Source organism: Caballeronia sp. GAFFF1 (assembly GCF_023630705.1).
GTDB lineage: Bacteria > Pseudomonadota > Gammaproteobacteria > Burkholderiales > Burkholderiaceae > Caballeronia.
This window is the reverse complement of the sequence record NZ_JALQEM010000018.1, coordinates 281264-327192: the sequence shown is the minus strand read 5'-3', so window position 1 is coordinate 327192 and position 45929 is coordinate 281264. Positions and strand designations below refer to the sequence as shown.

General features: G+C 64.1%; 37 protein-coding genes and 1 other RNA gene (1 of these 38 cut by a window edge). 22 read left to right on the top strand and 16 right to left on the bottom strand.

Translation table 11 applies throughout. The annotated features are described in order from the left end of the window. The 4 genes from NCR37_RS09895 to NCR37_RS09880 all read left to right on the top strand — a co-directional run. A partial coding sequence (locus NCR37_RS09895; RefSeq protein ID WP_250472826.1) for a hypothetical protein occupies positions 1 to 1191 on the top strand: 1191 nt, incomplete at its 5' end. Beyond that, on the top strand, positions 1191 to 2009 hold the full coding sequence (locus NCR37_RS09890; RefSeq protein ID WP_250472825.1) for a DUF6708 domain-containing protein: 819 nt from the start codon (positions 1191 to 1193) through the stop codon (positions 2007 to 2009). The genes NCR37_RS09895 and NCR37_RS09890, both read left to right, overlap by 1 nt. Before the next feature lie 68 nt (positions 2010 to 2077). Further along, positions 2078 to 2923 carry a DUF6708 domain-containing protein gene (locus NCR37_RS09885; RefSeq protein ID WP_250472824.1) on the top strand — a complete coding sequence of 282 codons (846 nt, stop codon included), beginning with the start codon at positions 2078 to 2080 and terminating at the stop codon, positions 2921 to 2923. 369 nt (positions 2924 to 3292) lie between these two features. After that, positions 3293 to 3550, top strand: coding sequence for a PAAR domain-containing protein (locus NCR37_RS09880; protein ID WP_284506827.1), 258 nt, complete (start codon positions 3293 to 3295; stop codon positions 3548 to 3550). A gap of 288 nt (positions 3551 to 3838) precedes the next feature. Here the strand turns inward: NCR37_RS09880 and NCR37_RS09875 are convergent, their stop codons facing one another. Further along, positions 3839 to 4615: an SDR family oxidoreductase gene (locus tag NCR37_RS09875; RefSeq protein ID WP_250472822.1), complete on the bottom strand. Its 777-nt coding sequence runs from the start codon at positions 4613 to 4615 to the stop codon at positions 3839 to 3841. Positions 4616 to 4626: 11 nt separating this feature from the next. Then, positions 4627 to 6066 (bottom strand): aldehyde dehydrogenase family protein, encoded by a 1440-nt coding sequence (locus NCR37_RS09870; protein ID WP_250472843.1) that lies wholly within the window; start codon positions 6064 to 6066, stop codon positions 4627 to 4629. Between the two features lie 189 nt (positions 6067 to 6255). Between NCR37_RS09870 and ppa the strand changes: the two genes are divergently transcribed. After that, entirely contained in the window at positions 6256 to 6783 is a 528-nt protein-coding gene (ppa, locus tag NCR37_RS09865) for an inorganic diphosphatase (RefSeq protein WP_250472821.1), read from the top strand. An 87-nt stretch (positions 6784 to 6870) separates the two neighbouring features. Here the strand turns inward: ppa and NCR37_RS09860 are convergent, their stop codons facing one another. Then, entirely contained in the window at positions 6871 to 7170 is a 300-nt protein-coding gene (locus tag NCR37_RS09860; protein WP_250472820.1) for a GIY-YIG nuclease family protein, read from the bottom strand. Positions 7171 to 7319: 149 nt separating this feature from the next. On the opposite strand from NCR37_RS09860, the gene NCR37_RS09855 reads away from it, so the two are divergent. From NCR37_RS09855 to NCR37_RS09835, 5 genes are all read left to right on the top strand, one after another. Further along, positions 7320 to 8462: a GNAT family N-acetyltransferase gene (locus NCR37_RS09855; protein ID WP_250472819.1), complete on the top strand. Its 1143-nt coding sequence runs from the start codon at positions 7320 to 7322 to the stop codon at positions 8460 to 8462. A 70-nt stretch (positions 8463 to 8532) separates the two neighbouring features. After that, positions 8533 to 10587, top strand: coding sequence for an NAD(+) synthase (locus NCR37_RS09850; protein WP_250472818.1), 2055 nt, complete (start codon positions 8533 to 8535; stop codon positions 10585 to 10587). A gap of 118 nt (positions 10588 to 10705) precedes the next feature. Beyond that, positions 10706 to 11044, top strand: coding sequence for a P-II family nitrogen regulator (gene glnK / locus NCR37_RS09845; protein WP_008342452.1), 339 nt, complete (start codon positions 10706 to 10708; stop codon positions 11042 to 11044). Between the two features lie 117 nt (positions 11045 to 11161). Further along, the gene (locus tag NCR37_RS09840) at positions 11162 to 12919 is read left to right on the top strand and encodes a cation:proton antiporter (protein ID WP_250472817.1); all 1758 of its coding nucleotides are present in this window, start codon (positions 11162 to 11164) and stop codon (positions 12917 to 12919) included. Between the two features lie 149 nt (positions 12920 to 13068). Continuing rightward, on the top strand, positions 13069 to 14526 hold the full coding sequence (locus NCR37_RS09835) for a gamma-glutamyl-gamma-aminobutyrate hydrolase family protein (protein WP_250472816.1): 1458 nt from the start codon (positions 13069 to 13071) through the stop codon (positions 14524 to 14526). Positions 14527 to 14597: 71 nt separating this feature from the next. Here NCR37_RS09835 and NCR37_RS09830 read toward each other — a convergent pair whose 3' ends face one another. The 3 genes from NCR37_RS09830 to NCR37_RS09820 form a co-directional block, all read right to left on the bottom strand. Further along, entirely contained in the window at positions 14598 to 15290 is a 693-nt protein-coding gene (locus NCR37_RS09830; RefSeq protein ID WP_250472815.1) for a DUF2968 domain-containing protein, read from the bottom strand. 47 nt (positions 15291 to 15337) lie between these two features. After that, the gene (locus NCR37_RS09825) at positions 15338 to 16390 is read right to left on the bottom strand and encodes a hypothetical protein (RefSeq protein WP_250472814.1); all 1053 of its coding nucleotides are present in this window, start codon (positions 16388 to 16390) and stop codon (positions 15338 to 15340) included. Positions 16391 to 16623: 233 nt separating this feature from the next. Continuing rightward, positions 16624 to 17142: a GNAT family N-acetyltransferase gene (locus NCR37_RS09820; RefSeq protein ID WP_250472813.1), complete on the bottom strand. Its 519-nt coding sequence runs from the start codon at positions 17140 to 17142 to the stop codon at positions 16624 to 16626. Positions 17143 to 17329: 187 nt separating this feature from the next. On the opposite strand from NCR37_RS09820, the gene NCR37_RS09815 reads away from it, so the two are divergent. After that, positions 17330 to 18625, top strand: a complete 1296-nt coding sequence (locus NCR37_RS09815; RefSeq protein ID WP_250472812.1) for an MFS transporter — start codon at positions 17330 to 17332, stop codon at positions 18623 to 18625. A gap of 74 nt (positions 18626 to 18699) precedes the next feature. Here the strand turns inward: NCR37_RS09815 and NCR37_RS09810 are convergent, their stop codons facing one another. Next, positions 18700 to 20550 carry a tetratricopeptide repeat protein gene (locus NCR37_RS09810; protein ID WP_250472811.1) on the bottom strand — a complete coding sequence of 617 codons (1851 nt, stop codon included), beginning with the start codon at positions 20548 to 20550 and terminating at the stop codon, positions 18700 to 18702. Positions 20551 to 20666: 116 nt separating this feature from the next. On the opposite strand from NCR37_RS09810, the gene NCR37_RS09805 reads away from it, so the two are divergent. From NCR37_RS09805 to NCR37_RS09795, 3 genes are all read left to right on the top strand, one after another. Further along, on the top strand, positions 20667 to 21017 hold the full coding sequence (locus tag NCR37_RS09805; protein WP_250472842.1) for an ArsR/SmtB family transcription factor: 351 nt from the start codon (positions 20667 to 20669) through the stop codon (positions 21015 to 21017). A 25-nt stretch (positions 21018 to 21042) separates the two neighbouring features. Then, the gene (locus NCR37_RS09800; protein WP_250472810.1) at positions 21043 to 22041 is read left to right on the top strand and encodes a cation diffusion facilitator family transporter; all 999 of its coding nucleotides are present in this window, start codon (positions 21043 to 21045) and stop codon (positions 22039 to 22041) included. A gap of 84 nt (positions 22042 to 22125) precedes the next feature. Beyond that, positions 22126 to 23868, top strand: coding sequence for an FAD-dependent monooxygenase (locus NCR37_RS09795; RefSeq protein WP_250472809.1), 1743 nt, complete (start codon positions 22126 to 22128; stop codon positions 23866 to 23868). 75 nt (positions 23869 to 23943) lie between these two features. Here the strand turns inward: NCR37_RS09795 and NCR37_RS09790 are convergent, their stop codons facing one another. Genes NCR37_RS09790 through NCR37_RS09775 form a run of 4 tightly spaced genes read right to left on the bottom strand, consistent with a single transcriptional unit; the run spans position 23944 to position 29178 of the window. Next, positions 23944 to 24189: a formate dehydrogenase subunit delta gene (locus tag NCR37_RS09790; protein ID WP_244846997.1), complete on the bottom strand. Its 246-nt coding sequence runs from the start codon at positions 24187 to 24189 to the stop codon at positions 23944 to 23946. 3 nt (positions 24190 to 24192) lie between these two features. Next, positions 24193 to 27120, bottom strand: a complete 2928-nt coding sequence (gene fdhF / locus NCR37_RS09785; protein WP_250472808.1) for a formate dehydrogenase subunit alpha — start codon at positions 27118 to 27120, stop codon at positions 24193 to 24195. Between the two features lie 19 nt (positions 27121 to 27139). Then, positions 27140 to 28696 carry a formate dehydrogenase beta subunit gene (locus NCR37_RS09780; RefSeq protein WP_250472807.1) on the bottom strand — a complete coding sequence of 519 codons (1557 nt, stop codon included), beginning with the start codon at positions 28694 to 28696 and terminating at the stop codon, positions 27140 to 27142. After that, entirely contained in the window at positions 28693 to 29178 is a 486-nt protein-coding gene (locus NCR37_RS09775) for an NAD(P)H-dependent oxidoreductase subunit E (protein WP_250472806.1), read from the bottom strand. The genes NCR37_RS09780 and NCR37_RS09775 overlap by 4 nt, the downstream gene beginning before the upstream one ends. A gap of 126 nt (positions 29179 to 29304) precedes the next feature. On the opposite strand from NCR37_RS09775, the gene NCR37_RS09770 reads away from it, so the two are divergent. From NCR37_RS09770 to NCR37_RS09760, 3 genes are all read left to right on the top strand, one after another. After that, on the top strand, positions 29305 to 30375 hold the full coding sequence (locus tag NCR37_RS09770) for a substrate-binding domain-containing protein (protein ID WP_250472805.1): 1071 nt from the start codon (positions 29305 to 29307) through the stop codon (positions 30373 to 30375). 214 nt (positions 30376 to 30589) lie between these two features. Next, positions 30590 to 30859 (top strand): hypothetical protein, encoded by a 270-nt coding sequence (locus NCR37_RS09765; protein ID WP_250472804.1) that lies wholly within the window; start codon positions 30590 to 30592, stop codon positions 30857 to 30859. 369 nt (positions 30860 to 31228) lie between these two features. Then, complete coding sequence (locus NCR37_RS09760) at positions 31229 to 32305, top strand: glycosyltransferase family 4 protein (RefSeq protein WP_248320309.1); 1077 nt, start codon at positions 31229 to 31231, stop codon at positions 32303 to 32305. A gap of 611 nt (positions 32306 to 32916) precedes the next feature. Here the strand turns inward: NCR37_RS09760 and NCR37_RS09755 are convergent. The 5 genes from NCR37_RS09755 to ompA form a co-directional block, all read right to left on the bottom strand. Beyond that, entirely contained in the window at positions 32917 to 35331 is a 2415-nt protein-coding gene (locus tag NCR37_RS09755; protein ID WP_250472803.1) for an FG-GAP-like repeat-containing protein, read from the bottom strand. 565 nt (positions 35332 to 35896) lie between these two features. Continuing rightward, positions 35897 to 36254, bottom strand: a transfer-messenger RNA (tmRNA) gene (ssrA, locus tag NCR37_RS09750). An 87-nt stretch (positions 36255 to 36341) separates the two neighbouring features. Beyond that, positions 36342 to 37106, bottom strand: a complete 765-nt coding sequence (gph, locus tag NCR37_RS09745) for a phosphoglycolate phosphatase (RefSeq protein ID WP_250472802.1) — start codon at positions 37104 to 37106, stop codon at positions 36342 to 36344. A 4-nt stretch (positions 37107 to 37110) separates the two neighbouring features. After that, positions 37111 to 37809: a bifunctional 2-polyprenyl-6-hydroxyphenol methylase/3-demethylubiquinol 3-O-methyltransferase UbiG gene (ubiG, locus tag NCR37_RS09740; RefSeq protein WP_250472801.1), complete on the bottom strand. Its 699-nt coding sequence runs from the start codon at positions 37807 to 37809 to the stop codon at positions 37111 to 37113. A 184-nt stretch (positions 37810 to 37993) separates the two neighbouring features. Then, a complete protein-coding gene (gene ompA / locus NCR37_RS09735) occupies positions 37994 to 38659 on the bottom strand; it encodes an outer membrane protein OmpA (RefSeq protein WP_175944633.1) in 666 nt (221 codons plus the stop codon). 662 nt (positions 38660 to 39321) lie between these two features. Between ompA and gyrA the strand changes: the two genes are divergently transcribed. The 5 genes from gyrA to NCR37_RS09710 all read left to right on the top strand — a co-directional run. Next, positions 39322 to 41985, top strand: coding sequence for a DNA gyrase subunit A (gyrA, locus tag NCR37_RS09730; RefSeq protein WP_250472800.1), 2664 nt, complete (start codon positions 39322 to 39324; stop codon positions 41983 to 41985). Positions 41986 to 42162: 177 nt separating this feature from the next. After that, positions 42163 to 42771 carry a DUF2059 domain-containing protein gene (locus tag NCR37_RS09725; protein WP_159838093.1) on the top strand — a complete coding sequence of 203 codons (609 nt, stop codon included), beginning with the start codon at positions 42163 to 42165 and terminating at the stop codon, positions 42769 to 42771. Between the two features lie 199 nt (positions 42772 to 42970). After that, positions 42971 to 44053, top strand: coding sequence for a 3-phosphoserine/phosphohydroxythreonine transaminase (gene serC / locus NCR37_RS09720; protein ID WP_250472799.1), 1083 nt, complete (start codon positions 42971 to 42973; stop codon positions 44051 to 44053). Between the two features lie 44 nt (positions 44054 to 44097). Then, a complete protein-coding gene (gene pheA, locus NCR37_RS09715) occupies positions 44098 to 45180 on the top strand; it encodes a prephenate dehydratase (protein WP_250472798.1) in 1083 nt (360 codons plus the stop codon). A 60-nt stretch (positions 45181 to 45240) separates the two neighbouring features. After that, positions 45241 to 45929, top strand: the 5' portion of a protein-coding gene (locus tag NCR37_RS09710) for a prephenate dehydrogenase (RefSeq protein WP_250472797.1). It continues 238 nt past the right edge of the window; only the first 689 of its 927 coding nucleotides appear in the window; it begins with the start codon at positions 45241 to 45243; the stop codon falls past the right edge of the window.

Genomic DNA, 45929 nt, shown 5'->3' with positions numbered 1-45929 from the left:
TTGAAAAAAATTGAGGTCGGTGGCGGGAAGTTATATCAGTTTGCCTCGGCTACCCAGAACGCGCTTCGAGGGAACGCGGCCGGAGGAGAGATTCTTCTGGCGTTTCTGTCGCTGTACGGACAGTTGGACGGCGTGTCGACCAGCATGCAATCACTGAAAACGACGGTTGGTGCCGCGTATCCCGAGACGCTCATCGGCGCGTGGTCGGCGTCGGTAGGTGTGTTTGCCTCCGGCGCGGAGTTGACAGGGAAGTCGATGAAAGTAGTTGCGGAAAACATGAAACCGGTGTTCGAGGAGGGAGGTGCGGTCGCATCTGGACTGGGGCGTGCGGCAGGCCTGGCCAAATTCATCGGGGAGAAGGCTGGGGTGGTGGGCGCGTTATCGAGCTTTGTTGATGCGGCACAGGATGGCTTTGCAGCGGTACGAGTGAACAGGCAGGGCGACGGATCAGCGAGGACCCGATATCTCTTCGCTTCTGGATTTTCGCTCGCTGCTGGCATCGTTGGCGTCATTGGCGCAGCAGCGCCCGAAGCAATTCTGTTGGGTCCTGTAGGCATTGCCGTAGTGCTGGGCCTTATGGCCTACGGGTTTGTCCAACTGGCCAAACAGGCGGAGTCAACAATGCCAGACCTGTGGGCGCGCCGTTGTTATTTTGGAGATCACAAAGGAACTCTGAAGCCATGGAACAAGCCAAGCGATCAGGACGAAGCGATCGCTACGCTGAACGCAATCTTGCTTGGCATTAGTGTCGACGTGGGGTTCCAGCCCTCGCTTCAAACTTTGCAAGGCGCGGCAGCGTTGAATGACGCGGTCGCTTTCGATCTGGGCTACGAATTGGTATATCGGATTGTGCTGCCGAGGTTCAACCCTGCGATTTCTGCTTATGCTTTCAGTGTGAGCGTCACTCGACATACCGGTGCTACGCAGATGCTCGTGTGTAGGCAGCAAGGTACCACGGCCCTGGCCACAATTACCGGAGCGTTGAAGGCTCCGCGCGATTATCACGGCGATACATTAGAGCCCGTGGTATTTCAAAAGGCGGATCCGCAGGCGATAACCGGTGCTATCCGACTAAATGGTCCCCAGGAAGGCGGCAACGATGTCGTCAGCGCCCAGGTTCACGTCAAGTACTACCCCGATCGGCTAGACGAAAGTGGGTTCGCCGAACTTACCGTTCAGGAGAAATTCTAATGCCGAATCCGCTGCCGTTGCTCAATCCCCCTGCGCGTGGCTGGCGACGCGACTTGCCCGCACCAGACGCGGCTCCGCAGGCGACACCGGGCTTGTCCTTTCCCGCGCCAAACCATGTGGACGAGATCTATCTTGAGTTGCCAAGGTCTTATCTAGATGTGCGCGGACTCGTGTTTTGGCTCTCGATGGTTGGTCTACTTTATGCGGTTTTACTGCCGTTCATTACTGGCCCATTCGACAATGACAGATCCGGAATGCTGATGATGGTTGGCTGCACGTTTACTTGTCTATGGGCTGGCTTAGTCGCACTTCGAATGGACGTTTCCCCACCTCGCGACCTTCCTGTGCGCTTTAATAGGCAGCGCCGCAAGATGTACGTTTACGAGTTCGAGCCTATTTGGTGGAACCCCTTTGCACGATGGCCGGTAAGGGCCGTCGCCTACGACTGGAATGACGTTCGCGCCGAAGCTTGGTCTCAGGGAGGAGCGACGAGTGGAGGCGTGTACTTCACGAAGTCCGGCGTCGTCTTGTCAGTAGTGAAACCAGGGACGAACGAAGTCATCGACCGCTTCCAGTTGCGAGCGAAGTCAGCCGAAGAACGCGCATGGGCCTATATCTGCATTTACATGCAGCAAGGCCCGCAGGCGCTGCCGCGTTCGAAGTGGAAGCCGCGTGACTGGAACAATGAGCCGACGCTGAACCTCGCTCGCCTGCTGGCTCCAAAGGTCAAATGGCCGGAAGAAATGGACATCGAATCAAGAACGGCTCCCTCTATCGAGCGAGTCGGTATAGCGATGCGGATTGGTACGAACACGTAAAAGAATACATGCGACTGCCGCAACGATTGGGCGTTGTGGCGGTCGCTGCAGCAAAAGGAGCCTCTGTCATGCCCCCTCAGAAACCTTTGCTCAATCCGCCGATGCGCGGCTGGTTGCGTGACTTGCCAGCGCCGGGTGATCCTCCTGAAACTACGCCGGGACTGTTCCTTACCGCACCAAATCATTTGGACGACGTCTATTTGGAGCTACCGCGCTCTTATCTGGACTTCCGAGGCCTGGTGCTCTACGGTGCGATTGTTGAGATTCTTATGGGATATTGGGTGTTCGGCTGGCTCTTCACGGATATTGAGGGGACGCCCAAGAGCTTGGTGCTTCTGGCAATCGTTGGTCTATTTGTGATCGTGTGGGTGGTAATTGCTGGAATACGTATCGACACTGCACCCCCGCGAGACATGCCGCTTCGCTTTAACCGCCAGCGGCGAAAGGTGTACGCCTACGAGTTCAAGCCGGTCTGGTGGAATCCGTTCACGCGATGGCCGGTGCAGTCTCTGGCTTACAACTGGGACGACGTTCGCGCCGAGCTGTGGTCGCTGGGTGGGGTTACCGGTGGCGGTATGTTTGTCTCGAAAGCGGGCGTGGTGCTCTCGGTCGTGAAACCTGGAACGAACGAGGTGATAGACCGAATCCAACTGCGTGCGAAGTCGGCTGACGAACGCGCATGGGCCTATATCTGCACGTACATGCAGAGGGGGCCGCAGGCACTTCCGCCTTCCAAGTGGCAGCCGCGTGACTGGAACAACGAGCCGACGGTGAACCTGGCTCGCCTGCTGGCTCCGAAGGTGAAATGGCCGGTAGAAATGGATATCGAATCAAGAACTGCGCCCTCGCAGCACAACTGCCAAGATTCTGAGGGGTGTGCGGTGGTTGGAAATGTATCGGTGCAAGGAGAGTAAATTGGTGTACCGGATGGCGTTACCGAAGTTCAGCTCCGCAATCTCTGCTTATCTTTCAGCGCGAGCGTCACGCGGCATACCGGCGCCACGCAGATGCTTGTCTGACCTGGTCATGGCGGTCGACGCCGATACAAATACAGCGCGGCAAGTTGGTCGACAGGTGGTCGAAGGACAGAGCATCGGAGAAGCAAGGTATGTCGGCGCTATTAGCGCAAATCGCGCTGTTGACGGCTTTGGTTTTCGGTGCGTTAGTCGGCCGGTCGAAAACAGCAGCGACTGAAGCCGGTGACACCGATAGAACTCAACGTAAATGCTGTCTTGAGTGTCGGGTCGTATTTCAAAAGTTCTTGAAACACGGAGGTAGCCGTTATGCCAAAGGTGGTGTTGCTAGGACATCGTCACCAATGTCCTGAGCACGGAGAGGGTTTGGTCGTCACCGCCTCGACAGGTCTCGAAATCAACGGAAGAAAAGCAGCAGGCGTTGGCGACTTGATCAGTTGCGGTGCCGTTATCGTCAGCGGATCGTCGTCGGCATCGTTCGCTCATCGGAGCGTGGCGCGAGTGGGCGATACGACGAGCCACGGCGGGGTGTTAGTCGAAGGCGATGATGGATTTGATTTGGAGTGATCCTTGCACGTTCCTGGCTACCAGGCTTGAAGGCCGTGTCAGCGGGGTCATGCGTGCGACCCCGCCGGCGTCGATTCTGGCGGGCATGTGGTGTCTGACTGCGCCTATCCGAGTCGGTGCTTTACTGACGAGGTCAGGCGTAAGTACTCGTCTGCCGGCAAGAATGACGTGTCATGATTGACGGGCCGGCGAGCCCGTCCGACGCGCTTCTCCGGTCCTATGCGTAGAACTCAGGAGGCGCCGCCAACAATCGGGACACGAAGTGGCTCAAGCGACAAATGGCGCCTCTCAAACACACCTCCCCCCATCCACCTCCAGCGCCACCCCCGTAATAAACTCCGCCTCATCCGAAGCCAGATAAAGCGCCGCATTCGCAATATCCTGCGGCGTCGACAACCGTCCGAGCGGAATCGTCGCGAGAAACTTCTGGCGATTCGCGGGCGTATCTTCCATGCCCATGAACTCCGAGAGCAATCCCGTTTCGCCCATCACCGGATTGATGCAGTTCACGCGAATGCGGTCCGGGCCCAGTTCCACCGCCAGCGCCTTGCTCGCGACGATCACCGCCGCCTTGCTGCCGTTGTACCAGACGAGTCCGGGACGCGGCCGCACGCCCGCCGTCGATGCAATGTTGATGAACGCGCCGCCGCCTTGCTCGCGAAAATACGGCACGAACTGCTCGACGCTCCAGTAGATGCTCTTCACGTTCACCGCATAGACGCGGTCGAACTCGGCCTCGCTGACATCCAGCACCGGCTTGTTACGGTGCGTCGTCCCTGCATTGTTCACGACCACCTGCACGCTGCCGAAGTCCTGAATCGCGGCATCGAAGAGCGCCTGCCAGTCCTCGCGCTTCGTGACGTCGCCCGTGACGGCGATCGCGCGTCCATGATTCGCCGATGACGACGACCCCAGCGCGATCTCGCTTGCCACGCGCTCGGCCGCCGGGCCGTTCAGATCGTTGACCACGACGTTCGCGCCTTCGCGCGCGAACGTCTTCGCAATGCCTTCGCCGAAACCCGAGCCCGCGCCCGTCACGATCACCGTTTTGCCTTGCAGTCGCATGTCGTCTCCCGTTATCCGTGTTTGATGGCAATAGTCTTGAGCGTCGTGAAGCCATACAGCGCCTCGAAGCCTTTCTCGCGTCCGTGTCCCGAATGCTTGACGCCGCCGAACGGCAATTCGATGCCGCCGCCCGCGCCATAGTTGTTGATGAACACTTGCCCCGAGCGCACGCGGCGCGCAAGGCGCATCTGCCGCGCACCGTCGCGTGTCCAGATGGCCGCGACAAGGCCGTAGTCCGTGCCGTTCGCGAGTCTGAGCGCGTCGGCTTCGTCGTCGAAGGGCATCGCGGCGAGCACCGGGCCGAACACTTCCTCGCGCGCCAGACGATGCGTCGGCGGCACGTCGCGCAAAAGCGTCGGCGCCTGATAGAAGCCCGCTTCGGGCGCATCGGCGACGACTTCGCCGTGCGCGGCCATCGCGATGCCGTCGTGCTGCGCATCGGAGAGAAAGTCCCACACGCGCTGCTGCTGCTTGGCGCTGATGAGCGGGCCGCAGTCGAGATCGAGCGCGCTCGGGCCGACCTTCAGCGCCGCGAACGCCTGCGAAAGCCGGTCGATGAGCGGCTCGTAAGCCGCGCGTTCGATCAGCACGCGGCTGCCCGCCGAGCACGTCTGTCCCGCGTTCTGCACGATGGCCGCGACGAGCACGGGCAGGGCGGCGTCGAAATCGGCATCGGCGAAAACGATCTGCGGCGACTTGCCGCCCAGTTCCAGCGTGACGGGCACGTGGTTGTCGGCGGCCATCTTGGTCACGGCCGCGCCCGTCGCGGGCGAGCCCGTGAACGAAATATGATCGATGCCCGGATGACGCGCGAGCGCCGCGCCCGCTTCATGGCCGTAGCCGGTGACGATGTTGAGCGCGCCATCGGGCAGGCCCGCTTCGGCGGCGAGCTCGGCGACGCGCAACAGCGACAGGCACGCGTCCTCGGCAGGCTTCACGACACACGCGTTGCCGGCGGCGAGCGCCGCGCCGACGCTGCGCCCGAAGATTTGCAGCGGATAGTTCCACGGCACGATGTGCCCGGTCACGCCATGCGGCTCGCGAATGGTCAGCACGGTGAAGCCGGACTGATACGGCAGCGTCTCGCCGTGCAGCTTGTCGGCGGCGCCCGCGTAGAACTCGAAATAGCGCGCGATGCCGGTGGCATCGGCGCGTGCCTGCTTGAGCGGCTTGCCGGTGTCGCGCGCCTCGATTTGCGCGATCTCCTCGTGGCACGCGGCGATCAGCATCGAGAGCCGCGCGAGAATGCGGCCGCGTTCGGCTGCGCTCGTCGCGCCCCAGACGCCGTCGTATGCGGCGCGCGCCGCGCTCACGGCGCGGTCGATGTCCGCACTCGTGCCGCGTGCAAGCTCCGCGAACACTTGCCCGTCGGATGGATCGACCACGGGAATTGTCTCTCCGCCCGATGCCGCGATCCACTGGTTGCCGATGAAATGCTTCGCTTCCTCCATGCGCGTCTCCTTGTCGGTTCGTTCGCTCACTGTGGTCGAATCGATTATCACGCGCCCGGTTCCCGGGGCGCCTTTGGCTATAATGCCTGAGTGTTTCACGTCGCAGCGCCCGCGTTCCATTCGTGACGCGTCCCAGAGCGCCGCATCCGTTTTCCCGGTTTCCGAACTCAACTTCTCCAGAGAGTGCTCATGAGCTTCAATAACGTACCTCCCGGCCGTGATCTCCCGCAGGATTTCAACGTCATCATCGAAATTCCCGCGCAAAGCGATCCGGTCAAATACGAAGCGGACAAGGACATGGGCCTGCTCGTCGTCGATCGTTTCATCGGCACCGGCATGCGCTATCCGGCCAACTACGGCTTCATTCCGCAGACGCTGTCGGGCGACGGCGATCCGGTCGACGTGCTCGTCATCACGCCGTATCCGCTGCTCGCAGGCTCGGTGGTGCGCGCGCGCGCGCTCGGCATGCTGCAGATGACCGACGAATCGGGCGTGGACGCGAAGCTCGTCGCCGTGCCGCATGACAAGGTCTGCCCGATGACGGCGAACCTCAAGTCCGTGGACGATGTGCCCGAATTCCTGAAGGATCAGATCAAGCACTTCTTCGAGCAATACAAGGCACTGGAGAAGGGCAAGTGGGTGAAGGTGGAAGGCTGGGCGGGCATCGAAGCCGCGCACAAGGAAATTACGGAAGGCATCGCGAATTACAAGAAGTAAGCGCGGTTCGTTTTTCGCTGCGTCTTAACGCCGCCGTCCGCTCGCCGGGCGCGCGGCGTTTTGATTTCGTGCGCGGTGCGAACCGCATCAGCCCGAATCCGCGCTTTCCGGTTCCACGCGCGGCAGCACCGAGTCCAACGTGCGCTCGCCCGCGATCAACGCGCGCTTTTGCTGCACCGGCAGGCGCTTGACCCAGTACTCGGCGCGCGACGCCTCCGATCTTCCCGCCACCTCGAACGACGCCACCACGCGCAGCGGTTTCTTCGCCCGCGTATAGCGCGCGCCCTTGCCGCTCGCGTGCGCGGTGAAGCGCGCTTCGACATCCGTCGCGATGCCGGTATAGAGACTGCCGTCGTCGCATTCGATCAGATAGAGAAACCACGGCATCGCGTGTTCTTATGGCTCGCAGACTTCGATGCCGCGCATTATCGCCGATGCAGCCACGCGAGCGCGCCGACGCCTTCGCGCGACTTGGGCGAGAATAGCCGCTTTCGGGCGCGCGAGCGCCCATCGGTCCATTCTGCGAGGGTGCCTGTTTGAATCGCGAGATCGAAATTCATGTGGTCGATACGCTCGACGACATTCCGGCCGACGACTGGAACCGGATCGCCGGCGACAATCCGTTCGTGCGGCACGGCTTTTTGTCCGCGTTGCAGGAGACGCAATGCGCGGTCAAGCGCACCGGCTGGCGCGCGCACCATCTGATTCTGGAGCGCGGCGGGCAGTTCGCGGGCGCGATGCCGCTTTATCTGAAGTCGCATTCGCGCGGCGAATACGTGTTCGACCACGCGTGGGCCGACGCCTTCGAGCGTCACGGCCTGCGCTATTACCCAAAGGCCCTGTCGGCGGTGCCGTTTTCGCCGGTGACCGGTCCGCGGCTCATTGCAGCCGAGCACGAGGACCGCGTGCTGCTCGCGCGCGGCGCGATCGAACTGACGCGGCGGCTCGACATCTCGTCGCTGCACGTTTTGTTTCCGCACGCGCAGGATATCGAGGCGCTCACGGACGCCGGCTACATGCTGCGCGAGGGCGTGCAGTTTCACTGGGAGAATCTGCCCGGCGAGGGTTATGCGAGCTTCGACGCGTTCCTCGCGACGATGAGCCACGACAAGCGCAAGAAGGTGAAGCAGGATCGCCGTCGCGTGATGGAGGCGGGCGTCACCTACACGTGGCTGCGCGGCGCGCAAATCGACGAGCGCGCGCTCGACTTCTTCTACGACTGCTACGAGAACACGTACCGCGAGCACTGGAACGCGCCGTATCTGTCGCGCGAGTTCTTCGGGCGCATTCATGCGGACGCGCCCGACAGCATGCTGCTCGTGATCGCCGAAGCGGACGGCCAGCGGCTCGCGTGCGCGCTCAACATGATCGGCGGCGATGTCATGTACGGCCGCTACTGGGGCACGCGCGAGTTCATCTCGGGGCTGCACTTCGAGACGTGCTACATGCAGGGCATCGCGTATTGCATCGAGCACCGGCTCGCGCGTTTCGAAGGCGGCGCGCAGGGCGTGCACAAGATGTCGCGCGGGCTTCTGCCGACGCCGACGTGGTCCGCGCACTGGATCGCGGACGAGCGGTTCCGCGAAGCCATCGCCGAGTTTCTCGATGCCGAAACCGAAGCGATGGATCACCATATCGAAGAACTCGAAGCGCACACGCCGTTCAGGAAAAAGGGCTAGAACTGCGATAATCGTTGCGGCTCTTTCCACCGCCAAACAACGCTCCCACGCGCCGAAGGTAACGACGACCATGAGCAAGAACTTCTTCAATCTGTATAGCCACGACTTCGCGCGCGTCGCGGTCGCGATTCCGAACTGCAAGGTCGCGGATCCCGCTTTCAACGCGGCCGGCACCATCGAACTGGCGAAGCAGGCGGCCTCGCGCGGCGCGGTGCTCGTCGCGTTCCCCGAACTGGGATTGTCCGCCTATAGCTGCGACGATCTCTTTCATCAGCGCGCCTTGCTCGACGCCTGCAAGGACGCGCTGCAAAGCATCGTCGATGCATCGAAGTCGCTTAAGGTCGCGATGATCGTCGGCATGCCGCTGCTCATCGAGCACAAGCTCTTCAACTGCGCGGTCGTGATCGCGGACGGCGTCATTCGAGGCGTCGTGCCGAAGAGCTATCTGCCGAACTACGGCGAGTTCTACGAAGCACGGCAGTTCAGTCCCGCCGATGCCGCGACCACGCACACGGTCACGCTGTGCGGACAGGAAGCGCCGTTCGGCGCGTCGCTGCTCTTTCAGATCAGGAACCTGCCGCTGTTTCGCTTTCACGTCGAGATTTGCGAGGACGTGTGGGTGCCCATCCCACCGTCGTCGTTCGCGGCGCTTGCGGGCGCGACGGTGCTCGTCAATCTGTCGGCGTCGAATATCGTCGTGGGCAAGTCGGCGTATCGGCACCAGCTCGTCGGGCAGCAGTCCGCGCGCTGCATCGCCGCCTATTTGTACACCTCGGCGGGCGAGGGCGAATCGACCACGGATCTTGCATGGGACGGGCAGGGCCTCATCTACGAAAACGGCGAGATGCTCGCGGAATCCGAGCGATTCTCGGGCGAGTCGCACATCATCTTCGCCGATGTCGATCTCGAACGGCTCTCGCGCGAACGCATGCGGCAGACAACCTTCGGGCGATCGACGCAGCGGCACGCCGACGAAGTCGCTCAGTTCCGCGTGGTCGAATTCGAACTGCCGGCGCCCGTGGACGGCACCTTGCCGCTCGAGCGGCGCGTGCAGCGTTTCCCGTATGTGCCCGCGGACGCCGCCCGCCGCGACGCGCGTTGCAACGAGGTCTACAACATTCAGGTGCAGGCGCTGCTGCAACGGCTACGCTCGTCGGGTATTTCGAAGGTCGTGATCGGCGTGTCCGGCGGACTCGACTCGACGCATGCACTGCTCGTGTGCGCGAAAGCGATGGACCGACTCGGCCTGCCGCGCTCGAATATCCTCGCCTACACCATGCCGGGCTTCGCGACGAGCGAGCGCACGCTCAGACAGGCGCGTGAGCTGATGGAAGTGATCGGCTGCACGGCGGAGGAAATCGACATTCGTCCGAGCTGCACGCAAATGCTCGCCGATATCGGCCATCCGCACAGCGACGACAACCAGCAATACGACATCACGTATGAGAACGTGCAGGCCGGCGAGCGCACGAGCCATCTCTTCAGGCTCGCGAATTTCCATAACGCGATCGTCGTCGGAACGGGCGATCTGAGCGAGCTTGCGCTCGGATGGTGCACGTACGGCGTGGGCGATCACATGTCGCATTACAACGTCAACGCGAGCGTGCCGAAGACGCTCATCACGCATCTGGTGCGCTGGGTCGCGGAGTCGGGCCAGATCGGCGACGCGGGCAGCGACGTGCTGGAGAACGTCCTCGCCACCGATATCAGCCCCGAGCTGATTCCGGGCAAGGCGAGCGGCGCGCTCGAACAGAAAACGGAGAGCGTGATCGGGCCGTACGAGTTGCAGGACTTCAACCTGTACTACACGGTCCGCTTCGGTTTCGCGCCGTCGAAGGTCGCGTTCCTCGCGTTCACGGCATGGCGCGACCGCGAGGCGGGCGCGTGGCCGGAAGGTCCGAACGTCGCGCGTAATGAGTACGGACTCGCGGACATTCGCAAGAATCTGCGCATCTTCCTCGACCGGTTCTTCCGCACGAGCCAGTTCAAGCGGTCCTGCATACCGAATGCACCGAAGGTGGGCTCGGGCGGCTCGCTTTCGCCGCGCGGCGACTGGCGCGCGCCGAGCGATTCGCAGGCAACGGTCTGGCTCAACGATCTGGAGCGCGTTCCGGAGAGCGAGTGAGCGCAACTCGCAGTTAACCCGGCCGATGACTCGATGAAAGGCGGCTAGAATCGAAGGCATCGGTCGCGCGAGCGACGACACTTTCCTGAACCGTCTGTTTTCCGAAGCGAGGTCCGCCATGAAACGCATCACCGCCATCATCAAACCGTTCAAGCTCGACGAAGTTCGCGAGGCGCTCGCCGAAGTCGGGCTGACCGGCTTGACGGTCACGGAAGTCAAGGGCTTCGGACGCCAGAAAGGGCACACCGAGCTCTATCGTGGTGCGGAGTACGTGGTGGATTTCCTGCCGAAGGTGAAGATCGAGGTCGTCGTGGCGAACGATCAGACCGATCAGGTCATCGACGCGATCATCGGCGCGGCGCGCACCGGCAAGATCGGCGACGGAAAGATCTTCGTGGCCGACGTCGAGCGCGTGATCCGCATCCGCACCGGCGAGGAGAACGAAGCGGCGGTCTGATCGTCCGGCACGTCTCGCATCTCACGCCCGCTCACCGCAGCGGGCGTTTCTTTTCGACTTCCGCGCATCTCCTGCTGTAACATCGACTGCCAATAATCTTTCTGTAAGGATCAGTCGATGCACCACGCGATCGGCTTCATTCAGGATCTCGCCGTGCTCATGGCCATCGCGGGCGTCGTGACGGTGCTGTTCCATCGTCTACGGCAGCCGGTCGTACTGGGCTACATCGTGGCGGGCGTCATCATCGGGCCGTACACGCCGCCGTTCCAGCTCATCAACGACGAAGCCACCATTCAGACGCTCGGCGAACTGGGCGTCGTGTTCCTGATGTTCTCGCTCGGGCTCGAATTCAGCCTGCGCAAGCTCTTTCGCGTTGGCGCGACGGCGTTCGTCGCGGCGCTGTCCGAGATCGTGCTGATGATCTGGATCGGCTACGAAATCGGCCGCTGGTTCGGCTGGAGCGCGATGGATTCGCTCTTTCTCGGCGCGATGCTCGCCATTTCGTCGACCACCATCATCGTGAAGGCGCTCTCGGAACTCGGCCTGAAAGGCGAGGGCTTCGCGCAACTCGTGTTCGGCATTCTGATCGTCGAGGACATTCTCGCCATCGCGATGCTCGTGCTGCTGTCGGGCATCGCGCAGACGGGTTCGGTCAGCGCAGGCGTGGCGGCCGTGACGCTCGGCAAGCTGCTGCTCTTCATGACGGTGTCGCTCGTGGTCGGCATCGTGGTCGTGCCGCGCGCGCTCGATTACGTGGCGCGTTCGAAAAGCGACGAGATGCTGCTCGTCACGGTGCTGGGCTTTTGCTTCGGCTTCTGCCTGCTGGTCGTCAAGCTCGATTACTCGATTGCGCTCGGCGCGTTTTTGATCGGCGCGATCATGGCCGAATCGAAGCACCTTGCGCGCATCGAGCATCTCATCGCGCCGGTGCGCGACATGTTCTCCGCAATCTTCTTCGTGACCATCGGGCTCTTGCTCAATCCGTCGGTGCTGGTCGATTACGCGTGGCCGATCGCCGTCATCACGGTGGCGGTGGTGCTCGGCAAGATCGTGTCGTGCGGGCTCGGCAGCTTTCTCGCGGGCAAGGACGGACGCACGGCGATGCGCGTCGGCATGAGCGTCGCGCAGATCGGCGAGTTCTCGTTCATCATCGCGTCGCTCGGGCTGTCGCTGAAAGTGACGAGCAGCTTTCTCTATCCGATCGCGGTGGCCGTCTCCGCGCTGACGACGCTCTTGACGCCGTATCTGATGCGCGCCGCCGATCCGTTGACGCTGCGCCTCGCGCGCGCGATGCCCGCGCCGCTCGCGCAGACCTTCGGCGCCTATTCGCAATGGCTCGCGAGCCTCGCGCCCGCCGCCGAGGGCGCGACGCTCGTCGCGATGACGAGGCGCATCGTGCTGCAGATCGCCGTGAATCTGGCGCTCGTCGCCGCGATCTTTCTTGGTGCATCGTATGCGGCGCCGTTTGCGTCGAGCCATCTCGCGCGCTGGCTCGAAACGGACAACGCGCAGCGCGTGGTGCTGTGGAGCGCGGCGCTCGTCATTGCGCTGCCGTTTCTGGTCGCGGTGTATCGCAAGCTGGAATCGCTCGCGCTGCTGCTCGCCGAAGTGAGCGTGCAGCCGGCAAAAGCCGGACGCTTCACGCACGCCATCCGCTCGGCCGTCTCGGGCCTCATTCCGATCGTCGCGATGTTCGGCGTCTTTCTGCTCGTCGCGGCGCTGTCGGGCGGCATTCTTCCGCCGTTCGGCCTGATGCTCGGCGTGCTGCTATGCGTGGCGCTCCTTTTGACCGTCTTGTGGCGCTGGTGCGTGAAGATCCACGCGACGATGCAGATCGCGTTGCGCGAGACGCTGCAGGAGCCGCGCGATCACTGAGCACGATCACTAAGCACGATCACTGAGCGCGTGACATCGCTCCCGATAATGTGAGCAAATGTGTGCTGGTTTGCTTCGCCCGGTTCGATGGGCGGATAATCGAAGCCTCTCCATTCTCCTAGTGGCGCTTTTGTGCGCCTGAAATCGGGATGAGCGAAAAGAACACGTCGAACGACTCGGGCATCACCGGCAACAACGACATTTCCAACGCGGCGGCGTCGCGAGGCGCGGATGCATCCGCCGCCGCGCAGGCGAGCGCGCGGGCATCGACGGATGCGCCTTCGAGCGCGTCCACCGTCGAACCCGTGGACCGCAACGCGGCGCGGCGCGAAGAGGCGCAGCAAACCGCCCGCGATGCGCGCGCCCACGTCGCGAGCGCGACCGCCGCGCAGGAAGCCGCGGCTCGCGCGGCGAGTTCGGCAAATCCGGCAAGTCCGGCAAGTCCGGCAAGTCCTGCAAGTCCGGCACGCGCCGAACGAGTCGATGCGAAGACGAGCCTGGCGCAGAACCTCGAAGCCGCCACCGAAGCCGAGGCGCAAAGCACGCAGGCCGAAGCCGTGCTGCAAGCCGAGGCCGCATTGGAGGCCGAGGCGGAAGTCCAGGCCGAAGCCGCGCTTTCGCGGCCCGCCACCGGCCTGCCTCCGGAATTCACCGCCGCGCCGGATTTCGGCAAATTCAATCCGCCGCCCATTCCGCCGCAGTCCACGGCCGAGACGACGGCGGCTCAGCCCGCCTATCTGAAAACGTCGGATTCGGCGTGGTCGGTGTTCGGCCGCATCGTCGCGGCGCGGGCGCGCCAGATCTTCGACCGGGCCGGGCAGCGCATCACGCAACGCACGCTGCGCATCGGCGTCTCGGCGCGCATCTTTCATCCGGAGCCGGGCGCGAAGGGCTTGCGCGGCAAGACGTTGCAGTATCTGGAGGAATCCATCGCGCACTGGGTCATGTCGCGCGACGTGCTGGTGTTCATGATTCCGACGGTCGGTCATCAGGGCATGCTGCATCCGAGCAATATTCGCCTCCGTGACTACGCGAAACACCTCGACGGCTTGCTGCTGCAAGGCGGCGCGGACGTCTCGCCGCAGTCGTACGAGGAAGTGACCACGCGCCCGGAATGGCCCGGCGACCGCGTGCGCGACATGTACGAACTGGAACTGCTGCACGAGTTCGTCGAATCGGGCAAGCCGGTGCTCGGCGTGTGCCGTGGCTGTCAGCTGATCAACGTGGCGTTCGGCGGCACGCTCTACGGCGACATCGCCACCGACGTCCCGACCGCGGGAATCCACGTCAACGAGCATTACGACCAGCATCGTCACTCCATCCGGTTTCCGGATGGCTCGTCGCTCGTCAACATGTTCCCGAATCAGCGCGAAGCCATCGTCAATTCGATCCACCATCAGGCCGTGCGGACGCTCGGCCGCGATCTGAACATCGAGGCGGTGTCGTCGTCGGACGGGATCATTGAGGCGGTGCGTTATCGCAAGGCGCCGTTCGTGGTCGGCGTGCAGTGGCACCCGGAGTTTCATCGCGCGGGCGGCGACGAACTGCTCGATTGCACGCCGCTTCTCGATACGTTCCTGCGCGTCGCGCGCGAAACGCGGTTCTAGGCGCGCCGGTTCATCCGTGCAAAAGCAGAAGGCCCGCTGTGTCGAGCGGGCCTTGTGCTTTTTTGCTGCGATCAGCGCAGCGGTGTCGGCGGCGCGGACGTCAGACCCGCCTCGGTTGCGCGCTGAAGCTGCTCCACTTGCTGCTGCAACGCGTGCAGCTTGCGTTCCGCTTCGAGCTTGTCGGTTTGCAAGGCGGCCGATTCCGCTTGCAGCTTCTGCTGACGCTCCGACACCTGCGAGTCCTGCTGTTGCGCGAGCGCGAGATCCGCGGACAAGCGGCTCGCCCGGTTCGACGACACCGCGATCACGCGTTCGAGCAGCGCCGTCTGCGCCTGCAACTGCGTGCGGCGAATTTCGCCGTCCGCGAGTTCGTAGCTCTTGCGCGCGAACTGCGCGTAGAGCGCTTCGGCGCGGCTTTCGTCTTGTGTCTTGACCACGCGCCACAACTGCGTTTCCTGCTGAAGCGCGACGTAGTAGACCATGTCATTTGGCAGGAAGTAAAGCTTCGCGCCGTAGCTCGCGTTACGCGTGGCGCGCAGTTCGGTGACGCTGCCCGCCTGCACGAGGTCCTGCAATTCGGCCAGATTGCCGGCGGTGGGCGCGGAGCCGTCCGCTTTCACGTTCGACAAGTCCTCGGCGGCCAGCGGCGCGGGCGACGCTTGCGCGGCTTTTGCGATGGACCCGGCGAATGCGCTGGCGAAGGCGCCGAGGACAGACAGAGCGACAGCGAGCGTCGCGATACGGATAAAACGTGAGTGCTTCATGTTGGCGTGATGCCGATAAGGTTAGCGGGCGGCGCGGGCCGTCTGAACTAGTTCGAGGGGGCGTCGGCGGAACGGTGGTCCGCTCGCGACACGGCGTTGCTATCGAGCGTCGGCGAGTGCTGAAGCACGGCGTAGAGCGCCTCGACGTTCATGGCGTTCGTGTTCGTCGCGTTGGCCTTGTTCGTCGCGTCCTTCGCATTCCTCGCGCTGGCGAATGCGTTGTGGCGCGGCTCACCGGATCGCGCGGCCTTCTGAGTGCCGTGCGCCGTCGCAACGTGGAGTGATCGTTTGCCCTGCGCCGCCGACGCCACCACGCGCGTGTGCGCTTGCCGGCGCGACGCCTTGACCGGCGAGGGCGAGGGCGAGGGCGAGGCGGCGCGGGCGACGCTGCGCCACGTCATGCCCGCGTGGCGGACGCCTATAGTGCTTGCGCCGGTTTGCGCGGCGCTGTCATTCACGTGCGATGCGGAATGAACCGCGCTAGCAGATGCCGGCTCCCCGGCGACGACCTTGGCCTCGACGCCGGAGGCCGCATGCGCGGCGATGCGCGTCGCTTCGGCCGTTTCGGCCGTTGCGGGCGGCGTAGTTTGAACGGGCGCCGCCGCCGATGCGAGCGCCGCTGGTTCGTCGCTTGCCGGACGGTGTTGGTAGCCGAACAGCAGCCACGCGATCAACACGGCGCATGCAATGGCGATGACCGTGCGAAGCGGCTTGTGTGAAGCGGCTGCGCGGTCGTGCTCGACCGCCGGCGCGCTGACCGCGATCGGAATGGGCGCTGCGCTGGCCGGCGCTTCCTTGCCGTGGGCCGCCGACGGTTCAGCCGCCTGCATCAGTTGCAGCATCTTCCGGCGAATCTGGCCTTCCGAGAACACGCCCCACAAGCTGGCCGCGCGATACGGCGAGCTCTCGTCCGACAAACGCGCTGCTTCGACATAAGCGGTCTCGAAGCGCGCCGCGCTGATCGGAACTTCGGAGTCCGAGCGAACGGGGCGCGTAGGCACGGGCGACCACTCGCGACCGAACGTCAGCGACGGATCGGCGAGGGGGCGCAGCGGCGGCAGGCGCAGCTTGCCTTCGATGGCGATCAGAGGTTCGGTCATGGAGATTCCAGAAGCATGGGGCAGCATGAGGCAGCACGCGGGACCGGGCCGCGTCCAGGCCCGAAGCGCGTCGCGCCCGGCGATGGACGGGCTTCGGACGCGTCCTGCGGCAAAGCCGAAGTTGACCCGCGATCATACGAAACGCCCGCGCGCCATGCGACAGGATTACTCCGAAAGACGAATTTTTATAGGACCGCTGATTGACGAATAAGGATGGTTGTGGTTGCGAGCCGTCAGGCAAATAGGCGAACGTATCGAAGACAGACGACATCGACGCCGCCCAGCTTGTCCTCCTCGCGTCCCGAGCGCGTCCAGCCGCGCGATTCGTAGAAGCCGATGGCGGCCGTGTTGGCTTCGAGCACCGACAGATGCAATTGACGCGCGCCGCGCGCTCGCGCCCACGCGGCGGCGGCATCGAGCAGGACGCTGCCCACGCCGCAGCCGCGAAACGCCGGCAACGCGTGCAGATTGTCGATCAGCGCGCTGCCGCTTTCGTCCGGCGCTTCGACGCATACGAAGCCGGCAGGCTCGCCATCCGACTCGGCGATAAGCACGCACCCCGCGCCGCCCGCGATGTCCTTCATGCGCGTCTGCCAGTGTTCTGCTCGCTCGAGAGGCAACGCTTTGTCGAGGTAAGCGTCCGGAAGCATGCCGCGATACGCCGACGCCCAGCTTTGCGTATGCATTGCTGCAATCAAGTCCGTATCGTCGACGCTGGCTTCGCGCAGGGTCACATGAGTGGATGTAGGCATATAGTCGGCAAACAGTAAGGCGAAATTAATGACGATAGGCGGAAATTGCGCGAAGTTCGTGCAGGAAATCGTGTGCAGGCGTTAAGATTCACTGGACCCCACTCTTACAATTAATGTAAGGGGTTAACCCTAAGAAATCGGGATTCGCGGCATTATGCCGCGCTCTCGCCAAGATTCGAGAAAGTTCATGTCCACGACCCACGTTGCACCCGCCAATGAATCGAAGTTCAAGACGGTCTTTCGCGTCGTCAGCGGAAACTTCCTTGAAATGTACGACTTCATGGTTTATGGCTATTACGCCTCGGCCATCGCCAAAACGTACTTTCCGAGCGGCAGCGATTTCGCTTCGCTCATGCTTGCGTTGTCCGTCTTCGGCGCGGGCTTTTTGATGCGCCCCGTCGGCGCCATCGTGCTCGGCGCGTACATCGACCATCACGGCCGGCGCAAGGGCCTCATTCTCACGCTGACGCTGATGGCGATCGGCACCGCGTGCGTCGCGCTCGTGCCGGGCTACGCGACCATCGGTGCGCTTGCGCCGATCATCGTGCTCGGGGGGCGGCTGCTGCAAGGCTTTTCGGCGGGCGTCGAGCTGGGCGGCGTCTCGGTGTATCTGTCCGAAATCGCGACCAAGGGGAACAAGGGATTTTATTGCTCGTGGCAGTCCGGCAGCCAGCAGGTAGCGGTCGTGTTCGCGGCGCTCATCGGCGTCATCATGAACCGCGCGCTGCCGCCCGAGCAAATGGGCGCGTGGGGCTGGCGGGTGCCGTTCCTGATCGGCTGCCTGATCGTGCCGTTCCTCTTCATCATCCGCCGCTCGCTGCGTGAAACGGACGAATTCCTCGCGAGAAAGCATCGCCCGGACATGGGCCAGATCGCGCGCTCCATCATGCAGAACTGGCCGATCGTCATCGCCGGCATGGGCATGGTCATCATGACGACCGTGTCGTTCTACATGATCACCGCGTACACGCCGACCTTCGGCAAGGAAGTGCTGAAGCTCTCCGCCATCGATGCGCTCGTCGTCACCGTGTGCGTCGGTCTCTCGAACCTCGTGTGGCTGCCGGTGATGGGCGCGTTGTCCGACCGCATCGGCCGCCGCCCGGTGCTGCTTTTCTTCACCATCGCGACGATTCTCACGTCGTATCCGGCGGTGCAGTGGCTGGTCGCGGACCCGTCGTTCGCGCGCCTTCTGATGGTCGAACTGTGGCTCTCGTTCCTGTACGGCAGCTATAACGGCGCCATGGTCGTGGCGCTCACCGAAGTGATGCCGGTCGAAGTGCGCACCACCGGCTTCTCGATGGCCTACAGCCTCGCTACTACCATCGGCGGCTTCACGCCCGCCATCTCGACGTATCTGATTCACGCGACCGGCAACAAGGCCGCGCCGGGTCTGTGGATGGGACTCGCCGCCGTGTGCGGACTAATCGCGACGCTCGTGCTGTATCGCTCGTCCGAGGCGCGCAACCAGTACAAGACCGCCTGAGTTCTCCGGAACCGCCTGCACGAAGCGCCTCGCGTCGATGTGACGCGAGGCGTTTTTCATTGACGCGACGTGAATCAGCCGCGCAAAGCGGCCGCGACTTCTGCGACCACGCCGTGCCAGTCGCCCGGCGCGCGCTGCCGCACGAGTCGCGCGCTCGGATACCACGCGCTGCGTTCGACATCGACGCCCCAGCGCCAGTCGGCCGCGAACGGCAGCATGACCCATACCGGTTTGCCGAGCGCGCCCGCCAGATGCGCGACCGATGTATCGACGCTGACGACCGCATCGAGCCGGTCGACGATCGCGCCGGTATCCGCGAAGTTTTCGAGCCTTCCTTCCAGGCGATGAATCGACTTTGCTTGCGGATGCGCGAGCAGAACCGCGCGTTCGTCTTCGGTGAGAAACGGCTGAAGCACGATCCAGTCGATGCCTTCCAGCGCGAAGAGCGGCGCGAGCGCCTCGACGGGCGCCGAGCGCGTCTCGCCGGGCTGCAACCGCCCGGACCACGCGATGCCGATCTTGCGCTTCGCCTGACCGCCGAGCGAGCCACGCCATTTGCGGCGGTAATCGGCCGGCACGACGAGATAAGGCGTGCGCGCGGGGATCGCGTCCGGCGACGTGATGCCGAGCGCGAGCGGCAGGCTCAAGAGCGGGCAGAACGCATCGGCGGTGGCGAACGGAGCATCGGCACGGCTTCTCAGTTCGATGCGCGCCGCGTGCGCGGCCGGTGCCAGGAGCGGCACGAGCGCGGGCTGCACTTCCAGCACCAGCTTGCCGACGCGCTTTGCCGCATACGCCGCGAACCGCGCGAACTGCAGCGTGTCGCCGAAGCCTTGCTCCGCGCGCACGAGCAGCGTGCGGCCGGGTAGCGGCTCGCCCCTCCAGCGCGGCAGCGGCGGCGCGTTTTCGCTGCCGGGCGTCTTCAGGCGCCATTCGTATTCGGGCAGGCCGCGCTCGTAGTCGCCGGTGGCGAGGAGCGCGAGGCCGCGATTCAGATGCGCGGCGGGCATTTCGGTATCGAGACGCAACGCCTGATCGAACGCGCGGACCGCGGCGGCGTGCGCGGCGAGCGCGAGATGCGAATTGCCGAGACACAGCCACGCGACCGCGTATTTCGGATCGAGCCCGACCGCGCGCTCGTAACACTGCACGGCTTCGTCGTGACGGTTCAGCTTGGCGAGCGCGTGTCCGAGCCCGAAGTGCCCCGGCGCGAAGCGCGGCTGCAAGCGCACGGTCTTCTCTAGCGAGGGCAGGGCTTCTTCGGGATGGCCGCGCGAATCCAGCAGATTGCCGAGATTGAAATGCGCGGCGACGTAGTCCGGCTCGGCGTCGATGGCCGCGCGAAAGTGCGCGATCGCGCCGAGCGGATCGCCGAGCGCATTCAGCGCCATGCCGAGGTTGTTGTGCGCGCCGGCGTGTCGCGGGCGCAGGGCGAGCGCGCGGCGAAACGCGCGCGCGGCGTCCTCGTGGCGCGACAGCGCCGCCAGCGCATTGCCGAAGTTGTTCCACGCGGCCGGATCGTTCGGTTGCGCGCGCAACGCTTTTTCGAAGGCATCGGCGGCGTCTTCGTGGCGGCCGAGCGCCGCGTACGCGTTGCCGAGGTTGTACTGCGCGAGCGCGAATCCGGGGGCGAGCGTGAGCGCATTGCGAAAACGTTCGATGGCGTCGTCCAGACGCCCGAGCGCCTTCAGCGCGTTGCCGAGATTGAGCTGCAAGGCGGCGTCCGTCGGGCGCAGATCGACGGCGCGCGCGACGAGCGCTGCCGCCTCTTCGTGCTGCCCCTGTTGATGGCGCAGCACGCCGAGGTAGTGCAACGCTTCGACGTGGGAGGGTTCGGCGGCGAGCGCGGCTTGATAGTCGCGTTCCGCTTCGGTCAGGCGGCCGTCACGATGGGCCGCGAAGCCGCGGGCAAATACGGTGTCCATGACGGAGATTTTTTGCAAACTCCGCATTTTCCCACACTGGAAAGCGCCGCTCCGGATTCTTCTGTTGACATGTTGCGACGATGGTAACTAACATGTGAACACCTATTCATATGTTGATGACTCCGTTGGCTACGTCTCCCTTCGCGCTCAGCGGCGCGACTTCCGATGATCGCGTCGTCCCGCTCGCCGACCTGTTTCGTCTGCTGGGCGACCCGACGCGCCTGCGCATCGTGCTGGCGTGCGTCGAGCAGAAGCGCGCGGTCGGCTCCATTGCCGAATCGCTCGGCTTGTCGGGGTCGCTCGTGAGCCACCATTTGCGCCTGTTGCGCGCGGCGCGCATCGTGCGAGCCGAGCGGCAGGGCAAGCAGGTGTTCTACGTGGCAGCGGACCGCCACATCAGCGGCATGCTGGCGGAACTGCTGGAACACGTCGCCGAGCCGCAGTCCGACGCAACCGACATCAACTGACACCGACTCGAACACCGTCACGCTCATGAGCACGCATACGCATCACGAACACGATCACCACGATCAGCACGATCACCACGCGCACGATCATCACGGCGCGCACGAAGGCCACAGCCACGGGCCGGGCGGACACCATCATCACCATCACGCGCCGCAGGCAGGCCAGGGGCGCACGTTCGCGCTCGCGGTCGGGCTGAACCTGCTGATCGTCGTCGTGCAGGCGGTCTACGGTCTGCTCGCGCATTCGACCGCGCTGCTCGCCGACGCCGGCCACAATCTGTCAGACGTGCTCGGTCTGTTGCTCGCGTGGGGCGCGGTATGGCTCGGCACGCGCCGGCCGAGCGCGCGCTACACGTTCGGACTCGGCAGCTCGTCGATTCTCGCTTCGCTCGCCAATGCCGCGCTGCTCTTGCTCGCGTGCGGCGCGATCATCCTCGAAGCCATTCAGCGCCTCCTGAACCCGGCGCCCGTCGCGGGGCTGGACGTGTTCATCGTCGCGATGGTCGGGCTCGTCGTGAACGGCTTCTCGGCGTGGCTTTTCATGCGCGGCAGCAAGGAAGACCTGAACGTGCGTGGCGCGTTCATGCACATGGCCGCCGACGCCGCCATCTCCGCCGCTGTCGCCGTGAGCGGGCTGGTCATCCTCTACACGGGCTGGAACTGGCTCGACCCGGTGATGAGCATCATCGTGGTGGCGGTCATTCTGTACGGCACATGGGGACTCGGCCGGGATGCCATGCAGCTTGCGCTCGCAGCCGTGCCGCCCGGGGTCGACACGGCGCGCATACGCGGCTATCTGTCGGGGCTGCCCGGCGTGCGCGGCGTGCACGACCTGCACGTCTGGGCGCTCTCGACGACGGAAAACGCGCTGACCGTGCACCTCGTCATGCCGCAGGGGCATCCGGGCGATGCCTTCATGCAGGGCGTCGTGGCCACGTTGCGACGCGAGCACGCGATGCATCACGCCACCGTGCAGGTGGACGTCACGGACAGCGCTTCCGAGTGCGTCTTGCAGCAGCGTTGAACCGTCGGCGCGAACCGCCGCAGGCAACCCGGCGTACACTAGCCGGAGACAAAAACCCGCCAAAAGCCTGCCGGAGTTCCGTGCATGTTTACGCGCAAGCCGACTCAGAACGACATGCTCGATGTCGCGCCGGTGCTGATCGTCGGCGCGGGACCCACGGGCCTCGCCGCCGCGATGAGCCTCTCGCGCGCCCACGTTCCCGTGCGCCTCATCGACCAGGCGCCGCAGCCTTTGCCGTATTCGCGCGCCATCGGCATTCAGGCGCGCACGCTCGAACTCTTCGAGCAGCATCGCACGGTGGAGCCGTTTCTCGAACTCGGGCATCGGGCGCGCGTCGCCAATCTCTATTCCAACGGCCAGCGCCTCGCGCGCCTGGACTTCGATCCGCTGCAAACGCGCTATGCGTATCTGCTCTTTCTGCCGCAATCGGAGACTGAGCGGCTGCTCGCCGAGCATCTCGCCGAATCGGGCGTGAAGGTCGAGCGCAGCGTCACGCTGACCGATTTCACTCAGGGCTCCGCAGGCATTCAGGCGACGCTGCGGCATCCCGGCGGGCGCGAAGAAACGCTGCGCCCGTCGTACATGATCGCGGCGGACGGCGCGCACAGCATCGTGCGGCACAGGCTCGATATCGGCTTCGAGGGCAAGACCTTCGACCAGACGTTCCTGCTCGCCGACGTTCAGGCCGATGTCGACTGGCCCGACGACGAATTTCACATCTTCGCGTCGCAAGAAGGGCTGGCTGCGCTCTTTCCGATGGGCGGCGGCCGCGCCCGTCTGATCGGCGATCTCGCGACGCACGCGGCGCAGGAGCCGGCTCCCGCCGCCGACGCGCAAAAGAGCGGCCCCGATCTCGACGAATGCCGCGCGCTCGTCGAACGGCGCGTGCATCATCGCGTGAAGCTGTCGGACCTCGCGTGGTCGGCGTATTTTCGCGTGAACAGCCGCATGGTGGACCGCCTGCGCGTGCAGCGCATCTTCCTCGCGGGCGATGCCGCGCATGTCCACAGCCCGGCCGGCGCGCAGGGCATGAACACGGGCATTCAGGAAGCGTTCAACATCGGCTGGAAGATCGCGCGGCTGCTAGCCGGCGGCGCGTCCGACCGCCTGCTCGACACGTACTACGCAGAGCGGCATCCGATCGAACGCGACGTGCTGCGACAGACCAGCATGCTCACGCAACTGGCGGAAGCCGGACACGGCCCGATGAAGCTGATGCGCGAGCACGTGATGCCCGCGCTCGCAGCCATCGGTCCGCTGCGCGACGCGATGCGCCGCACGGTGAGCGAACTGTCGATCAACTATCGCAAGAGCCCGCTCACGCTCGAACGGGCGCTGGATGGCGGCCCGCGCGCGGGCGAGCGCGCGCCGGATGCGCGCGTGCATGTCGTCGATGGCCCGCTCGGGCGTCTGCCGGGCGTCGGCTGTCTGTACGATCTGCACGATCCGGGCTGCTTTTCGCTCTTCCTGCTCGTCAATCCGACGGGCGATGACGACATCGCGCTCGCGCCCGCGACCATCACCGTGGCGCATGCGATGCGCGACAGCAATATGGACGGCCTCGTGCAGTCCATCGAAGCGATTTTTTCGGACGCGGTGCGCGTCTGGCGCATCACGGATACGAGCGGCGACGACGCGCAATCGCTCACCGATCAATACGGCCGCACGCGCCCGGCGTTCTACCTCGTGCGGCCGGACGGCTATATCGCGGCGCGCGGGCGCGTGCCGGCGGATACCCAGGCGCTCTTGCGTCATTGCGAAACATGGTTCGGCGCCGAGCGTCCGGAAAGCGGCAAGCGCGCGGCGGGCGAGTACGCCGACGACTGACCCAAAAGAAAACGCCCCGATGCTGCCGGGGCGCAATGGGCACTACAGAGAGCCCGAATGTCTCGAAGCGCGGTGTCAGGCGGTCGCCGCCTTCGGCTGAAGATCCGCCTTGTGGAGCGTGAGCGCCTCGCGCAGGATCGGCTCCATCGAGGCGCTTGCTTCCGGGTTATCCAGCGCGGTCAGAATCGCCACGCGCATGCGCGGTTCCCAGAAGCGGCGGATATGATCCGCCACGCCATCGACGGCTTCGGCATGATCCGGCATCGAATCGAAAAACTCGCCGATGCGGTTCGCCATCTCGATCAGATTATCCACGTCCATGTGTCATTTTCCTGAAGTGGTCGCGAGACTGCGCATGTTGAGCAGTTCGAGCTGCTGCGTGTTGAAGCGCGAGTAGTCCTTCTGCCATTGCGACGGCTGCTCCACCGGCATCACCTGTACCGCCGTGACCTTGTATTCCGGGCAATTGGTCGCCCAGTCGGACGACTCGGTGGTGATGACGTTCGCGCCCGATTCCGGGAAGTGGAACGTCGTATAGACGACGCCCGGCTGCATGCGGTCGGTAATCTTCGCGCGCAGCACCGTCTGCCCGGCGCGCGACTCGATGCCGACCCAGTCGCCGGTCTTGATGCCTCGGTCCTCGGCGTCGTGCGGGTGAATCTCGAGACGGTCCTCGTCGTGCCAGCGCGAATTTTCGGTGCGCCGCGTCTGCGCGCCGACGTTGTACTGCGACAGAATGCGCCCCGTCGTCAGCAGCAGCGGATACTTGCGCGTGACCTTCTCCGGCGTCGGCACGAACTTCGTGATGACGAAGCGTCCCTTGCCGCGCACGAACTCGTCGATATGCATCGTCGGCGTGCCGTCGGGCGCTTTCTCGTTGCACGGCCACTGGATGCTGCCCATTTCGTCGAGCTTCTCGTACGAGACGCCGTGGAAGGTCGGCGTGAGGCGCGCGATCTCGTCCATGATTTCGGACGGATGCGTGTAGTTCATCTCATAGCCGAGCGCGCGGGAAAGCAGGATCGTCACTTCCCAGTCCGAGTAGCCCGCGAGCGGCGGCATCACCTTGCGCACGCGCGAAATGCGGCGCTCCGCGTTGGTGAAGGTGCCGTCCTTTTCGAGGAAAGTCGAGCCCGGCAAGAGCACGTGGGCGTACTTCGCGGTCTCGTTCAGGAAGATGTCCTGCACGACGATGCATTCCATGGCCGACAGCGCGCCCGCGACATGCTGCGTATTCGGGTCCGACTGAACGATGTCTTCGCCCTGGCAATAGAGCCCCATGAAGGTGCCGTGCGTGGCGGCATCGAACATGTTCGGGATGCGCAGGCCGGGCTCCGGTTGCAGCGTCACGTTCCATGCTTCTTCGAAGAGCGCGCGCGTCGCGGCATCGCCGATATGGCGATAGCCCGGCAACTCGTGCGGGAACGAGCCCATGTCGCACGAGCCCTGCACGTTGTTCTGGCCGCGCAGCGGATTCACGCCGACGCCTTCGCGGCCGACATTGGCCGTCGCCATCGCGAGGTTCGCGATGCCCATCACGGTGGTCGAGCCTTGCGCGTGCTCGGTCACGCCGAGCCCGTAGTAGATCGCCGCGTTGCCGCCGGTCGCGTAGATGCGCGCGGCTTCGCGCACTTGCTGCGCGGGCACGCCGGTGACCGCTTCCGTCGCCTCGGGCGAATTCTCTTCAAGCGCGACGAAATCGCGCCATTGCTGGAACGCGCGCGGCTCGCAGCGTTGCGCGATGAACGCCTCGTCGAGCAAGCCTTCGGTGACGATCACATGCGCGAGCGCATTGACCATCGCCACGTTCGTTCCCGGCCGCAGCGCGAGATGATGCGACGCCTTCACGTGCGGCGTATCGACGATATCGATGCGGCGCGGGTCGATCACGATCAGCGTCGCGCCCTCGCGCACGCGGCGCTTCAGGCGCGAGGCGAAGACCGGATGGCCGTCGGTCGGGTTCGCGCCCATCACCACGATCACGTCCGACTTTTCGATGGACGCGAACGTCTGCGTGCCGGCGGATTCGCCGAGCGTCGCCTTCAGGCCGTAGCCCGTCGGCGAATGGCAGACGCGCGCGCAGGTATCGACGTTATTGTTGCCGAACGCGGCGCGCACGAGCTTCTGCACGAGATACGTCTCTTCGTTGGTGCAGCGCGACGACGTGATACCGCCGATGGAATCGCGTCCGTACTTGTCCTGAATGCGGCGGAATTCGCTCGCCGCATAGCTGATCGCTTCGTCCCACGACACTTCGCGCCACGGATCGGTGATCTTCGCGCGGATCATCGGCTTCGTGATGCGGTCCTTGTGCGTCGCATAGCCCCATGCGAAGCGGCCTTTTACGCACGCGTGGCCTTCGTTCGCCTGGCCGTTCTTGTTCGGCGTCATGCGCACGACGGTGTTGCCCTTCATCTCCGCCTTCAGCGAGCAGCCGACGCCGCAGTACGCGCAGGTCGTGACGACCGAGTGCTCCGCCTGGCCGAGCATGATGACGCTCTTTTCCTGCAGCGTCGCGGTCGGGCATGCAGCCACGCACGCGCCGCACGACACGCATTCCGATTCCATGAACGGCACGTTCTCGCTTGCCGCCACGCGCGATTCGAAACCGCGTCCGGCGATCGTCAGCGCGAACGTGCCTTGCGTTTCCTCGCACGCGCGCACGCAGCGATTGCAGACGATGCACTTCGACGGATCGTAGGTGAAGTACGGGTTCGACTCGTCCTTCTTGTCCTTCAGATGGTTCGCGCCTTCGTAGCCGTAGCGCACTTCGCGCAGGCCGACGACGCCCGCCATGTCCTGCAGTTCGCAATCGCCGTTGGCGGGGCAGGTGAGGCAATCGAGCGGGTGATCGGAGATGTAGAGCTCCATCACGTTACGGCGCAGCAATTGCAGCTTGTCGCTTTGCGTGCGCACTTTCATGCCGGCTTCGACAGGCGTCGTGCACGACGCCGGATAGCCGCGCTTGCCTTCGATTTCGACGAGGCACAGGCGACACGAGCCCCACGGCTCCAGCGAATCGGTGGCGCAGAGCTTCGGCACGTTGACGCCCGCTTCGATCGCGGCGCGCATCACGGACGTGCCCGCGGGCACCGTGACCGACTGGCCGTCGATGTCGAGCGTCACGTCGATATCGGCGTGGCGCAGCGGCGTGCCGTAGTCGGTCTCGTCGAACGGATCGCGGCGTTGCACCGATGCCGCGCTCTTGCACGCGCAGTTGCCCGAACCGCAGCCGTTGATGGTGTTGGACATGTTCTGTGTCTCCGTACTTTTATGCCGCTTTCCGGGCTGGCGTGCGGGGCAGGCCGAAGTCTTCGGGGAAATGATCGAGCGCGGAGAGCACCGGGAACGGCGTCATGCCGCCCATCGCGCAGAGCGAGCCGCCGATCATCGTGTCGCAGAGTTCGCGCAGAAGCGTGATCTGCTTGACCGACGTATCGCCTTCCCGAATCTTCGCGATGACTTCCTCGCCGCGCGTCGAACCGATGCGGCATGGCGTGCACTTGCCGCACGATTCGATCGCGCAGAAGTGCATCGCGTATTGCGCGAGTTCGGCGAGATTCGAGGTGTCGTCGTGAACCACGAGGCCGCCGTGGCCGACCACCGCGCCGACCTTCGCGTACTCTTCGTAGTCGAGCGGAATGTCCCACTGGCTCTCCGGCAGATACGTGCCGAGCGGCCCGCCCACTTGCACCGCGCGCGCGGGCCGGCCGCTGGCCGTGCCGCCGCCGAAATCGCGCAAGAGTTCGCGCAGCGTCACTCCGAACGCGAGTTCGACGAGCCCGCCTTGCATCACGTTGCCCGCAAGCTGGAACGGCAGCGTGCCGCGCGAGCGGCCCATGCCGTAATCGCGATAGAACGCCGCGCCCTTCGCGAAGATGATCGGCACGGTCGCGAGCGTGATGACGTTGTTGATGACGGTCGGCTTGCCGTACAGGCCGGTAAGCGCCGGCACCGGCGGCTTCGCGCGCACGATGCCGCGCTTGCCTTCGAGCGATTCGAGCAGCGCCGTTTCCTCGCCGCAGACATATGAGCCCGCGCCCTTGGCCACGTGCAAGTCGAACGCGTGCGACGTGCCGAGCACGCTCGCGCCGAGCCATCCGGCATCGCGTGCGTTCGCGATCGCGCGATTGAGCGTTTCGATCGAATGCGGATACTCGCTGCGGACGTAGATATAGCCTTGGCTTGCGCCGGTCGCGACGCCCGCGATGATCATGCCTTCGATCAGCATGTACGGATCGCTTTCCATCACGAGCCGGTCCGAGAACGTGCCGGAGTCGCCTTCGTCCGCGTTGCAGACGATGTACTTCTGATCGGCCAGCGCCGCGCGCACCGTCTTCCATTTGATGCCGGCCGGAAACGCCGCGCCGCCGCGCCCGCGCAGGCCGGAATCGACGAGCGCCTCGCAGACCGCGTCGCGGTTCATTTCGAGCACGTTGCGCAGACCTTGCAGGCCGCCGAGCGACACGTAATCGTCGATCGAGAGCGGGTCGGTGATGCCGATGCGCGCGAACGTCAGCCGCTGCTGCTTCTTCAGATACGGGATCTCGTCGACGACGCCGACGTTCTTCTCGTGCGCGCCGCCTTCGTGGAAGCCCGCATCGAAAAGCGCGGCGATCTCGTCTTCTTCGACGTTCGCGTAGCCGATGCGCCCTTGCGCCGTCTCCACTTCGACGAGCGGTTCCAGATACAAGAGCCCGCGCGAGCCGTTGCGCACGATCTGCACGTCGATGCCGCGTTGTTCTGCTTCGCTCGCAATCGCCTTCGCGATGCGATCGGCGCCGAGCGCGAGCGCCGACGAGTCGCGGGGAACGTAGATGCGCGTCATGCCGTCACCTCGCTGCTTTGCTTGGCCGCGTCGTACAGGCGATCGAATTTTTGCGGCGTCACCTTGGCGTAAAGCTCGCCGTTGATGGTCATGGCAGGCGAGAGCGCGCACTGGCCGAGGCAATACACGGATTCGAGTTCCGTGTCCTCCGCATGGCCGCTATCGAAACGGCAACCCGTGTGCCCTTCGATGTGATCCTTCAGCGCCTCCGTCCCCATGCTGCGGCACGCTTCCGCGCGGCATAGCTGCACGGTCACGCGCGCGGGCGGCGCGGAACGGAAGTGATGATAGTAGGTGATCGTGCCATGCACTTCGGCGCGCGAAAGCGATAACGTGCGAGCGAGCGGCGCGACGACTTCGGCCGGCACGAAGCCGGTCTCGTCCTGGATGGCGTGCAGGATCGTCATCAACGTCGCGCCTTGCACGGCGTGACGGCGCAAGAGTTCTTCTGCTTCGGCGGCGGACAGCTGCGGTTGCGTCATGGGGCTCCTCCGGGGCTCGGCATATGTTTTATCGGTGCATATATCAGTCGTATAATCGAGGCGCCGAGCCCGTGAAAGAACAATAGGCGTCGTGATATATCTTGGCAATAGGAAAGGACAATACATATGGTCGACGTCGAATGCCGCGCCGAACTGATCCTGCGCGACCCCGATGGCCGGGAAACCAGTCTCAGCGCGGTTGTCCCGCTTTTGCAACTCGTGGCGCACACGGGCAGCATCGCCAACGCGGCGAGCGCTAAGGGTTTGTCCTATCGCCATGCGTGGGGTCTGCTGCGTGAAATCGAGGCGCGGCTGGGCGGCGCGCTCATCACGAAATCACGCGGGCGCGGATCGGTGCTGTCGGAACTCGGCGAATCGGTTCTGCGCGCGCAGCGACTTTGCGGCGACCGCCTCGAAGCGCCGTTGCAGGCAGTCGCCACCGATGTCGCCGACGAACTGAATCGCCGGCTCGCGGGCGAGGTATCGAATCTGCGCATTCACGCATCGCACGGCTACGCGGTCGCCACGCTCGTTCGCGCGCTCGGCGAACGGCGCGTGCCCGTGGACATCAAGTACCGCGAGAGCGCGGAAGCGGTGAGGGCGCTCGCGCGCAGCGAATGTGAGCTCGCCGGTTTCCACCTGCCTATCGGCAAGTTCCGCTCGACGTGCGCGGAAATCTATCGACCGTATCTCGATCCTAAGAAGCATCAGTTGATTCGCCTGACGCGGCGCACGCAGGGACTCTTTCTGCCGAAGGGCAATCCGAAGCAGATCACCGGCTTGCGCGACCTGGCGCGCAACGACGTGCGTTTCGTGAACCGACAGCCGGGGTCGGGCACGCGCATGCTGCTCGACCTGTCACTGCGCGGCGTGGGTGTCGATCCGGACGAGATCAATGGTTACGCGTCGACGGAACTGACGCATTCGGCCATCGCGGCGTTCGTCGCGAGCGGCATGGCGGACCTCGGCTTCGGCGTCAAACCGGCGGCGCAGCACTTCGGGCTCGATTTCATTCCGGTCATCGACGAGGACTATTTCTTCGCCTGCGAACGTGCGCGGCTCACCGAAGCGCGGCTCGTGAGCGTCCTCGGGGTGCTGCGCAGCGCGGCATTCAGCGATAGCGTGGCGCACCTCGGCGGCTACGATCCGCAACGCTGCGGGACGCTGCTGGAAGTCGAGGAGGGGCTTCGCGGCTGAAGAGCGGGCTGACTGAGCGGCCTGACTGAGCGGCCTGACTGAGCGGCCTGACTGAGCGGACTGACTGAGCGCCGACGCGCGAAACGGACGGTAAGACGAATCTCTCCCGTCGAAACCGCCCGCCTCGGCGAATTGCGTTAACCTAGCGGCTTCGGTTCTTCGTTTCAGCGTTTTCTTCTCGTTCCAGACGCGCCTTCGACGCGCGAAAATCGCCATGAAATTCACGTTGCTCGCTTCACTGTCCGCCGCGCTCGTCGCCGGCGCCGTTTATCTCGCTCCCGCGGCATTCGCGCAAAACTCGCCGGGCATTCCTGGCGGCGTGCTGCAGGACAACTTCCGCATCAACGAGCATCCGCAGATGCCGTTTGCCGCCTCTGCTCCTTCCGAGAAGTATCAGCGCGGCACGTCCGCGATGCGCCGCCGTGGCGACAACGGCGACCCCGACGGCTGCAACCTCAAGTGCCCGAAAGACGGCAGCAACTAAAGCCGGATGAATCGCGGCGCGTGCAATGCGCGCCGTCAGCCTGTCCTTCCTTCCTGCGCTTCTCGGTGGTATCCCTTCGCGCGTGTGCGCGCCGCCTCATACCGCAGGCATTGAATTCCGCAGCGACCGAAAAACACTACGAGATGGCCGATGTGCCATGCGAGTCGAGGAGTACCTTGATCGACGTGTCATCGATCGATAGTTCGATGCGCACGGCCGTTTTTTCTCCGATCTAAAAACCATAAAAACAGGAAGTGCGCGGCTGCACGAACCACGCGAGACAGCGTGGGGCAAGCGGCGACGGACGCCACGCCACCGTGGGCAGGACGTGGCCCCGAACGCACTTCGGACCACCGAGGGACTGCACGCATGCGAATTCTCCAGGTCATACTGGCGCCTCGCCTTTCGGGGGCGGAAGTTCTCGCCAAGGGCGTCGCGATCGGTCATCAGCGCGCGGGACATAGCGTCTCGATCGCCTCGCTGATGCCCGAGCACGACGATTTCAGGCACATCAGCGCAGAGTTGCGCGCGCACGGCGTTTCGTGCGTTTTCCCGGCGAAGAATCCGACGAAGCTGGGCCGGCTGCTCTTTCTGCATCGCGCGATCCGGTCGTTCAAGCCCGACATCATCTTCGCGCACGCGACCATTCCGGCGCTCTACGTGCGCGCCTTGCCGACGCGCGTGCCGATCGTCTGGGTCATGCACTCGGGCGCGAACGACTTCGCCAATGCCGCGCTGATGCGCGCCGAGCGCCTGCTGTCCAACCGCGCGAAGGCGGTGATCGGCGTATCGCAGAAGAACATCGACGACTACGTCAAGGAGATCGGCCTGCATCCGTCGATGATCGTCGTGCCGAACGGCGTCGATGTCTCGCGCTTCGCCGACGATGCCGGGCCGCGCGTGCCCGTCGCGCACAAGCAGATCGTGCAGGTCGGCCGCTATATTCCCGAGAAGAATCAGCTGCAGACGGTCGAAGCCTTCGCGCACGTGGCCTGCGCCGATCGCGATGCGCGGCTTCTTCTATGCGGCGTCGTCGAAAACCTCGACTATCACGCGGCGGTGGTCGAGCGCGTCGCGCAGTTGGGGCTGAAGGATCGCGTGTCGATTCAGGGACCGCAGCAGAACGTCGCGCAGATTCTGCGGGCATCGAGCGTGTTCGCGATGCCGTCGAGCTTCGAAGCGCACAGCATTGGCTTTCTGGAGGCGCTCGCGTCGGGCATTCCGGTGGTGGGCAACAGCATTGCATCGTTCGCGTTCGCGGGCGGTTTCCCGGGCGTGCAATTGCTCGATACGAGCGACATCGCCGCCTACGGCCGCGCGCTTCTCGATGCGCTCTCGCAGCCGCGCGCCACGCGCCCGCTGCAAGGACTGACGCTGCAAAGCACGGCCGACCGGTATCTCGCGATCGCGCGCGACGTGCTGGATTTGCGTGTGGGTCTTGGCTGAACGGCAAATGATGTGATAGAGCATGCGCCGCCCGGATCGAAGGGCGGCGCAGTTTTCGTTTGCCGCCCCAGTAAGCGAGCGCCTCGATCCAGAGCGATTCCGAATGCAATTCCGGCACGTCGCCCTAAACGGCGCGTAGGCGTCAGTTAAACGGCAAGAGATGAAGATCACGCGCCGCCCTTTTGTTTACCGCCTTATTAGGTGATCGTCTCGAGCAAGGACGATCCGGAGTGAAGACGGGGCAGAGTGCACTAAACTTCGTGGGCCTCGGCTGAACGGCGATGATCATACGGAGCACGCGCCACGGCGCGTTTTCATTTGCCGCCCCCGTAAGCGCGCGCTTTGAGCCAGATCGATTGCGAATACACGCCGGGGCAGATTGTCTTGAATCGCGCGTAGAAGCCGGATGAACGGTAATGACTTCAAGGTCACGCGTGCTCGTATCGCGAGGGCGGCGCATTTTTTTGCCGCCTGAGGAAGCGAGCGTCTTGAGCAAAAAACGATTCGGAATACGGACGGGGCAACCGCGGCCAAATCTGCGCGTGGGCCCCAGCAAACCGGCAATGATCAGAGACGCCACGCGCCGCCCGAAGCAGCAGCGCGGCGCGTTCTTATTTGCCGCCCCAGTAAGCGAGCGTCTTAAGCCAGAGCGATTCCGAATACAGCCCCGGCAGATCGCCCCAGATTTGCACCGGCCCCAGCCTGAACGACGCGTCGACGTCATAGCCGGATAAGCTCGGCGCGCCGCCGGTGTAATAGAACTCTTTGAGAATCGTGTTCGCGCGGCGAAACAGCACGAGCGTGGCGTGGTTGTCGTGGTCGTTGCGGCGAATGAGCGCCGGCATGGAATCGGCGTAGGACGTGCCGGGCAGCGTCGCGGTTTCCTCGGCCGGGCCGAACACCTTGCCGCCCTCGATGCCGAAGACGCGCGTGCTTGCCGAGTCGCCACGCGGCGCGAGCACCGCGAGATCGTCGATGCCGTCGCCGTCGATATCGCCTGCCGCGACTTTCACGGACGCGGCGCGCAGTTGCGGGTACACGTTCGTGCGGTAGCTGGCTTCGAACGCAGCACCCGTGCTCGCCAGTTGCGAAAGCGCGAGCGCGCCGTTCACGTTCTCCATCGCGATGAGTCCCGCCCGCTCCGATCCCGCGACGCGCGCAGGCACGAAGCGGGCGCTCGCGGACAGCGCGGGCGCGTTCAGCCAGAGCGCGGGCGCGCTTGCCGTCGCTCCGTTCGATGCGAGCACCCAGAGGTCCAGCCCCGCATCCTTGCGTTGCTGCGCTATCGCGACGTCGGCGCGGCCGTCGCCGTTGAAGTCGCCGGCGATGTATTGCTGCGCGGTGGCAGGCGTCCATTCGGCGTTCGTCTGGAACCATAGGCGCGGTGCTTCGAAGCGCGTGCCCGCGCTTTTCAGCAGCCAGAACGCGGTGCCGCCGTTTCGTGGCGTGATCACCATCAAATCGGCGCGGCCGTCGCCGTCAAAATCGCCGAGCAGAAAGCGCGCGCTGTCGAAGCAGAGCGTATCCGCCTCGCAGGTCGGCGCGCTCGCCTGCGGATCGAACGGCACGGCGTTCAGATACCACGGCGCGGCCTGATCCATGCGCGACATCTCCGCGACCCAGACGTTGAACCCCGGTCCGTCCTTGCGACGCTGCACGTACACGGCGCTGTCGCGGCCCGTGCCGCGCACGTCGCCGTAGAGCGCGCCTTCCTGGCGGGTATCGGTCCACACGGTCTGCGGCGTCGGCGACCAGCGATATTCCGCCGTCAGCAGCGAGCAGCGCCCGGCGGTCACGGCGCCGTTTTTCTCGCCCAGACAGTGATTGAGCGGCGTGTAGACGAAGCCGAAGTCCCACGGCGTCCAGCGCTGCGACGCGCTCTTCGCGTTGCATGCTTCTTCGACCAACCCCGAATCGCGTTCGGCGATGCACGCGTGGGTGGCGGCGTTCACGAGAAGCGCGTCGTTCTTTTCGCCGGGCGTCGCGGGCAACTGTTGCCAGAACCAGTTCTGCGATGCATCGCCCGAGCACGCGCCAAGACGCGGCGGCTGGCCCGCGCCGCCGGATTGCAGGCATCGGCTCGAATATTCGTTGACGAGCTGAAACGGCCGCAGCTGGAAGTCCGGGCCGGCGTCGTTCGCACGCGCGCTGCTCCAGTAGCGGCGAGCCACCCAGTTGCCGTCCCACATGTATTCGTCGAAGACGTGGCCGGCGTCGTTGCCGTCGACGGAAAAGTAGCTGCCGATGACATCGCGTTTGCGCAGCGTCTCTTCGGCGTCGAGATTCTTGGGCAGGCCGCCGGTCGGGTAGGTGACGTGATAGCCGATCGGCAGATCGCGTTTCAGGCTCTGCGCGACCACGCGCGTGATGCGCGCCGCGTAGATGTGGTCCGGGTGCTCCATGAACGCGACCGTGTCCGGATTCAGCGTGTAGATGGCGGTGGCCTGCGTGAGAATCGCGCGCAGCGTCGCCGACAGTGCGGCCCGATCGTATGTCGTCGCTCCCGTGCCGTCCGACTGCATCGGATACGTGGTCACCGTCTGGCCGCGATCCCACAGCAGCCCGAGCGGGACTTTGCCGCCGCGCACGCCGCCGCCCGGCAGCCGCAGTTCGAGCAGCTTGACGCGCGGCTGTCCGGCTAGCACCAGTTGATGCACGGGCTTGCCGGCAAGCATGGCGGTCGATTCCTGCCACCGGTCCGGCACGCCGGCCATTCGCGCGTAGGCGAGCTTGGTGCCGGTCTCGCGCAGCAGCACGTAGTCGTACTTGGCGCCGTTCGCGCCGCCGATCAGATGAACGGTGGTGACGCACCAGCCGGCGTCGAGCTTGTCGCTGATGCCGGGATTGACGAAGAGCAGGTCGTCATCCAGATGCGCGACCACGGTGACGAGCGTCCCTGCGCGACAGTCGGCGGAGGCGGGTGCGGTGGCTGCGCGCGCGACCATCGGAAGGAGCAGGGCGAGCAGGGCCCACGCCAACGCTATCGCGCTTGTTCGGATGTTCTTGATACCGCTTTCTCGATACATGCTTCTCCCGCAACGCGCCGGTTCGCCGGATAAAGCAGAAGATTGCCTTCGCGCGGACGGCACGGTCGGTTGCCGAGCGAACATGTCTGACGGATACGAGAATGTCTGTCGGGACGGAAGCGGGATGAAAAAAAGCCTCGCCGGTTGGCGAGGCTAAAGTACCTGGAATGACTTCCCGTCCACGAGAACGAGAAGCACGAAAAGCGTAACGTCGCTGCGCTGAGAGACGAATCGGATTTGTCGGAGAAGAGGACTCCGATTGCCCTTTGAGCTCGGAATTGTTGACTGAGGTCAGTCATGTAAGCGAAACAGAGGGGAACTGTGCTCTAGTCGACATATCGTTGACCCACAGCAGTAGATTCGGACGCCTCCGATACGAAGCGCGCACCGCGACCTCTATTCTGTGGCCCGTAGCTCGCGTCGTCTCTGCCGCAGCTATGTCTCTCAAGGATGTTTGCCCCGCCTCGCGCGGGGCTTTTTTTTGCCTGCGCGGCGAGGTGGCAGCGCACGCAGCGCTAAACAAAAAACCCGCGACGCTTGCGCGATCGCGGGTTTCAAAATGGGGTGGTGGAGGCGGCGGGAATCGAACCCGCGTCCAGAAGCGCTCTACGACCAGTTCTACATACTTAGTTCTGTCTTTTGATTTAACCGCAACGACGCGGACGAACACGCTGCGTTACGGCGATTCACTAAATTTTCGATCTTGGCGTCGTGACACCACCAAGACTTATCTGACGTATATGACCTCTCGCGGTATTGCTACCCTAACCCGTCAGCGAATTAGTGAGAGGACGGCGGCCCTTAGGCTGCCAGTGCGAACGTATCGTCGTTTGCAGTTACGTTTTTCCCATTGATTAACGAGGTGACGGGTCCTCGGTATGCCCTGACCGCTTCACAACCCCTGTCGAAACCAGGTCGCCCCCAAAGCGGAACTGAGATTATCCCACGAATTACTGTATGAGGCGAACCGCGGCTTTTTTCAAGAGCCTGTTTCGTCCGCGCCCGCGTTGTCATGGGATCTCGCGCAGCAGCAGCTGCAACTCCTCGGTCGATTCGACGACGTGGTCCGCGTGCCAGCGATGCGGCGGGATGTCGTCGCCGCAATAGCCGTACGCGGCGGCGACCGTGATCATGCCGGCGGCAAACCCCGCTTGCACGTCGCGCAGGTCGTCGCCGACGTAGACGATGCGCTCCGGCGCGACGTCGAGCAAATCCGCGGCGTGCAAGAGCGGCGCAGGATGCGGTTTCGAATGCGGCGTCGTGTCGCCGCAAACGAGGCAGCCGGCGCGCGTGTCGAGCCCGAGCAATCCGACGAGTGGCGCGGCGAGCCGCGTCACTTTATTCGTGACGATGCCCCAGCGCACGCCGCGCGCGTCGAGCTCGTCCAGCAATTCGCTGATGCCCGGGAACAGCGTCGTTTCGATGCAGAGGTCCGCCTCGTAATTGGCAAGGAATTCCTCGCGCATCGAGGCGAACTCGTGATGCTCCGGCCCGATTTCGAACGCGCCGCCGAGCAACCCGCGCGCGCCCGCCGATGCGTACGGCCGCAGCGCCTCCAGCGGACGCATTTCGAGCCCGCGGTCGTGGCGCATCTTGTTGACGGCCGCGACGAGGTCCGGCGCGGTATCGGCAATGGTGCCGTCGAGATCGAACAGCACCGCCTGGCAGAGCCCGAGCGAGCGGCCATCGGCCGCGCGTTGCGGCTGCGGCGTGGGATCGTCGGGCAGAGGCTTCGTCTGGACGATGCCCGCTTCGTCTTGTTCTTCCGGATTCATGGCGTCACGCTTCCCGACGGCAAGCCATCATGTAGTTGATGCTCGTATCGTTGGAAAGGCCGAAGTGCTGCGAGATCGGCCGATACGTGATGCCCTTGATATCCACGGGTAAGAGCGACGCCGTGCGCGCGAACGTCGCCAGTTCCGAGGGTTTGATGAAGCGCGCGTAGTCGTGCGTGCCGCGCGGCAGCATCCGCGCAATGTACTCGGCGCCGATGACGGCGAAGAGATACGCCTTCGCGTTCCGGTTGAGCGTGGAGAAGAACACCCAGCCGCCGGGTTTGACGAGCGCCGCGCACGCCGCGACGGTGCCTGCGGGATTCGGCACGTGCTCGAGCATCTCCATGCATGTCACGACGTCGTACGAGCCCGGCTCGCGCGCTGCGAGCGCCTCCGCCGAGATTTCCTCATACGCCACCTCGACGCCGCTTTCGAGACTATGCAGGTCCGCGACACCGAGCGCGTTCGACGACAGATCGATGCCTTTCACCGTTGCGCCGCGCGTGGCCATCGACTCCGACAAAATGCCGCCTCCGCAGCCGATGTCGAGGACACGCTTGCGCATCAGATGCGCATGCGCGTCAATCCAGTCGAGCCGCACCGGGTTCAGCTCGTGCAGCGGCTTGAACTCGGCGTTCGGGTCCCACCAGCGATGCGCGAGATCGCTGAATTTCTGCAGTTCGTGGGGATCGACATTCGTCATGAGGAGGACCTTGGCTAAACGTGAATCGGTAGGGTCGAGTATATAGGCGGTCAACAGACCGGGCAAAACGCACGGCGCGTTCGGCGGCGGCATGCAGCAAGAAACTTCGTGAAATGCGCCGCCGTTGGGCATAAAAAAACCCCCGCCGAGGCGGGGGTTCGAGTCTGCGGCAAGCCGGCAGAACTTACTGTTGCGGCTGACGCGTCGTGCCGACAACTTCGACTTCCACGCGACGATCCGGTGCGAGGCAGGCGATGAGTTGCTTGCGGTTCTTCTGCGTGCACGAACCCTTCGTGACCGGGTCGCGCTTGCCCTTGCCTTCCGTATAGATACGGTTGGCTTCGATGCCCTTGCTGACCAGGTAAGCCTTCACAGCTTGCGCACGGCGCAGCGACAGACGGTCGTTGTACTTGTCCGAACCGATGCGGTCCGTGTAACCCGTTGCAACCACGACTTCGAGATTCAGCGCGCCGATCTTCGATGCGAGATCGTCCAGCGCGGTCTTGCCGGCCGGCTTCAGGACTGCCTTGTCGAAGTCGAACAGGGCGTCGGCCTGGTACGTGACCTTCTGGCTGGTGATAGCGGGTGCGGCCGGCGGCGGCGGAGCGACTGCCGGAGCCGGGGCTTGCGCGACCAGTGCGCCATCGCACTTCGCGTTAGCCGTGGCCGGCGTCCAGAATGCGTCGCGCCAGCACAGTTCGTTCGTGCCGTTCATCCACACATACTCGCCCGTGCCATTCACCCAGTTGTCATTGACGGCTTGTCGCGAGGCCGGCACCGATTGCGCCGAGGCCGATGCAGCCATAACTGCGGTAGCTGCAATGAACGCGAGCTTTGAAAGTTTATTCATATTTCTCCTCTCGAAATTGAGATTACCGCAGGTTTACTGCGAGCCTGTAGACGAAGACAAGTCATACATTGCTCGAAGTATAACATTCCCCTGCGGAACAAAACGCTTTGTATAGACTTCGAGCAGTGTCTAACTTTGTGCGTTGGCATTTTGCCATATCGTTCCCTTGCAACGATAAAAATATCCCCGCACCCTGTTCGGCCGCAACCTTATGTGGTGCCTCCGCAACAAGAAAGGGACAGGAACCGGGCCCGCGCCACAAAGGCGCCGAACCTGCGCATATCGCGTGCCTAAACGGCCTTTCCCGCGCATTTTCGTCGCTGCCGCTTCGCCCTTCGCAAAGCGCTGAGGCGGCATGATAGCCCGGCTCGATGACCAATTGACGGAAATCGTTCCCCAGTTTTTGTAAGTAATTGGTACAGCCTGCGCGGGGCTCAGAATGCCTGCGACGCCGCCGGGACGGCGCATCAACACTATGTATACGCACCTCGCCGGACGCGACGGTGCCGCATGGTAGAATCTCGCGATGCGCTGCGTTCGCAGCGCCGCAGCGTACGCCGGCTACGCGCCTGGCCGGCGCAAGTCGCGCGGCCGGCTGGCGGGTGTCGCGAAACTCACGAACGCGCTGCCGTGTCGCTGCTGCACAGTTCAAGACACGGATAATGGATCAATTCGCCAAAGAGACTCTGCCTATCTCCCTCGAGGAGGAAATGCGCCGTTCGTATCTCGATTACGCGATGAGCGTAATCGTCGGGCGCGCGCTTCCCGATGTCCGCGATGGCCTGAAGCCGGTGCATCGCCGGGCGCTGTACTCGATGCATGAACTGAACAACGACTGGAATCGCGCGTACAAGAAATCTGCGCGTATCGTCGGCGACGTCATCGGTAAGTACCACCCGCACGGCGACGCCTCGGTGTACGAAACCATCGTCCGCATGGCGCAGCCGTTCTCGCTGCGCTACATGCTGGTGGACGGGCAGGGCAACTTCGGTTCCGTCGACGGCGATAACGCCGCGGCCATGCGCTACACCGAAATCCGCATGGCGAAGATCGGCCACGAGCTGCTGGCCGACATCGACAAGGAAACCGTCGACTTCGGTCCCAACTACGACGGCAGCGAGAACGAACCGCTCGTGCTGCCGGCGCGCATTCCGAATCTGCTGATCAACGGCTCGGCCGGCATCGCGGTCGGCATGGCCACCAACATTCCGCCGCACAATCTGCGCGAAATCGTCGATGCCTGCCTGCACCTGCTGAACAATCCCGAATCGTCGGTGGACGAACTCATCGAGATCGTGCCCGCGCCGGACTTCCCGACCGCCGGGATCATCTACGGCGTGGCCGGCGTGCGCGACGGCTACCGTACCGGGCGCGGGCGCGTCGTCATGCGCGCGGCCACGCACTTCGAGGAGATCGACCGCGGCCAGCGCATGGCCATCATCGTCGACGAAATTCCGTATCAGGTGAACAAGCGCACGCTGCTCGAGCGCATCGCGGAACTCGTCAACGAGAAAAAAATCGAGGGCATTTCCGACATACGCGACGAATCGGACAAGAGCGGCATGCGCGTCGTGATCGAGCTGAAGCGCGGGGAAGTGCCGGAAGTCGTCCTGAACAACCTGTACAAGCAGACGCAGCTTCAGGACACGTTCGGCATGAATCTGGTCGCGCTCGTCGACGGCCAGCCCAAGCTGCTGAATCTGAAGGAAATGCTGGAGTGCTTCCTGTCGCATCGACGGGAAGTGCTGACGCGGCGCACTGTATACGAACTGCGCAAGGCGCGCGACCGCGGTCACGTGCTCGAAGGTCTCGCCGTGGCGCTCGCGAACATCGACGAGTTCATCGCCATCATCAAGGCGGCGCCCACGCCGCCTATCGCGAAGCAGGAGCTGATGAACCGGCCGTGGGATTCGTCGCTCGTGCGCGAAATGTTGACGCGCGCGGAGACGGAAGCGTCCGGCGGGCGTCTCGCGTATCGTCCGGAAGGGCTGAATCCGGCTTACGGTTTGCAGGAAGACGGCCTCTACAAACTGTCGGACGTGCAGGCGCAGGAAATTCTGCAGATGCGCCTGCAGCGCCTGACCGGCCTCGAGCAGGACAAGATCGTCGGCGAATATCGCGAGGTCATGGCGCAGATCGCCGACCTGCTCGACATCCTCGCGCGGCCGGAACGCATCCGGCAAATGATCGTGGAAGAGCTCGGCCAGGTGCGCGCGGAATTCGGCGACGAGCGCCGCTCGCGCATCGAAATGAACGCGACCGAGCTCAATACCGAGGACCTGATCACGCCGCAGGAAATGGTCGTGACCATGTCGCATGCCGGCTACGTGAAGTCGCAGCCGCTCTCGGAATACCGCGCGCAGAAGCGCGGCGGGCGCGGCAAGCAGGCCACGCAGATGAAGGAAGACGACTGGATCGACACGCTCTTCATCGCGAACACGCACGATCACATGCTGTGCTTCTCGAACCGCGGCCGCGTGTACTGGGTCAAGGTCTACGAAGTGCCGCAAGGCTCGCGCAATTCGCGCGGCCGGCCGATCGTCAACATGTTCCCGTTGCAAGACGGCGAGAAGATCAACGTCGTTCTGCCGATCAAGGAATTCTCGGCGGACAAGTACGTTTTCATGGCCACCGCGCTCGGCACCGTCAAGAAGACGCCGCTCGAAGCGTTCAGCCGTCCGCTCAAGAAGGGCATCATCGCGGTCGGCCTGGATGACGGCGACTACCTGATCGGCGCGGCCATTACCGACGGCGCGCACGACGTCATGCTGTTCTCGGACTCGGGCAAGGCCGTGCGTTTCGACGAAAACGACGTCCGCGCGATGGGCCGCGAAGCGCGCGGCGTGCGCGGCATGCAGCTCGAAGAAGGGCAGCAGGTCATCGCGCTCCTAGTGGCGGGCGGCGAGAACCAGTCGGTGCTGACGGCCACGCAGAACGGCTTCGGCAAGCGCACGCCGATCAACGAGTACACGCGCCACGGCCGCGGCACCAAGGGCATGATCGCAATCCAGACGTCGGAGCGCAACGGCAAGGTGGTCGCCGCGACGCTCGTCGATTCGGAAAGCCAGATCATGCTGATCACCACGGCGGGCGTGCTGATCCGTACGCGGGTGTCCGAAATCCGCGAAATGGGCCGCGCAACCCAAGGTGTTACACTCATCAGCCTTGACGAGGGCACGAAGTTGTCGGGACTCCAGCATATCGCCGAGGCCGAGGCGGACGCCGAACTTGAAGAAGCGGACGCAGCCGATGCCGCCGCGGATGCCGAGGCTTCCGCCGTGCCGCCCGACGAATCTCAAAATGGCGACGCGGGCGAAGACGCCTGATATTTTTTGTGTCGCCGGTTTCTCGTTATCGCTTTTGAAAGCCTGAATTGGTTAAGCTGCGCGACGTGAGCCTGATGCCGGCGCTGCGTTTCTCGGATGAGAACGCCAGCGCCGCTCATGCGGACGTGCAAGGCTCGTCGCGAGTGCTGAACTGAATATTTTTTACAGGGAGTAATGATGCAAGGACGTTTCAAGCAGTGGATGTTGCTGGCCGCTTTCGTGCCGACTTTCGCGATGGCTCAGTCGCTTCAGAACCAGGCGCCGAACCAGGCGGCGGCGCCGGCCGCAGCAGCACCGGTTGATCCGGCCAAGCAAGCTGCGATCAAGGATCTGCTCGACGCAATCGACGCGCAAAAGCTCGTCGGCGCAATCGGCAACAGTGCACAGATGCAAGCGAAGCAGCTCGTTCCGGCCATCCTGTCGGACGCGCTGTCGGAGAACAAGTCGCTGAACGACAAGCAGAAGCAGGCTGCTGTCCCGACGCTGCAGAAGAACGCAGTGCCGAAGCTGGTGGACTCCGCAGGCCAGGTATTCGCCACGGACAACTTCCGCCAGGACGCCATGAAGGCCCAGTACGACGCGTACGCGAAGTACTACTCGACCGACGAGATCAAGGACCTGACGAACTTCTACAAGAGCCCGACGGGCCGCAAGTTCATTCAGGTGCAAGACCAGGTCGGCCGTGACGTCGTCAACGGTCTGATGCAGAAGTACATGCCGCAAGCCATCAAGGCAACCCGCACGCAAGCGGATCAGGAAGTGGCGAGCGTCAAGCCGGGCAAGTAAGCACGGCGAGACGACCGGAGAACCCGCTACGGGGCGCGCTGCCCCGCGCGTTGGCGGGTTTTCAGGACAGTGCGATAATGGCTGTTTGTGCGAGAGCGCAAGCAGCCATTTCTTTTTCAGGCGCGCGTCATCCGCTGTATCAAGCGACTCGACTCGACTCGACTCGACTCGACGCCGCGCCTGCCATTCGGGATTCCACATGCGCGTGTTCAATTTCTCCGCCGGCCCGGCCGCGATGCCAGAAGAAGTGTTGAGGCAAGCCGCCGACGAAATGCTCGACTGGCATGGCAGCGGCATGAGCGTGATGGAAATGAGCCACCGCGGCGCCGAGTTCATGTCGATCCATGAAGCGGCGCTCACCGACCTGCGCGAACTGCTCAAGGTGCCGGCGTCGCATCGCATTCTGTTTCTGCAGGGTGGTGGCATCGGCGAAAATGCCATCGTGCCGATGAACCTGCTCGGCGCCAAGAAGACCGCGGATTTCGTCGTGACGGGTTCCTGGTCGACGAAGTCCTACAAGGAAGCGCAGAAGTACTGCACGCCGCACGTCGCGGCCACGGGCAAGACCGAGCAAGGCTTCACGCGCGTGCCGGCAATCGGCGAGTGGAAGCTCTCGGACGATCCCGCCTACGTGCATCTGTGCACGAACGAAACCATCGACGGCGTCGAGGCCTTCGACATTCCCGATCTCGGCGACATTCCGCTCGTCGCGGATGCGTCGTCGCACATCCTTTCGCGTCCGATGGACGTCGCCAAGTTCGGCGTGCTCTTCGCGGGCGCGCAGAAAAACATCGGCATGGCGGGCGTGACGGTCGTGATGGTGCGCGAAGACCTGCTCGACCGCGCGCTGTCCATTTGTCCGTCCGCGTTCGAGTGGAAGACGGTTGCCGAGAACAACTCGATGTTCAACACGCCGCCCACGTACGCCATCTACATGGCCGGTCTCGTCTTTAAGTGGCTGAAGAAGCAGGGCGGCCTCGAGGCAATGGAAGCGCGCAACGTCGAAAAGGCGAAGCTGCTCTACGACGCCATCGACACCAGCGATTTCTACGTCAACAAGGTCGAGCGGCAGAATCGTTCGCGCATGAACGTGCCGTTCTTTCTTGCCGATGAATCGCGCAATACCGATTTCCTGGCCGGCGCCAAAGCGCGCGGGCTACTGCAGCTGAAGGGCCATAAGTCCGTCGGTGGCATGCGGGCATCGATCTACAACGCGGTGCCGGTCGAGGGCGTCAGGGCGCTCGTCGACTATATGAAGGAATTCGAGCGGACGAGCGCATGAACGCGCCGTCGCTCCTCTAACCGCATTCGCTCAACACGCACCGCATGGACGACGATCTCAATTCAAGACTCAAACCGCTGCGCGAGCGCATCGACGCGCTCGACGCGCAACTCATCGCGCTCTTGAACCAGCGCGCTTCCGTGGCGCTCGAAGTGGGCGAGGTGAAGAAGCACTTCAACGCGCCGGTGTTTCGCCCGGAGCGCGAGATGCAGGTCATCGCGCGCTTGCAGGCCATGAGCGACGGCCCGCTCGCTGCCGACCACATCAGCGCGATCTGGCGCGAGATCATGGCCGCGAGCCGCGCGCTCGAACAGACGCTGCGCGCCGCGTTCCTCGGGCCGGTCGGCACCTACAGCGAACAGGCGATGTTCGAATATTTCGGGCACTCGATCGAAGGCCTGCCGTGCCCGTCCATCGACGAAGTGTTCCGCTCGGTCGAAGCCGGCGCGGCACAGTACGGCGTCGTGCCCGTCGAGAATTCGGCGGAAGGCGCGGTGTCGCGCACGCTGGACCTGCTGCTGCAAACGCAACTCGTGATCGGCGGCGAGCTGGCCCTGCCGATTCATCACAATTTGCTGACGGCGTCCGGCTCGCTGGAAGGCGTAACGCGCGTCTGCGCGCACCCGCAGGCGCTCGCGCAGTGCCAGCGGTGGCTTTCCGCCAACGCCCCGCATCTGGAGCGGCAGGCGGTGTCGAGCAATGCGGAAGCCGCGCGCATGGCCGTGGCGGATCCGACCGTGGCCGCGATCGCCGGCGACCGCGCGGCGACGCACTACGGCCTGGGCGTCGTGTATTCGCTGATTCAGGACGATCCGCACAACCGCACGCGTTTCGTGATCATCGGCAAGCAGCCGTCGGGCGCGAGCGGCCACGACCAGACTTCACTCATCGTGTCTGTCGCGAACGAGCCGGGCGCGGTGTTCAAGCTGCTGGAGCCGCTCGCGAAGCACGGCGTCTCGATGACGCGCTTCGAGTCGCGGCCCGCGCGCGTCGGGACGTGGGAGTACTACTTCTATATCGATCTCGAAGGCCATCGCAACGATGCGTCGGTGGCCGCCGCGCTGGAAGAACTCGGGCAGAAGGCCGCGTTTCTCAAGATTCTCGGGTCGTATCCGCGCGCCCGGTAAAATTCGCGCTTTCAGCCGTTCCGTCTTCCGCGTCTTTCGACGCGCTTTTTGCGATGTCCCGTGGCCGCGTTCACTTTCAATAAACTGGTTATTTTCGGCGTCGGCCTGATCGGCGGGTCGCTCGCGCGCGCGTTGCGCGAACGCGCCGGGCTCGCGGGGCGCGTGGTCGGCGTCGGGCGCTCCGCGCAGTCGGTGGCGCGCGCGGTCGAACTCGGCGTGATCGACGAAGCCGTCGCGCTGGATGACGACGTCGCGCTTTCGCGCGCGTTGCAGGGCGCCGATATCGTGCTGCTCGCCGCGCCGGTCGCGCAGACGCAGCCGTTGCTCGCGCGCATCGCGCCGTTTCTCGAGGCGCAGACGCTCGTCACCGACGCGGGCAGCACGAAGAGCGATGTCGTCGCGGCTGCACGGGCGACGCTTTCGGAACGCGTCGCGCAGTTCGTGCCGGGGCACCCGATTGCCGGGCGCGAGTCGAGCGGCGTCGATGCCGCCTTGCCTGATCTCTACGTCGATCGCAATGTCGTGCTGTGTCCGCTCGCCGAGAATGCGCCGGAAGCCGTCGAGCGCATCGCCGCGATGTGGCGGGTGACCGGCGCGGCGGTGCACACGATGAGCGAGGCGCAGCATGATCGCGTGTTCGCGTCGGTGAGTCATCTGCCGCATGTGCTCTCGTTCGCGCTCGTCGAGCAGATTCTCGAAGCGCCGGACGCGCAACTGAAGTTTTCGTTCGCGGCGGGCGGTTTTCGCGA

Excerpts from the sequence above, each read along its gene's own strand:
- NCR37_RS09890 (WP_250472825.1), top strand. The coding sequence starts at position 1,191 with ATGCCGAATCCGCTGCCGTTGCTCAATCCCCCTGCGCGTGGCTGGCGA.
- NCR37_RS09885 (WP_250472824.1), top strand. The coding sequence starts at position 2,078 with ATGCCCCCTCAGAAACCTTTGCTCAATCCGCCGATGCGCGGCTGGTTG.
- NCR37_RS09880 (WP_284506827.1), top strand. The coding sequence starts at position 3,293 with ATGCCAAAGGTGGTGTTGCTAGGACATCGTCACCAATGTCCTGAGCAC.
- NCR37_RS09875 (WP_250472822.1), bottom strand. The coding sequence starts at position 4,615 with ATGCGACTGCAAGGCAAAACGGTGATCGTGACGGGCGCGGGCTCGGGT.
- NCR37_RS09870 (WP_250472843.1), bottom strand. The coding sequence starts at position 6,066 with ATGGAGGAAGCGAAGCATTTCATCGGCAACCAGTGGATCGCGGCATCG.
- ppa (WP_250472821.1), top strand. The coding sequence starts at position 6,256 with ATGAGCTTCAATAACGTACCTCCCGGCCGTGATCTCCCGCAGGATTTC.
- NCR37_RS09860 (WP_250472820.1), bottom strand. The coding sequence starts at position 7,170 with ATGCCGTGGTTTCTCTATCTGATCGAATGCGACGACGGCAGTCTCTAT.
- NCR37_RS09850 (WP_250472818.1), top strand. The coding sequence starts at position 8,533 with ATGAGCAAGAACTTCTTCAATCTGTATAGCCACGACTTCGCGCGCGTC.
- glnK (WP_008342452.1), top strand. The coding sequence starts at position 10,706 with ATGAAACGCATCACCGCCATCATCAAACCGTTCAAGCTCGACGAAGTT.
- NCR37_RS09840 (WP_250472817.1), top strand. The coding sequence starts at position 11,162 with ATGCACCACGCGATCGGCTTCATTCAGGATCTCGCCGTGCTCATGGCC.
- NCR37_RS09835 (WP_250472816.1), top strand. The coding sequence starts at position 13,069 with ATGAGCGAAAAGAACACGTCGAACGACTCGGGCATCACCGGCAACAAC.
- NCR37_RS09830 (WP_250472815.1), bottom strand. The coding sequence starts at position 15,290 with ATGAAGCACTCACGTTTTATCCGTATCGCGACGCTCGCTGTCGCTCTG.
- NCR37_RS09825 (WP_250472814.1), bottom strand. The coding sequence starts at position 16,390 with ATGACCGAACCTCTGATCGCCATCGAAGGCAAGCTGCGCCTGCCGCCG.
- NCR37_RS09820 (WP_250472813.1), bottom strand. The coding sequence starts at position 17,142 with ATGCCTACATCCACTCATGTGACCCTGCGCGAAGCCAGCGTCGACGAT.
- NCR37_RS09815 (WP_250472812.1), top strand. The coding sequence starts at position 17,330 with ATGTCCACGACCCACGTTGCACCCGCCAATGAATCGAAGTTCAAGACG.
- NCR37_RS09810 (WP_250472811.1), bottom strand. The coding sequence starts at position 20,550 with ATGGACACCGTATTTGCCCGCGGCTTCGCGGCCCATCGTGACGGCCGC.
- NCR37_RS09805 (WP_250472842.1), top strand. The coding sequence starts at position 20,667 with ATGACTCCGTTGGCTACGTCTCCCTTCGCGCTCAGCGGCGCGACTTCC.
- NCR37_RS09800 (WP_250472810.1), top strand. The coding sequence starts at position 21,043 with ATGAGCACGCATACGCATCACGAACACGATCACCACGATCAGCACGAT.
- NCR37_RS09795 (WP_250472809.1), top strand. The coding sequence starts at position 22,126 with ATGTTTACGCGCAAGCCGACTCAGAACGACATGCTCGATGTCGCGCCG.
- NCR37_RS09790 (WP_244846997.1), bottom strand. The coding sequence starts at position 24,189 with ATGGACGTGGATAATCTGATCGAGATGGCGAACCGCATCGGCGAGTTT.
- fdhF (WP_250472808.1), bottom strand. The coding sequence starts at position 27,120 with ATGTCCAACACCATCAACGGCTGCGGTTCGGGCAACTGCGCGTGCAAG.
- NCR37_RS09780 (WP_250472807.1), bottom strand. The coding sequence starts at position 28,696 with ATGACGCGCATCTACGTTCCCCGCGACTCGTCGGCGCTCGCGCTCGGC.
- NCR37_RS09775 (WP_250472806.1), bottom strand. The coding sequence starts at position 29,178 with ATGACGCAACCGCAGCTGTCCGCCGCCGAAGCAGAAGAACTCTTGCGC.
- NCR37_RS09770 (WP_250472805.1), top strand. The coding sequence starts at position 29,305 with ATGGTCGACGTCGAATGCCGCGCCGAACTGATCCTGCGCGACCCCGAT.
- NCR37_RS09765 (WP_250472804.1), top strand. The coding sequence starts at position 30,590 with ATGAAATTCACGTTGCTCGCTTCACTGTCCGCCGCGCTCGTCGCCGGC.
- NCR37_RS09760 (WP_248320309.1), top strand. The coding sequence starts at position 31,229 with ATGCGAATTCTCCAGGTCATACTGGCGCCTCGCCTTTCGGGGGCGGAA.
- NCR37_RS09755 (WP_250472803.1), bottom strand. The coding sequence starts at position 35,331 with ATGTATCGAGAAAGCGGTATCAAGAACATCCGAACAAGCGCGATAGCG.
- gph (WP_250472802.1), bottom strand. The coding sequence starts at position 37,106 with ATGAATCCGGAAGAACAAGACGAAGCGGGCATCGTCCAGACGAAGCCT.
- ubiG (WP_250472801.1), bottom strand. The coding sequence starts at position 37,809 with ATGACGAATGTCGATCCCCACGAACTGCAGAAATTCAGCGATCTCGCG.
- ompA (WP_175944633.1), bottom strand. The coding sequence starts at position 38,659 with ATGAATAAACTTTCAAAGCTCGCGTTCATTGCAGCTACCGCAGTTATG.
- gyrA (WP_250472800.1), top strand. The coding sequence starts at position 39,322 with ATGGATCAATTCGCCAAAGAGACTCTGCCTATCTCCCTCGAGGAGGAA.
- NCR37_RS09725 (WP_159838093.1), top strand. The coding sequence starts at position 42,163 with ATGCAAGGACGTTTCAAGCAGTGGATGTTGCTGGCCGCTTTCGTGCCG.
- serC (WP_250472799.1), top strand. The coding sequence starts at position 42,971 with ATGCGCGTGTTCAATTTCTCCGCCGGCCCGGCCGCGATGCCAGAAGAA.
- pheA (WP_250472798.1), top strand. The coding sequence starts at position 44,098 with ATGGACGACGATCTCAATTCAAGACTCAAACCGCTGCGCGAGCGCATC.